Origin of the sequence: Lentzea roselyniae, assembly GCF_039537795.1 — a bacterium.
Taxonomy (GTDB): Bacteria; Actinomycetota; Actinomycetes; order Mycobacteriales; family Pseudonocardiaceae; genus Lentzea; species Lentzea atacamensis.
Map to the genome: position 1 here is coordinate 1 of NZ_BAABBE010000031.1, position 57,671 is coordinate 57,671.

Sequence of the window (57,671 nt, forward strand, 5' to 3'; positions counted from 1 at the left end):
AGTCCTATCAGGAGCTCCCCGTCCTTCTACTCCCAGGCCCCGCGGCACGTCAGAGCGCCTGCACGAGCGTTCCCCCGAACATCCTCAGGCCTTCAGTGCTGGAATCTCCGCTGTTGAGATCACCTCAAGATCCGCGATGGCCTCGAGAAGCTGTTCCAGCTGATCAGGACCGCAGTGGAACACCACTTTCCCGTCGTATCGCTCATCGTGCAGTCTTTCAAGTGGCTCGATGACGTCCAGGCTCCGGTGAACGGCCTCGGCCAGCAGGCGACGACGACGTTCTTGGCCGATCTGTGGGAGGGGCCCGCGGCCAGCGCGTACAAGGCGCGGGCCGCGGCGCAGAACGAGGCGATCGCCGCGGTCGCAACCAGGGCAGATGGCGTGAGCAAGTGGCTGATGGACATCGCAAAGCACAACATCGAGTACATGACCGAGCTGTCCAAGATGGCGACGGGGTTCCTCGGCGCACTCGTCACCGCAGCGATCGAGGGGGCGACGGTCATCGGAATCCCGTTTGCGGTCAAGGACCTCGCCGGCGCCATCGGCAATCTCGTCACCCAGGCGCTGGACAACCTGGTGGGCATCGCCAAGCGGTTCGCGGAGGCGCTCAGCAAGGTGCGGGACATCAAGAGCATGATGACCGACCTCAAGCTTCCCGGTCAGCAGTGGCAGCAGGCAGTCGCCGGCTGAAGTCCTACCCACCAAAAGAAGTGGTCATGAATACGAAACCCCACTGCACACTTGACCGGCCGGTTGTCGTGTTGGCCACGGCCGCGATGGTGCTGGTCGGCGGCTGCAGCGTCCCCACCGTTCAGCAGTACCCGACGTCCACCTCGAGCAGCGCACCTCGGCCGACGCTCAAGTACAGCTTGGACGCCTTCACGACTTGCGTCGAAATCCAGCAGAAGGTGCCTGACCTACCACTGCCGTTGGCGCCCCAGGTCTCCAAGTCCGCGACGAGATTCGTGAGCACCTGCGAGTTCACGACCTCGACAGGCACCGGACCGTACATCACTTTCCAGGCCCAGGCGTTCGGCAACGAGGAGGACTCCGTCGGATTCCACTCCGGAGCCGAACTTGCGAAGACCGCCTTCGGCGCGCCCTCGTCGTCAGGCACCGAGAAGGAAACCAAGATCAACCTCGGCTCAGAAGCCCGCTGGCCCGATCGTGGAGTGGGTGTCGGCTGCAAACTGGAAGTTCTCGACGAGAACGCGGTGATGATGTTCACCTACAGCTCGGGAAAGAAGGACAACGACGCGCGGAGCGAGCAGTGCCGCGAAAGTGCACGCGAGGTCACGAGAAAGATCTTCGCTGCTGTACAACCAGGGTGACCAGCGGCTGAGCCACGTTTCGCGTGTGTGCGGTCCTGGTTCCAACCGAGCACCATGGCTGATTCCGCGTTGCTGGAGCTGACCACGGTGGCGTTGCATCCGAGCGACGAGGCGGGGCGGCGGTCGTCGACCCTGCGTCGCTTCGGCTGTAGGTCGACCAGTAGGTGGCCCTGCTCGACAGCAAGGACGAATCCTCACTGCGAGCGCATCCTGGGCAATGATGCTCAGCCACAGGACACGACGGAGCGGATAACCGACTACGGCGGGCATGGGTGGCGTGTCTCTGGTGTCACGTGAACACCTTTCACCGAAAGGGCCACCAAGACGATGTTCACCGTGACCGTCAAGGTGGTCGGCGTCCGTGGTCCCACAAGTTGATCCACCAACGTGGCCATCTATCAAATCGGCCTGCATACTGCCCTCGGTGACGCGGGCACCGCCCTCGACCACCCCCGCCGGATCGACCTGCGAGGCATTCCCACCCCGGAATGTCAGGCCCGGTTCTGCGTGGACAGCGCACGCGCCTGGCAGCGGTTCGGCAACCCACCAAGTGCTTCCAGGCACTTCAGGTCGGTCCGCCGCGGCACTGTCACGTAACAGCTCTGTTTGCCGAGTTGGTCAGCAGTCGCGCACTGGATCTCACAGATATGCCCGTGATCGTGAGATCCAGCGGCCAGTTCGTTGATCGGACGATGAACCCGGCACTGATCACCGCACTCTGAGCGAGTGAACATGGGTCAGGCGGAACCGATGACGATGAGGTCGTCGTGCAACCCCCTCACGGTCCGCCGAGCGCTGTCCAGGAGATTGTCCAGCAGCACCATGCTGCGGGAGTTCCGGTCAAGTTCTCCCCGCTGAGCTGCGGTACGGGCGTTGTTGTGCACGTCCCGCCGCACGTGCGGTTGCACGATCATGACCTGCGTCCTGTCCCTTGCCGTCCGCATGCCGAGCCGGGCGATGAATTCTGAGCGGTCACCGATGCGCTTACCCGCGTGCCAACAAGCCGCGCGGCTGATGCGGGGCCTGCTCAACCGTGCGATCAACGAGTCCGTGTCCAACGACCGGATGTTCTTCACAGCTTGAGCGACCACTTCCGAGTACGCCACCACAGCGATGTTCCTGTTCACGGAACTGGACTGCGCCGCCTTGACGTGGATCGCGGTGAGAGTCCCGTCGTCGGCGAGGTGCAGGAAGTCCGCGACCTCGCCGGCGCCGTCGTCGCAGATCAGCCAGTCATGCCCGAAGTTCCGGACGACCCAGCAGAACAACGAATCGTCGCCGACCTGCGCGATTGCGTCATGGATGGCCTGGTCACCACGCACATTCGGCTTCTCCCTGGTGATGTCGAACCCGGTGAAGTCGGCGAAGTCCAGGTTCGGGAACGGTGTGCTCACCGGGTTCTGCCGGCAGATCTGTTGCCCGTTGAACGCGTGACCGGATTCGTAGTACACGTTGAGAAGATCACCGTTACCGATGGCACGGCGGATCCTTCGGGTGACCACCTCGTCGATCGGCGAACCCTCGATACCGATGTCGAGCATGTAGCCGTCGCGCACGCTCACGGGGGTCACCTTCAGCTGCCCCGCGACTGCGCCGTCGAGGCCAACACCCAGAAGGAAGCTCGGCGAGCCCAGGTCCCCGTGCACGTCGAGGATCGCGCTGCGCACCAGCTCGGCGCGGTCGGCCTGAGTTTCATCGAAGTCCGGCTCACCACGCATCTCATCAGGATCGGTCACCCTGATGTCGAACGCGCCGAAGACGGTGCTGAGATCGTTTTCCGGTACCGCCAGTCCAGGGAAGGGGTTGCGCAGAGGAGCCTCGCTGGCCAGTGTTTTGCCCAGCAGGACAAGGGCTTCCGAAGTGGCAGCAAGGAACATGCCGAACGATGACATCGCCTTGAACGAGAGGTGCGAGCGTTCCGGTGCAACGCACAGGTCGCCGCGCAGCATCGCCGACGCCTCCTCCGGATCAAGGTTGATCTTCATCGCGCTCATCGCGAACGTGGAGTCGTCGTGTGGGTCGATGGCGTGCTGGAGTTGCAGGCCGTTGAGCGTCTTGCTGTCTGCCTTGGTCACCCGCCGGCGGTGTACCCCTCGGAGCCACAGCGTCTTGCCGTCTCCGTCGAACGTGGCGGACATGACGCTCGCGGGCACGAGCCGGTAAGGGCTGGAGCCGCCCCTCACCCACTTCAGCAAGGCGCGAGTGTTCTCCGTGGACACCGCGATGAGACGGCCCCGGCGCAGGGCGATCGTCAGGTCGTTCGTGACGTCGACCACCGGCGTGTCCTTGGTCGCCCAAGGTGCACGGTGCCGACGTTCACGCGTCACCCCGTAGAAGCCATCGAAGCCGAAGGCTCGTAGCAGGTCGACCTCTTCGGTTTCCTCTGTCCGGAAGTCCTCGATCGCGAGTTCGCCCGTCGTGTGCACCGCGATGGCGTGGCCCGGCTTGTCCGAAAGCTCCCGCAGGAAGGCCTGCAAGATCGAAAACGCCCTGTCCGCGTCTTTGTCAGAGCACTCCAGGACGGTGATCGAGAGGTACGGCTTCAGGTCGGCCAGGCGCAGGGCCTTGACGACGGCATCACGTTCTGCACTTGCTGTCGACATCAAGCATCCCCTCGGCGCAGCTCGGCGTTCATGTCCTGTTTGGCCGCTGCCACGGCCGTCATGAACTCCTTGCGGTTGCGCGTGCCCGCCTCGGTGATCGCGATCTTGGCATCGTGAGCCGCCTTCGGCACTGCGCCGGTTGCTTCCGGAACGGCCCGTTCGGTGAGTTCGGCTGCCCTGGCCGTTGAGTCGGCCGTCTTCTCGCCGACGTACTTGAGCATCCGCTCCAATGCCTGGTCCTCCTGAGGCTGGCCGGTCACGCTCAGCGCGTGGGCACCGACGCGCACGGCCTCGGTGACGTAGTTCGTGAGGTCGGCCCTGGTGAGTTCGTCGAGGTTGTCGACCATTGATCCACGTTCGCGTGAAGTCCACCGCCCGGCCTCCCACGCGACCTCACGGTCGCGGATAACCAGCCGCTCAACCACATCGGCCGACGCGTCACGGTCGAAGGCGAAGTCGCGCACGTCGCCGCCGCTCGGGATCGTCGTCTGGGTGATCCGGCCCCGCAGGTCGAGGTTCCCCCTTCCGTCGTCGGCGTCGATGAGGCGGACCTCGAACGACGACGGAGAGTGCGGACGACTGACGTAGTCGGTCATCAGATGCCCTGGGACGAGTTGGAAGACGGTCGTCGGCAGGCTTGGCGAGTCGGGCACGGTCGGACCTCCTGGCTGAGTGCACGGGTGCGTGAACGCAATCAAGGGAAGCATACTGCTGAAAACAGTGTCAACGACCCTGTATGGTGATAGTGTATGTTCACGGTCTCGGAGGAGGTGACATGGCAGAAGACATCGAGGTCACGGCGGCGGAGATCGCACGCCTGGCCGGCGTGGGGCGTGCCGCGGTCAGCAACTGGCGGCGGCGGCACGAGGACTTCCCGAGTCCGGTCGGGGGAACGGACACAAGTCCATCGTTCCGGCTGGTGGACGTGGAACGCTGGCTTCGGGACCAGGGCAAGCTGCAAGAGATTCCGCTACGTGAACGCATCTGGCGTCAACTGGACGCATGGCGCGGAGACCACCGGATGTCCGAGTTGGTGGCGGCGGTCGGTGTATTCCTGCACTACCTCAGGAGAAACGGCGACGCCGTGCTCGCAGAGCCATCCGACCGTCGCCTTGCTTCGACCTTGCTGACGGCCGTCGCCGAGAGCAGCCCGGACTTCGCCCGGTTCCTGCCCACGCGGCTGGAAGAACGGCACATCCCCCTGCTGCGCACACTCGGCGCGCTGGTGGCCGAGGGGGGTGCGGAATCTGCCTTCGCTCAGTTGAGTGATCGTTTCGCGGAGACCCACGGGCGGCAGGTCGCTGCGACACCGAAGGAACTTGCTAGGTTGATGGTCGACCTGCTGCCGATTCGGGTTTCGTCCGTCCTCGACCCCGCGTGTGGGACGGGCACGCTGCTCAGTGAAGCCGCGGCCCGAGCTGACCGCGTGTTCGGCCAAGAGATCGACTCCTCGCTCGTCGCACTCGCCGCCGTCCGCGCTTCCTTCGTCGGCGACGAGGTCGAAGTCAGGCCGGGTGATTCGCTACGTCAGGACGCGTTCGCCGATTTCCTCGCTGACGCCGTCGTGTGCAACCCGCCCTTCGGGGTTCGCGACTGGGGGCATGACGAACTCGCCTACGACTCACGGTGGGAGTACGGGCTTCCACCACGATCGGAGCCGGAACTTGCCTGGATTCAGCACTGCCTCGCGCATGTGCGTCCGGGCGGCTCGGTGGTCGCGCTCATGCCGCCTGCCGTCACCTCGCGGCGAGCGGGGCGGAAGGTGCGGGCCGAACTGGTGCGGCGCGGGGCCATCCGCGCCGTGGTGGGGCTGCCCGCCGGGATCGCGCCTCCGCACGGGATCTCGTTGTCCATCTGGGTGTTGCGGCGGCCGGTCGATCCAGACCGCAGCGTCCTCTTCGTCGATGTCGCGGACATGCCCGCCGAACTGGCTGTGGTCCGTGAACGGGTACTTCCGGTCGTGCTCGGTTTCCTGCGTGACGGGAACGAGGAGCCGACGGAGATCAGCCGGGTGGTCGCGACAGCAGACTTGCTGGACGACGAGGTCGATCTGACACCGGTGAGACGCGTCAGATCGGTCGTTCACCTGGCCGACGCGACGGATCTCGCACGCACGAGAGACTCTCTCGCCACCTTGCTGTCGGGCCTCACCGACCTGATTCCCGAAGTAGTGGAAGGGCCCGGTGCTCATGGGGCGACGACCTCGATCGGTGAGTTCGTGAGATCGGGTGCGGTCACGGTTCGGCAGGCGTCGGTTCGCACACCCACACGCCAGGGTCGTGAGGTGCTGATGTTGCTTGCCAAGGACGTGCTAGGAGGAACCGGCCCTTCGGGGACGACTGTCGCTGACGGCCTGGGGCAGGACGTTCAACTGCAAGTCGGCGACGTCGTCGTGGCGGTGGCGCCACGTCGAGTCGCCGTGCGGGTGATCACTGAGGCCGGTGCTGTGCTCGGTCCGCACCTCCAACTGCTCAGGGCGGACCTGGAGCGCGTCGATCCGTGGTTTCTGGCAGGGTTCCTGCGCGGCTCGGCGAGCCACTGGGTGTCCGGTACTGCGGTTCCCCGCTTGGACGTGCGGAAGGTCGAGGTTCCGCGCCTCTCGCTCGCGGAGCAACGACGCTATGGTGCCGCGTTCCGCAGACTCGACCAGTTCGAGGACGCGATGAGGCGGACCGCGATGCTCAGTGGTGATCTTGTGCAGGCCATGATGGATGGCCTGGTTGTGGGCTCCATTGATCCGATCGGGTGAGCATGCAACGCCTGCCGGACGAAGAGCGACACGACAAGAAGACTCGGTGCAAGACGAATCGAAGGGACATCGGTGAGCAGCAAGCACCAGGAACTCGCGGGCTTCATCTGGTCGGTGGCCGACCTGTTGCGCGGGGACTACAAGCAGTCCGAGTACGGCAAGGTCATCCTGCCGTTCACCGTGCTGCGGCGCCTGGACTGCGTGCTGTCGCCGACGCGCGACGCCGTGCTGGAGCGCGCGGCTGAGCTAGAGCAGCAGGGAATCCAGAACCCGGACACGCTACTTCGGCGTGCGTCCGGGTCCAAGCTCAGCTTCTACAACACCAGCAAGTTGGACTTCCAGGCGTGCGTGCGCGACCAGGACAACGTCGCCAAGAACCTCAGCTTCTATCTGAGCAAGTTCTCCGCAAACGCGCAGGAGATCTTCAACTGCTACGAGTTCGGCACGCAGCTCACCCGACTCGACAACGCCGGCCTCATCTACAAGGTCGCGGCCAAGTTCGCCGAGATCGACCTGAGCCCGTCGGTTGTCGACAACCATCAGATGGGCTACATCTTCGAGGAGCTGATCCGGAAGTTCTCGGAAATCTCCAACGAGACGGCCGGTGAGCACTTCACTCCGCGCGAGGTCATCAAGCTGATGGTGAACCTGCTGCTGGCGCCGGACACCGCGGACCTGACGACCCCCGGCGTGGTGAAGACGGTGCTGGACCCGGCGTGCGGCACGGGCGGCATGCTCACCGCGGCCGAGGAGTTCATCCTGGACCACAACCCGGACGCCACGGTGAAGGTGTTCGGCCAGGAGCTCAACGCCGAGTCCTACGCCATCTGCAAGTCCGACATGCTGATCAAGGGCGAGGACGCCGACAACATCAGGCTCGGCAACTCGTTCAGCCACGACCGGCACTTCGGCACGCGCTTCCACTACCTGCTCGCCAACCCGCCGTTCGGCGTGGAGTGGAAGAAGGTCAAGGAGGACGTCGAGAAGGAGCACGAGCTCGGCTACGCCGGTCGTTTCGGCGCGGGCTTGCCGCGCATCAACGACGGCTCGCTGCTGTTCCTTCAGCACATGATCCATCACATGAAGCGGCCCGACGAGGGCGGTGGCCGGCTCGCGATCGTCTTCAACGGCTCGCCGCTCTTCACCGGCGCGGCCGACTCAGGGGAGTCGAAGATCCGCAGGTGGATCCTGGAGAACGACTGGCTGGAGGCCGTCGTCGCGCTGCCCGACCAGCTCTTCTACAACACGGGCATCTCGACGTACTTCTGGATCCTGACCAACCGCAAGGCCCCCGCGCACGAGGGCAAGGTCATCCTGCTGGACGCGCGCGAGCACTGGGCGAAGATGCGCAAGTCGTTGGGGGACAAGCGGAAGTACATCCCGGACGACAAGATCGCCGAGCTGTCCCAGCTGTACGGTGAGGCTCTCGTCGCGGCTGCTGACCCGTCGCACTCGTTGCACGCCAAGGTGAAGGTCTTCGAGAACTCGGACTTCGGGTATCAGCGGATCACGGTTGAGCGGCCGTTGCGGCTGCGGTTCGAGGTCACCGCAGACACCCTCGCCGAACTGGAACATGCCAAAGCGCTGGCGAAGTACGAGGCGCGGGACAAGCTGCTGGCCGGGTTGCAGGCGTTGGTGGGTGTGGAGCCCTCCTTCCGGAAGGCCGAGTTCACCGGGCAGTTGTCGGACGCATTGGCCGGGCTCGGCAAGCTGCCTGCCGGAGTGAGCAAGGCGGTCTGGGCCGTGGTGTCGGTGAGTGACCCCGAGGGCGAGCTTCAGGTGGACGCCAAGGGCAATCCGTTGCCCGACCCTGATCTGCGGGACAACGAGAACGTGCCGCTGCGGGAGGACATCGACTCGTACATGAAGCGGGAGGTGCTGCCGCACGTGCCTGACGCCTGGGTGGACTACTCCAAGACCAAGATCGGATATGAGATCCCGTTCACGCGGCACTTCTACGTCTACACGCCGCCGCGTCCGCTGGCGGAGATCGATGCCGAGCTGAAGCAGTTGGAGTCGGAGATCCAGCGCCTCTTGTCTGAGGTGACCAAGTGACGAGCGCTTCGATTGCGCCCTGGCTCAGCACGTCGAGGTGGCCAACGGTTCCGATTCGCTATGTGGCCAAGCTGGGCACCGGGCACACACCGAGCCGGAATGTGCCTGAATATTGGGAGAACTGCACGGTTCCATGGGTCACATTGGCCGATGTGTGGCAATTGCGAGACGGAACAGTCGATGTCATCAAGGACACAAAGGAGAAGATCAGCCAGCTCGGGCTGGCTAACTCCTCCGCAGTAAAATACCCGGCGGGAACAGTGATTCTGTCCCGTACCGCCTCTGTAGGCTTCTCTGCGATCTTGGGTGCGGACATGGCGACCACTCAGGACTTCGCGACCTGGACGTGTGGACCGCGACTTGATCGTCGCTACTTGCTGCACGCCTTGCGGGCGATGGCTTCTGACCTAAAGAGGGTTGCGGCGGGGTCCACTCATAAGACGATATATATGCCTGATATTGAGCAGCTGAGGATACCTCTTCCGTCACTTGACGAGCAGCGCCGTATCGCTGACTTTGTTGATGGTGCTACGAAGGCTGTCGATTCACTTGTTGCTGCCACTGGTCGTCAGTTCGCATTGCTTGACGCGAAGCTCCTCGAGTTCTTGCGGGTGATGACAACCTCTGGCGGTACGACTGAACTGTCTTCCACGGGTGTGCCGTGGATGCCGAAGATGGCCTCCGGGTGGACACTGCATAAGTTGAGTAGGATTTTTGCAACTGGGAGCGGAACTACGCCAAGGTCGGACAATCCTGCCTACTTTGACGGCCCCTATGGCTGGGTCAATACTGCGGACCTTCGCGACTCGGTCATTTTTCGTACCGGCCGTACTGTTACGACGGAGGCGCTTAGGGTTCACTCGGCTCTCAAGGTTTACAGGCCGGAAGCGCTAATTGTGGCCATGTATGGTGCCACTGTTGGAAGAGTGGGAGTGCTTGATTCGGATGCGTGTGTAAACCAGGCTTGTTGTGTTCTTTATCGACCTACAGGCATGCGCGTGAAATACCTATTTCATTGGTTTGTGGCACATCGCTCGGAAATTATGAGCTTGGCCTCGGGAGGTGGGCAGCCGAATATTAGTCAAGAACTGGTTCGAAGCTTCCGTGTTCCAGCTCCGGATCTGGCCGGGCAAGACTGCCTGCTTGCGGATATCGACCGTTACACTGAGCGCATCGGGGTGGAGAGGGCGCACCTGGCGGCGCGCATGAAGCTTCTCGGTGAGCGCCGCCAAGCGTTGATTACAGCGGCGGTCACGGGGCAGATCGACGTGTCGACGGCGCGGGGGATTGAGGTTTAGATGGCTGTCCCTGAGTTCCAGACGTTCATGGTTCCGGTATTGCGCGTGATGTCCGACGGCCAGATGCGGCACTGGCGGGATGTGGAAGCTCCTGCCGCGGCCGAACTCGGGCTGACCGACGAAGACCGCGCGGACATCTTCCCGAGCGGGAAGACGCGGATCAACGACCGCGTGCAGTGGGCGATCACGCATCTGGTCCAAGCCGGCGTGCTGACCCGCCCTCAACGTGGGCACGTACAGATCAACGACCGCGGCCGCGCACTGCTCGCCGAGAACCCGAAGCGGGTCGACGGCAAGGTGCTCAGCCAGTTCGAGGAGTACCGGGACTTCCTCGGTCGGTCCAGGGAGAAGGCGACCAGCTCGAACGGTTCCGGGCCGACCGAGTCCGCCGAGACGCCGTTGGAAGCCATCGCGGACGCGGTACGGGCGAGCAACGAGGCGCTCGGTGCCGAAGTGTTGCAGCGCGTGCTCGATCAACCGCCTGCCTTCCTGGAACGGCTCGTGCTGAAGCTCCTCACGGCGATGGGGTACGGCGGTCGCGCGGGCGCGGCCGAGCACTGGGGTGGATCGGGCGACGGCGGTATCGACGGTGTCGTCCGGCAGGACGTGCTGGGGCTCGATCGCGTGTACGTGCAAGCGAAGCGGTACGCGGCCGACCATCCGGTGGGGCGGCCGGACATTCAGGCTTTCGTCGGTGCGTTGCACGGCCAGCAGGCGGATCGCGGTGTCTTCATCACGACAAGCCGGTTCAGCGCTGACGCCAGGTCCTATGTCGAGCGCATCCCGAACCGCATCGTGCTGATCGACGGGCGCAGGCTTGCAGAGTTGATGATCCTGCACAACGTAGGTGCACAGGACGAGAGCACGTTCGTTCTCAAACGTGTTGACGAAGACTTCTTCGAGCAGCCATGACGAGCGGCATAGTAACTGGCATAGTAACTGGGCAGCCCAGCTACTATGCCAGTTACTATGCTGGAGGTGGGGCAGTGCTGGACAGCGAGCTGGCCGAGATCGTCGACAACCTGCGAGTCCTGGGCACGGACGTCGCTGACGTCGAGGCGAAGAAGGCTGAGCAGAAACTGCCGGCTTCCATCCGCGAGTCGTTGTCCGCCTTCGCGAACACCAGGGGCGGAGTGTTGATCCTCGGCCTCGACGAGGCCACCGGCTTCACCGCTACCGGTGTGCGCGACGCCCCGAAGATGGCGGCCGATCTTGCCTCCTGGTGCTCGACCGACATGGAGCCGCCGCTTCGTCCGCTGATCAGCGTGCATCAGTTCGAAGGCGTGAGTCTCGTGGTCGCGGAGATCGCCGAGCTGGACCCAGCGGTCAAGCCCTGTTTCTACCGGGGAGCTGGGATCACGCAGGGCAGTTACGTTCGAGTTGGCGACGGGGATCGCAGGCTGAGCACCTATGAAGTGCAGATGCTGCTGACGAAACGAGGTCAGCCGCGTGAGGACCTGGAACCGGTTCCTGGAACCAGCATCCGTGATCTCGAGCCGACGCTTGTCGCGGAGTTTCTCGCGCGACTGCGGGTCAGCAGGCCCTACGCCTTCGGAGACCTGGACGAGACGGCGGCGTTGCGGCGCGCGAGGATTCTGGTCGAAGGGCCATCCGGCGAGTTCGTAACCTCACTGGGTGGCCTGCTCGCGCTGGGAACCTACCCGCAGGAACACTTCCCCCAGCTGAATCTCACGTTCGTGCACTACCCGACCATCGATGGCGCCGAACTGGTTTCTGGAGAGCGTTTCATCGACAACGTGGCGCTTGACGGTCCCATCCCGATCATCGTGCGTGACGCCATGGTTGTGTTGCGTCGCAATATGAGTCGTCGTGCCGTCGTCGTCGGTGTCGGACGGCAGGACATCTGGGAGTACCCGGAACCAGCACTGCGCGAAGCGATCGTGAACGCGCTGGTGCATCGCGACCTGTCCGGTGCTTCCCGCGGAGCTCAGGTGCAGGTCGAGATGTATCCCGACCGTCTGTTGGTGCGCAACCCCGGTGGCTTGCACGGGCCGGTGACCGTTGATCAGTTGGGCGATGAGGCGGTGTCGGCGGCGCGTAACGCCGTCCTGCTGCAGATACTTGAGGACGTCCCGGTTCCCGGTAGTACCAGGACAGTGTGCGAGAACCGTGGTTCCGGTATCCGAACGATGGTCAAGGCGCTGCGTGACGCGCGCATGAGCGCTCCGGAGTTCACCGACCGGATCAGCTACTTCAGGGTGATGTTCCCGAACCACACCTTGCTGAGTGACGACGTGGTGGCGTGGATCAACTCGCTGGGTGAGCATGGCCTGTCGGACAACCAATGCCTCGCGCTCGCGAAACTGCGGGATGGGGGACTATTGGACAACCAGACCTACCGCGCCGCCACCGGCCTCGACTCCCAGGTGGCTCGGGCCGAACTCCGGGATTTGGTGGCCAGAGAACTCGTGGTGCAGACGGGCAGCCACAGGTGGACGCGCTACCAATTGGCACCTGGGCTGCATCGCACGCCGGAAGCGGTTGCGCCGCCGCCGGCCGGAGTCCGATCTGATCGCCGTATTCAGCTGCTCAACGCGCTGAACGAGGGCGAGCTGTCGCGTGGGGAACTCGTCGAGCGAACCGGGCTTACCGGGCCGACGGTGACTCGGTGGTTGCGCATCCTGCGCAAGGAAGGCCTGATCGAGGCAACCGAAGAAGCCGCGAAGAGTCCATTCGTTCGATACCGACGAACCAACAAGATCGCGTTGGACGATGAGGGGCGTGGATGAGCGTGCACAAGGAGATCGCGTTCGAGGATGCGATCGGGGAGGCCCTCAAGCCTGGCTGGGTCGAGAAGAGCCGGTACGACTACAACCGTGAGCTGGCCCTGGACACTTCCGCTCTGCTCGCCTTCATCGGCCGTACCCAGCCGGAGCAGTGGGACAAGCTGATCGCGTTCGAGGGTGGTGACCAGGACGCGACCCAGGTGAAATTCTACCGCTACCTCGCGAAAGAGATCGAGACGCGAGGCGCGTTGGATGTCCTCCGGCACGGCGTGCGGGATCGAGGCGTCCTCATCCGCCTCGCCTACTTCCGTCCCGCCCACACCCTCGCGGACGACGCGCTCGTCCAGTACGACCGCAATCTTCTTTCCTTCATCCGCCAGTTGCACTACTCGACCACGGCGCCGAACAAGTCGCTCGACCTGGTGCTGTTCGTCAACGGCATTCCGGTGGCGACGGCCGAGCTGAAGAACCCGCTCACCGGTCAGAACGTCGAGCACGCCAAGGCGCAGTACCGGCAGGACCGCGATCCGAAAGAACTGCTGTTCGCGAGGAGAACGCTGGTCCACTTCGCGGTCGATCCGGACCTGGTGTTCATCACCACAAGGCTCGCGGGGGAGAAGACGCGGTTCCTGCCGTTCAACACCGGCTCCAACGGTCCGGGCGTCGACGGCGGCGCGGGTAACCCGGAGGCGAAGAAGGGTTATCGCACCTCGTATCTGTGGGAGCAGGTGTGGCAGCGGGACTCCTGGCTCGATCTCATCCGGCGGTTCCTGCATATTGAGAACACGGGCAGCAGGAAGAGTCCGCACGAGCTGCCGATGATCTTCCCGCGGTTTCACCAGTGGCATGTCGTGCGCAAGCTCACCGAGCACGCCGCGAAGTACGGTTCGGGTCACAACTACCTCGTGCAGCACTCCGCGGGGTCCGGCAAGTCGAACACCATCGCCTGGCTGGCGCACAGGTTGTCCAGCCTGCACAGCGACGCCAACGAGCCGGTGTTCGACAAGGTCATCGTCATCACCGACCGGTCGGTGCTCGATCGGCAGCTGCAGGACACGATCTACCAGTTCGAGCACCGGGCCGGAGTGGTCCGCAAGATCGGCTCCAAGGGGGAGGGCTCCAAGTCGGACCAGGTGTCCGAGGCGCTCTCCGGTGAGACGACCAAGATCCTCATTGTCACCTTGCAGACGTTCCCGTTCGTGCTGGACAAGGTGAGCGGGCTACGTGGCAAGAAGTTCGCGGTCGTCGTCGACGAGGCGCACTCTTCCCAGTCCGGCGAGTCGTCGGCCGCGCTCAAGAAGGTGTTGCTGCGGCTCGGCAGCGACGACGTCGACGAGGACGGCGACCTGCTCACTGCTTCGGCGTTGGCCCGCGGTCGCCACGAGACGCTGTCCTACTTCGCCTTCACTGCCACACCCAAGGCCAAGACGCTCGAGTTGTTCGGCACGCCAGGCGACAAGCTCCGACCGTTCCACGTCTACTCGATGCACCAGGCGATCGAGGAAGGCTTCATCCTCGACGTGTTGCGCAACTACGTCACCTACAAGACCTACTGGCGGCTCGCCAACGCCAACCCCGAAGACCGCGAGGTCGACGAACGCAAGGCGAGCGCGCAGCTCGCCCGGTTCGCCGTGCTCGGCCCCACGAGCCTCGAACAGCGTGCTGAGATCATCATCGAGCACTTCCGCCAGCGCGTGGCGGACCGGCTCGGTGGACGGGCCAAGGCGATGGTCGTCACCCGGAGCCGCGAGCACGCCGTGAAGCTGTATCGGAAGCTCGTGTCCTATGTGAACACGATGGAGTACGACAACTGCGGGCTGCTGGTGGCGTTCTCCGGAGAGCTGCTCGTCGACAACAACCCTGAGGACAAGGTCACCGAGCCGGTCATCAACAAGATCTCCGAGGCGGCGTTGCCCGAGGCGTTCGCGTACACGCAGGCCGATGATCCGCACGCGCGGGTGAACCCGAAACCCGAGTACCGCATCCTCGTCGTCGCGGACAAGTACCAGACCGGCTTCGACCAGCCGCTGCTCACCACCATGTACGTGGACAAGAAGCTGCACAGCGTCGCCGCCGTCCAGACGTTGTCGCGGCTCAACCGCACCCACCCGCTGAAGAGCCAGGAGGACCTGTTCGTCCTCGACCTGGCCAACGAGGCCGAGGACATCCAGAAGGCGTTCAAGCCGTTCTACGACAGCACGGCGGCCGAGTCCACCGACCCGAACCTGCTGTATCGGTTGCAAGGCGAGGTCATGAGCTTCGTGTTGCTCGTCGAGTCCGAGATGGACTCGTTCGCGAACGCCTATCTGGAAGCCGAGCAGCGCAGCAGGAACGATGCACAGTGGCAACGGGCGCACAGCGAGCTTTACCGCTTCACCGACCCAGCCAGGGACCGGTTCACACAGTTGATGACCGATGACCCCAAGCGGGCTGAGGAGTTCCGCGCCGCGCTCCTGGGCTTCGTGCGCAAGTACGGCTTCCTCTCTCAAGTAGTTCCGTACCACGATCCGGAGCTTGAACGGCTCTATCTGTACGGGCGGCACCTGCTGAACCGGCTGCCGCGGCGGGAGAACCCCGGCGTCGACCTCGGTCTGGTGGACCTCACCCACCTCCGCATCGCCAAGACCGGCGAACAGGATGTCAGCCTGGTCTCCGAAGGTGAACAAGTCCTGCCGGGCTTCACCGGTGACGGCGCCGGCGTACGCAACGACCCGGAGCAGATCTCGCTCACCGAGCTGATCGCCGGCCTCAACGAGAAGTTCGGCATCAACCTGGGCGCGGACGACCTAATCGGCAGCTCGGTGCGAGCTGCGATGGAGGAGCCGAGGGTCAAGGCCGCCGCGTTCGCGAACAACAACGAGGACGACTTCGGGCACGCCTTCGACGAGGTGTTCGAGGACAAGCTCATCGAGAGGATCGAGAACAACACCAAGGTCCTGCAACGGTTCTCGGACGACGACGTGTTCAAGTCCGAGCTCACCAGGATCGCTCGTAAGCACGCGTTCGCCGCGCTGCGGCGCGACGTCGCCTGACCAGACGCCTTCGTTCTCCCCTGCCGCCAAGGAGGACTGATGCTCGGATACCGGTTGTTCACGGAGTTAGGTGGAGACCGCAGATACGTACAAAAGCTTGCCCACGAGCAGTGGCATGCCTGGTTGAAGTCGAAAAACTACAACGCGGACGCGTTGGAACTCGGTTCGCTCGTCGACCTCGGAGGTGGAGGCCAGGGGCAACTGCTTGAGCTGGCGCCACCTGATGGATCCAAGTCGTTCCGTGCCCGGTTGGTCGAAAACAAGCCTGGCGGAGCGTGGGTAACCCAGCTGACCGTGCACGTGCCCCAGCTGGAGAAGCGGAGCCCGTGGCTGTGGCTCGACATCGAGTCGCCGCAGGACCAGTACGCCTCTCCACCCCGCGTCGCGCGCAGCCTGTTGGAGGTGCTGGAGGGACGTGATCGGGAGAGCCGGCTCGGCTTCGGCCCGACCAAGATCGGCCCCGATGACGTCCGAGGTGTCGTGGAGTCGGTGTGGGACCCAGACCGCCGGGGCCTGCTGTTTGTCGCCGGATCAGATGAGCGGCTCGATGTACGGAACTGGCACGGCTACGTCCAGAAGCTGCTGAAGGACACGGTCGGCATGGCGGCCGCTTATGTGCTCGATCCAGAAGCGACCCGCAAGTTCAACAACGCGGTCGGTGACTTGCACTCGGTCGCTCCGTGGACGTTGCGGACCTTCCGGCCGGGAGTGGAAGCGGATGATCCGGTGGATGCCGAGCGCCATCGCGTACTCGGTACCGACCGGATTGTCCACGACTCGGCCAAGTACCTCGCGAGGATGCTCGGTCGCCGGGCACGCGAAGCCGTGCTGGAGACTCCACTGCCGAAATCCGTGCTGAAGGTCGATCACGCTTTTGAGCGACTCATCGACGAGAACCTGGTCGCGCCCCTGACGGAGCCCGTGCTTCCCGTTCCCCGGCAGCCGGTGGTAGCCGAGCTTCCCACGGTCACAGACGATCTCCGTGCCGCGATCACAGTGCTGCAGGATGCGCTGGGCTGGACGGAAATCACCGCGGAGAACGTGCGTGAGCTGACCAAGTTCGCACTGGCGGAACAGCAGCAGCGCGCCGACAACCAGGCCGCGATCACGGCACGTCTCCGCGACCGCGAAGAGCGGCTCGGCAAGGCATTGGAGGAACGGGACCAGCTGCGTACTCAACTTGAGTACGCAGCTGGACCAGCTCGTCGCGGACGAGGAACGGGCTCGTGCAGAGGCGAGGATGGATTATCTCCGCAGGCTGCTCGAACAGAGCGGTCGCGCGGCCGAGGCTTGGTCCGAGCCCGAGATCGACATCGCTCTCACCCGCCCAGTCGACTACGAGAGCTTGCTCGACGGTATCGGCCAGTTCGCCGGAGTGGTGTTCACCGGCGATCCGGCGCATGTGCGGGAGCTCGACGCGCAGGACCGCAATGGTGTGTGGGCGGGAAGATCTGGGATGTGTTCGCCGTGCTCGACGACTACGTCCAGGCGAAGGCTGCGGGGAAGTGTGATCGCGACGTCGACGGTTACCTCGGGAACACCCCCGCAGGATACCGGAGCTATTCGAGACAACGGCATGCTCGGGATGAGAGTGAAGATGTTCGGAACAATCCGAAGTTCCGTGCCGCGCGGGAGCTACCCACCGGCGACGGGAGCAAGGTGTTCATGGGGGCGCACTTCAAGATCGCGACCAGCGGGATGATCAGCCCCAGGTTGCATTACCACGACGACACGGCGAAGTCCAGCAAGGTTTACGTCGGCTACATCGGTCGGCACCTTCCGACGAAGAAGACCAACTAGGGGGCCGCGTGGCGCTGCGAACGATCGCCGGCCGGTACGAGGTGAGCGGATCACTCGGCACCGGTGGCATGGGCAAGGTGTGGCTCGCCTACGACACATTGCTCGACCGGCGGGTCGCACTGAAGACCATTCGTTCGGACATCTCGCTCGACGACGAGGCCGGGCGGGCCGTCGTGGCGCGGTTCAAGCGCGAGGCCCGTCTTACCGCGAAGCTCGAGCATCCAGGCGTGCCGGCCGTCTTCGACGTCGGAGCGCACGAAGACGAGCTGTATCTGGTGATGCAGCTCGTCGACGGCATGGACATCGAGGAGGTGCTGGCGCGCAAGGGAAAGCTGCCGATCGAATGGGTGGCGGCGATTGGTGCCCAGATCGCTGCGGTTCTCGCCGACGCGCACGCGGCGTCGCTCGTGCACCGCGACCTGAAGCCTCGCAACGTCATGCTTGCCACCGGTGGCCGGGTCGTCGTGCTCGACTTCGGCATCTCGACCTTGCTCGGTCAGGACATCACCAGGGTCACGCGGCAGGGCGAGACCCTGGGCAGTCCCGCCTACATGGCGCCCGAGCAGCTCACTTCGAACCAGGTCAGTCCACTGACCGACCTGTACGCGTTGGGCTGTCTGCTGCACGAACTGCTCGCGGGAACTCCGGTGTTCGGCGAGCGGGAGACCATGGCGATGATGTACGCCCAGGTCCACGAGCCACCCCGCCCTGTTCGCGAGATGCGGCCGGACGTTCCGGAGCCGATCGAGCTACTTGTGCTCGACCTGCTGGCGAAAGGACCCAAGGCTCGCCCTGCCGACGCCGGCGAGGTCTACACGAGGTTGACACCGTATCTACCGGTACCGAGCGGCGAGTCCGATGCGGCGTTCGAGGCGATCGACCCGACACGCCCTTATCGGTTTCCGCTGGCTCCGAAGCCGCGACCTCGTTCGGCGCAGACCGCCGCTGTCGAGTCGCCGTCCCCGGCTGCTGTCGAGGAGCTCAGGGACCGTGCTGCCGACCTCGCAGAAAGCGGGCGGTTCACCCAGGCAGCCGCCCTGCTCGCGGACTTCATCGGCAAGTCTCCCGCGGACGACTCGGCGCTGCGCGGTGTCAGACTGCAGTACGCGAACACGCTGTTGCTCGGCAACGAGTACCGGCTAGCACTGCCGGAGTATCGACGTCTGGTCAGCGAACTCGGCGCGACACGAGGTGACTACGACGAACTGGTGCTGGAATGCCGGTCGCAGGTCGCGACCTGTCTGGCCGAACTCGGGGAGATCACCGATGCGCTGCACGAGTTCCAGGTGCTGCTCGACATGCAGAAGAACATCCGCAACGCCGACGACGAGGTCGTGCTGGGTCTGCGCCGTCAGATCGGTCTGCTCTTCGCCTCGACTGGCGACTTGCACAGCGCGCACCGGGTGCTGACCCAGTTGCTGGCCGACTCCGAACGTGTGCTCGGCGTCAGGCACAGCGACGTAGTCGAGCTTCGTGAGTTGGTCGAGCGGCTGCGGAAGATGAGCCTCAGCAGTTGAACCGGCTCGCCTTGGCCTGACCGAGGAAGACCAACCACGACCGCTGAGTGAAGCGCAGGACGGCGCCGGTGGGGTTCTTCGAGTCGCGGGTGGCGACGTCGTCACCCGCGAACGCCACCTCGACGCAGCTCGTACCGTTGCTACTACGGCTCGACTTCCGCCATGCGGTGGTCATGGGAACTCCTCATGATCATGTGAGTTTCGCCAGGCGCGACTCGATCGCCTTGATCGTGTCGGCTGGCGACAATGCCGCTGCGCACAGGCGCTCTGCCGCCAGAGTGTACGCCGCGACCTGATCATGATTCTGCACGTAGACGGCGCCGTCCGGGAACTCCACGTAGCCGATGCTTCGTGCCTCGTGGAAGTCGAGCAGGATGAACTCGCCGTCGAGTCCGTCGTGCACCGCGACCGAGGTCGGCATCAGGTGCAGGGTGACGTTGTCACGCTCTGCCAACGTGAGCAGGTGCGCGTACTGATCGCGCATGATCTCCGCGCCACCCACAAGGCGATCCAGCGCTGCCTCCTCGATCACCGCCGTGAAGATCAGCGGTTCGTCGTTGTCGGTGAGGCGCTTCTGTCGCTCCATGCGAAGCTTCACGACTCGCTCAATGTCGACTGTGGCCACGCGAAGGTTGTTAACCAGCAAGGCGGCGGCGTATGCGGGCGTCTGAAGAAGGCCGTAGATCAGCAGTGGTTCGTATGAGAACGCGCTTTTGGCGAGACCTTCCAGACCGACAAAGGTCTTGAGCCAGTCCGGCACGACGTCGGTGAACGGCGCCCACCAGGTGGCGTGGTCTGCGCGCCCGGCGAGCGATGCCATGCGGTCGACGTGAGCGACATCGGCGCCGTAGAGGCGCAGCAGAGTCGTTACTTCTTCAGGCTGCTGTTGATTTCGGCCCGTCTCCAGATAGTTGATCCTCGGCTGGCTGCAACCAAGTGCCTGCCCTGCCTCGGCCTGGGTCTTCCTGGCCCGCAGACGCGCCTGACGGAGTTCGTGGCCGATAAGCCATCGCAGCGCCGACGGATCACTCCGCTCCGGCATCGCCGCACCCCTGACTGTCGATCGAGTGGTCATCCGAAGTCTCCCAACCCTTGGCCCTGCTCCGTTCGGCGGGTTCACTCGATCGCTCCATGGAGCTAGTTATACATAACTACTAGCATGGGTTCATGTTGTTCGTTCCCGAATCGGCGTGTGAGCACCCGGTCGAGGCGGTGTTCGGGACGTTCGAGCCGCCGGACCGGCTCGACGCGGTTTGCCGTCAGTGCTGGGCGGCGTTCGACCTCGACTCGATGCCGTGGGACCTGCTGGTGCGGCTGGTCGGGCACATCCGGGACGGGCGCTTCGTGCCGATGCGATCGGGGGAGCGGTGTGTGGTCTGAACTCGCCAAGGACGCGGGCGGTGTCCTGCTGTTCGTCGTGTGGCTCGCGGTGCCGCCGCTGTACGTGATCGTGCTCGGGCGTGCGTACCTCGCGCGTTGTCGGCTTCTCTATCAGCAGCTACGTGATCACGGCTGCGAGTGTGACTGCTGCTGCGCTGACGTGGGACGGCATGCGCTGCGTCGGGCTGGAGGGAACTGATGCGTCACGTGCTGGACAACCTGTCGCCGGAGGGGCTGGAGCTGAAGATTCACATGCTCCGCAGGCTGCTCGACAGCGCTCCGGAGCCGTTGAGCGTGAGCGAAGCCATGGAAGGAGGCCCGAACCGCACTGACGCGTCCGGCTGGTACGCCATGAAGGCGCTTGAGCGTATCGGCGTGGTCACCTCTGTCCCGAAGACCGCGGAATGCCGCGTGGCCCGCTACTGCTTGGCGGACGGGGAGGAGATGTCGTTCGCGAGTTTGTGGCCGATCGGCCGGCGCAGGAGCTGCCGCCGCCGTTGTCGCCGCTGCCTGCCAGTCCGCAGTACCAACAGGTGCTCGCCGTGCTCTGCAAGCACCCTGACGCGTGGTTCACGGTGAACGAGTTGACCTCAAAACTCATTCGGGTGCGCAAGTGCGCTCGTCGGCCGACCGTCGAGCTGTACGCCGCAGGCTACCTGCTTCGCTGGATTTCGGACGCGAGAAAGCCTGGACGCGCCGAGTACCAGTACCGGCTGAACCCTGATGCCGCTCAGCACGCACATGCGCTCCTCGACGCGTGAGTCGCTGGCGGGTCGGCGGTACGCTGTGCCGCGGGAAGAAGGACCACTTTCTGTCGATCCTCGAGGTCTGACTCAAATTGGCACGTATGAGGCCGTCGTGGCCTTCTTCCCGCCTGACTTTCTCCCAAGCTACGTCGGTTTGAGGGCAGTGGTCGTTGAGCGAGTACCAGTACTACGAGTTCGTGGCTGTCGATCGGCCGTTGACCCGTGGAGAGATCGCCGAGCTGAGGGAGCTCTCGACCCGCGCCGACATCAGTTCGACGAGGTTCGTCAACCACTACAACTTCGGTGACTTCGGTGGCAGCCCTGACCGGCTCATGGAGCGGTACTTCGACGCGCACCTCTATCTGGCGAACTGGGGCACGCACATCCTGATGTTCCGTGTTCCCGCGGAAGCGTTGGACATTGACGTGGCACGGCAGTACTGCGGCGCCGGGTATCAGACCGAAGTGCGGGTACATGGTGACCACGTCATCCTGTCGTTGCGAAGTGAGGACGAGTCCGGGGACTCCTACGACGGGCCCGGCGCGTTGAGCTCGTTCGTCTCGGCCAGGGCCGAGCTGATCTCGGGTGATCGCCGGTTGTTGTATCTCGCGTGGCTCTTCGACGTGGAGAGCTTGTGGGACGAGGAGCTCGACATGGACGAGGTCGAACCGCCGGTTCCTCCCGGCCTCGATTCGCTCAGCGCGTCGTTGGAAGCGATCGTGGAGTTTCTCCGCATGGATCAGGTTCTGCTGGATGTCGCAGCACGAGGTGACGAGACGTCACGGCGGACGGTTGGGCAGTTGCTCGCCGCCGCGGCCGAAGTGCGTTCGGCCGACGAGCGTGCCGAGGCTGAACAGGCTCGGCAGGAGCACGTGGCGCGGATGGAGTCGCTGGCTGGCCGGGAGAACGCGTTGTGGGAGCGAGTCTCCGTCCTGATCGCGGCCAAGGCGCAGCGTGAGTACGACGAGGCGGTCGACGTGCTGGCCGACCTGCACGAGCTGGCGCGTTGGCGGGGTGACGTCGAGGGCTTCGCGCAGCGGGTCGGTGGGTTGCGGGCCGTGCACCGGCGGTTGCCTTCGCTCATCCGGCGGTTCGATGCCGCAGGGCTGCCGTGACGCCACGCGGTGGTGCGGTTGGATGTGCCGGTGGCCGTCAAACTTGATGCGGAGTCCTTGCTGAACGCGGTTGGGCAGGATCTCGGCGCACGTGGCCGTGAGCTGGCTGTGCGCGATGTGGTGGCCGACGGTGGTGGCGCCTCGGGTGTGGCTGATGGGCGCCACGTGTGGGTCGGCGTGGTGAACGGTGAGCTGATCGGCGAATGTGACTGCCTCGCTGGCGAGCTGTGTGCGCACGGGGTTGCGGTGGTGCTTGCCGCGGTGGAGGCGGGCGTGGTGTTCGAGTCGCTTCCGCCGGCTGAGAAAGCGAGTCCGGAGAAGCAGCGGTTCACCACGGCGGCGGCTCGGCTCGGCAGGCGGGAACTCGTGGAGTTGGTCGCGGAGCATGCGGTGGGTGATCGGCGGTTGGCCACACGGCTGATGGTTGCGGCGGGGGAACTTGGTGCGCCGTCGGACGACGAAATCGCCGTGGTGCATCGGATTCTCGTCGACGCTCGGCGGCTCCCGGACGGTCACGCGAGGTGGGAGCTGCGGGATCTGCTGGATGCGGGTCGTGACATGGTCACCGAGCTGGAGGTGCTCGCGTTGCGGCCGGTCAACGACGGTGTGCTCGACCTTGCAGATGAGGCCGCCAGTGTGTGGTCCTCCTTCCTCACGGCCCTGCGGGAGGCCTGGGACGTCGATCCGCAGCCGATCAGTGACGGGCTGGCGGCGGTTCACGTTCAGCTCTACGAAGCGAGCAGGGTTGCGCCGGCGGATCTCGCAGGCCGTCTTGCCGTGCTGTACGCCGACCTCGCCGACGATCCGTTCCTCGATGTGCCGGAGGCCTATCGGTACGTGCTCGGGGACGAAGGGATCGACGAGTTCTGGGATCAGGCCGAGGAGTAGTGCCGGCGCGGGACTGTCGGACCGGATCGCTACTGTGCGAAGACGGCGAGGACACGACTACCGCAGGAGGGCCGGGGTGGGCAAGCGCAACCGCGAGAAGCGGGCGGCGAAGAAGAAAGCCAGGGCGAATCGTGGCCCGACTGCACCCCGGCTGGACTTCGACGACCACGAGGAGCTGCGGACACTGCCTCCGACCGTGTCGCCGGAGATGGTGGCCGAGGCGTTGAAAGAGGCGGCCTTCGCCCGTGCGTTCGACACGGATTTCGTGGACAAATGCATGGCGGATCTCGCTGGTCGCAGGCCGGTCGCCAGTCCTCGTACGGTGGCCATCGGTGCCGGGATCTTGCTGGCCGCCGTGATCGACGCCGTCTGGCGGAAGGGCTGGATGCCGGTCGATGTCCGGGAGCACATCCGCCGGACCGCCGACGCCGTGGCGAGCAATCTGTTGATCGATGCGATCGCTGCGGACACCGCGAAACACTCTTCGTCCACTGTGGATGAGCGGTGGGCGGCTCAGGTGCGTGGACTCGACGCCAAGGTCTGGTGGGAGTCCGGTGTGCCACAGCTGTTGCAGTGGGTGGACCGGCACGGGACGGATCTCGAGCGTGCGCTGCGGACCACGATCTTGTTGGTCGACGAGTTGATGAAGCTGCCTGAGCTGCCGCTCATCGTTCCGAGGCCGGGGTCGGCGGCCGCGCGCTCGTCCTCGGCGGTGAGCGGTGTGGATCAGAAGGTGCTGGCGCGGGTGCGTGCCTTGCTGGCGAAGGCGGAGTCCACGCAGTTCCCCGACGAGGCGGAGAGCCTTTCGGCCAAGGCACAGGAACTGATGAACCGGCACGCCTTCGAACGTGCCGTCCTCGACGGTGAGGAACAGCGGAAGCAGACGGCGGCCTCGACCCGGTTGTGGCTTGACGCGCCGTATGTGGATGCCAAGTCCCACCTGGTCAGCGCGATCGCTGAGACGAACCGGTGCCGGGCGGTGTTCTACCCCCGCTTCGGGTTCGTCGCACTGGTCGGGGAGTCGATGGACCTGGAGATCACCGAGCTCCTGGCCACCTCGCTGCTGGTGCAGGCCACCCGCGCGATGGTCGCGGAAGGCAGTCACAGCACGCGGACCGGGGCGTCGCGGACTCGGTCGTTCCGGCAGTCGTTTCTGGTCGCGTATGCCAGGCGCATCGGCGAACGGCTCGAGGAGGCCGGTGCTCGGGCACACGATCCGGTCGAAGACGAGCTGCTGCTGCCGGTGCTGGCCGCGCGGTCCCAGGTGGTCGAGGAGACGTTCGAAAAGATGTTCAGCAATCTCACCCAGAGAGCGGTGACGGTCAGCAACGGCGCGGGGTGGGAGGCCGGCCGGGCGGCCGCCGATCGTGCGGACATCACCGTCGGACGGCAGGCCGTCGACGCCTGATCGCACGTCAGGCGAGGTCGGCCAGCAGCGTGTCGAGGACGTGTTCCTCCTCGATTCGGCGGCCGGACGCCGCCATCGCCGCGGCCAGGGCTGGGTCCCAGGCCGCCTCGACCTGGACGCCGGTGAGCGGGTGGCCCACGTCGCCTGCGGCTAGGTAGGCGTGGGTGTCGAAGTGCCACGGGGTGAAGGGGAAGCGGGCGTGCAGGACGTTCGCTATGCGGATACCTCCCCAGTCGAAGTCGCCGTGGTAGTGCAGGCGGGCGCCGGCTTTGGTCAGCAGGCGGAGCAGGTGTGTCACAGCGGCGCTGGGCTGGCCGCTGGTGCAGATGAGAGGTGGGCAGCGCGGGCCCGCATGGTCCGCGGCGGTGGCCAGTACGACTGGGTTTTCGCAGACGAACACGTCGATCGGGCTCAGGTTCGGGGGATCACGGACCAGTTGGCGGAGGGTCAGGTGGAGAGGCTGGCCTTGCCAGGCTTCCAGACCTGGGTGGCCTTTCAGGCCCAGCGTCAGGACTGTTGTGGACAGTTCGTCGCGCATCAGGCCCACGGAGGCCCACACTTCGCGGCGCCACTCGGCTCCGGTGCCGTCGGGGAGGCCGGTGAGGGCGCGGGCGGCGCGCAGGACCAGTGTCGCTAGTGGACGGTCGTCGTCCAGGGCGTGGGCGTCGCCGGTGATGCGGGCGGCGAAGCGGCCCAGAGGTTCGCCGGGGGACGGGAGGTTCGTCACGACCTCGTTCAGGGTGGCGAGCAGGTCGGTGGCCGCCTGTGGGGTCGTGGCGAGGCGTTTGAGGAGGCCTGTGTTCTTCCACGTGGTGGCGAGATCGGTCAGGCGGGGGTCGGTCAGCTCCGCGAACGCCTTGTCCCACAGCGGTTCCGGGTCCTCGCGGGGCGACAGAGGGCCCGTGAGTTCCAGGACGGCGGAAGCGAGACCCGCGGGGTGGGCACCGGAGGTGCGGAGAACGTGGTCCACGGCCGGCAGGGAGACAGACAGGGTGCGGCCTGGGCGCGGGGCGCGGCCCAGGAGGCGGTGGACGGCCTGGCGTTGTGCTTCGGTGGCCGCGGCGAGAATGACGGTGGTGTCGAGAGGTTCGTCGCGTTCCAGGCGTTTGCGGACGCGGGTCACGAGCCAGGCGAGGTCCTCGCCGCCGAGGAGACGGTGAAGTCTGGTCATTCGGCAGTCACCCGGACTCGGCGGTGGCCGTTCCACTCCCACGGGGTCACGAGCACGGCGGCGATGTCGTCCGTGCGGGACAATTGGGCAATCGCGAGGCCAGGAACTCCGGGGTAGCAGCCCCACTCCCGTTCGCTGGTCATGACGACATCGAGGTCGAAGGCGGCCAGCAGGCCCATGCACTTCGCGCGAGAGTCGTCGTCCACGCCGGCGAAGGCTTCGTCGAGGGTTACCAGCCGTGGTGCGTGAGGGTTTCCCGCTGAGGCGTAGTGGGCTGAGGCGGCGGCGAACAAGGGGACGCTGGCGGTCAGGACGCGTTCGCCGCCGGAGGCCGGGCCGATCGCCGTGCGCCATTGGCCGTTCTGATGGCGCTGAATCACGAACCTGTGCCACTTGCGGTAGTCGAGGGCCTCGGTCAGGTGCTCCAGCCACGTGCCCGCCGTGTTGCGGGAACGGACATTCGCGATCTCGGCCTGGAGGAACTCGCCGACGGCGGAGCGGTCGTCCTCGGACCATGCGTCGGAGGTTTGGCGCAGCAGGCGGTCGCGAGCGGCGGCGAGGCCGGTGGGAGCGTCTTGCGCCGGTTGCCATTGCAGGCGCAGACGCATGCCGGTGCTCGTGGGGCGGTCGGACAGTTCGGCGTTCATCCGCGCGACCTGGGTCTCGGCAGCGGAGATGAGTTCCTGCAGGGTGCTGGCCACCTCGTTGACGAGGTGGTTCTCCAGGATTTCGCGCTCCCTCTCGTCGAGGATGCGGCCGCGGTCGGCGACTTCCGCGCGCAACGCCTCGGCGAGTTCGGGGGTACCGGTGGTGCGGCCCTGGAACACCACGTCGACCACGATCCCGTCGTCGAGCAGACGGGCCGAGGCCGTGTTGCCGTGGCGGGACAACGTGTCCGTCAACGACTTCAGCTCGTCGTTGACGCGGCGCTGGACGCGTTCCCAGGTCTGGTCGTCGTCCGGCTGGTCGGTGAGGTCGCGGTCGATCTGCCGGGCGAGGCGGACGGTCGGGTCGGGAGCCCACGCTGCCGAGGGGTCGGGCACCGGGAGGTCGGGGAGCGCCACGCGGAGCAGCCCGGTCGTGGCGAAGCGGCGTAGCGCTTCTGTCGCTTCGGCGCGGTGCGCTGTCGCTTCTTCCAGCTGGGTGGCCAGTTCCTCGCGGCGGCCCTGTGCCTTGCCCTGGTTCGTCAGGGCGGTGGTCCGGCGGACGTCTGCGGTTTTCCTGGTGGCGGCGCACTGTTGTGCCTCGTCGGCTACCTCGACCAGCCTGCGCTGCAACTCCGCCACGGCGGCGCCGACGGTCGCCTGCAGTGTCTCGTGGCGTTCGGTGGCGGCTTCCGCCGTCATGGCGGCTTCGGCTGCCTGCTCCACACGGCCGGCGTGATCTTCCGCGGCTGTGGCGAGCTCCTCACGGGTGCGGTCGGCGTACCTGATCGCGTCGCGGTGGCGGCGGATCGCGGGCCACAGCGCGGCGATGGCGATCCGGTACCTGGCCAGGGCTTCCGATACCTCGCGGAGCTCGGGGCTCGATTGCGGCAGGCCCACCTCGGCGGCTTCCTCGGCGAGTCGCTGCCGCGCGGCTTCCCAGGTTTGTTCCGCTTCGGTGCGCCTGCCCCCGGCGTCGTGCAGCCGGACGGCCAACCTGCGTTGTTCCGCGGCGATCGCGTGCGATGTCGTGTGCGCGGCTCGCAACGCGGTGTCGTCCGGGCAGTTCGCGATCTCGGCGGCCAGTACGACGCGACGGTTGCGCAGTACTTCGAACTCTGCGGCGATGCCGGCGAGTTCTTCCTGTACCGCGGCGAGTTCCGCGCGTTTCGTGGTGAGGAGGGCCAGGCGGGCCGCTTCGCGGGCGCTGCGGCCGATGAAGGTTGCCGACTGCTTGCGCCAGGCGCCTTCCAGCACACCGATGCGAAATCGGCCAGTGGCGTCGATCCAGTTCGGACCGTTGCCCACACCAAGACCGATGGTGGCGAGGACGGCGTCGACCGGGGCTTCGGCGTGCAGGACGGACGTGAGGTTGACCGGCTGTGGCTTCGCTGCCCTCAGGAAGACGTCCTCGGTGTCCCGGGACAGCAGATCGCCGTCCTCGGTGACCCAGGCGTCCAGCAGCCCGGACGCCTCCAGCGCGGCTTCCAGGCCGGCCTGCTGGTCGGCGGTGAGGCGGTCAGCGAAGTCGATCAGTTGCCACAGCGGGGCGCCGGGGCGGCCCGTCCGGTCGGCGCCGCGGGTGTAGGGGACGGGCGGCACGCTGTCCTCGCCCGCCTCCAGCTTGGTGATCTCCGCGGTCAGGTCCGCGGCGCGGCGCGTGGCGGCGCTCTCCCGAGCGCGAAGCTCGGCTTCTTCCTGGGCCAGTGCCGTATTCGCCTGGTGCCCGGCGGCGTCCACGGCCGTTTTGGCCGGGTTCGGTCCGTCCAAGGTCTCCACCCACACCTGGAGCTCGGGAGGCACCTCGGCGTGAAGTTCGACCGCTGTCGCGAAGTGGCGTTGTGTCGCTGCGACGAGGCCACTGCCCTGCTGCTCGACCTCGGTGGCGGCATCGGCGTGACGTTCGGCGGTCTCCGCGGCTTCGGCGTTGAGCTCGTCCGCCCGGCCACGTGCTTCGCGCACCTTGGTGTGAGCCTGATCGGCGGCCGAGATCAAGGTCTCGACGTGGCGGACTGCTCGCTCCTGTCGTTCGGCGGCCTGTTCGGCTTCGGCTTGGCCGGACAGGACGGATTCGTCCAGGAGCGCCGCTCGGGCCGCGTCCGCAGCCGTTGTGCGAGAGCTTTCGAGGGCGTTGGCCGCGTCGGTCAGTGCTGATTCGGCCTCGGTCGCCAGCCTGGAGCGGTAGTCGACGGCGCGGGCACTCGCGGCGCTCTCGGTGGCCAGGCGCTCAGCCTCGCCGCTCAGCCGTCGCGCTTCCTGCGCCACTCGGGCCAGTTCGTTCGCGTCGCGCATCTCCGGGCTGGTGCGAAGAGCGTCCTCCCTCGCCCGCAGCCTGGCCGCGTGCTGGTCCAGTTCGGACAGTTCCCGATCGGCGGCCTCGAGATTCTCTGTCGCCTGGCGGTGCGACTCCTCCGCCGCGTTCAGCTCGCGGTTGACGTGCTCGTACCTCGACTGCGCGTTGCGGGGCTCCGCGGCGCGACGACGTGAGGCGACGCGGGCGTAGCGTTGGTAATGGCCGAGGAACGACTCCGCCGCGTCGCGGGCCTCGGTCATCGCGGCGAGGGCGTCGCGGTCCTCCTCCAGGCTGCGGAACGCCTCGGCGACATCTGCCACGATCGCCTGGTCGAGCGGCGGCAGCGCTTCGGTCAACGCGTTCGAGAGCGCCTTCTCATTGGGGCGCTTGGACAACTGCGGCGCACGGAGGTTGATCAGGAGATCAACGAGTGCGGCGTAGCGTTGCTCGCCCAGTCCGAACAGCGCCTCGTCGACCGCGCGCCGGTAGTCGCGGGTCTTGTCGTAGACCGTGCCGTGCTCGCCCAGCGCGTCGGCGAGGCGGTCGCGGGTGAGAGCTGTGCTGGTGGCGTCGACCAACGACAGCTCCATGCCGATCCGCTGAGACGTCACGAAGAACCAGTGGCGGGCGATGCCGCGGCCGGCGACCGCTTTCAGGCCGCAACCGATGGTGCGGTATTCCGTGCCGCCGTCGTCACAGTGCCTGCCGAACTCGAGCCACGTGTAACCCAGCCGCTCGGGATGTGGATGCGCTCCACCGAGCAGGAGGTTCCACTCCATCCGCTTCTTCGGGTCCGCGTCCGGCTCGACCCGGTGCGGTGCCAGCTCGCCGTCCATCAGGAAGGGCAGCATCAGCGCCAGCACCTTGGACTTGCCGGTGCCGTTGTTGCCGCGCAGCAACAGGCGGCCGTCGCGGAACCGGAACTCCTCCTGGTCGTAGTAGAAGAGGTCGACCAGTCCGGCGCGCAGGGGTTGCCAGCGGTCGCGGGAGGGAACGGGGAGCACTTGCGTCACCTCGTGGTGGTGATGGTCGGCTCGGCGAGGGCGTAGCGGGCGAGCGCCGGGCGTGCGCGGACCTCGTCGGGGGTGCGGTGGATCAGATGTAGTGCGGACAGCCGGTCGAGTGCCTGTTCGACGAGCTCGATCTCGGCGCCGGGCTCGGTGGCGTTGCGGCGCCAGTACGACCTGTGCTCGTTCGCCAGCATGCGCACACGGTCGTGCAGTACGCCCACCGCGACCGGCTCGTCGCATTGCGCGGCAAGGTATTCGGCGACCAGCAGCGTGACGTGGCCCTCGGTGCCGCTCTCCGGCATGCGCACGTCCGTGAGGTCGTCGACGGGGTCGATCATCGCGATGCCCTCCGCCCGCACCTCGGGGATCAGACCGGTGAGGTCCGCGACCTGCCTGGTGAGCGCGGCGCGCTGCCGGGTCAGGTAGGCGAGCTCCTCCTCGGTCAGCTCGTCGTAGTAGAGCACCGGCTCGTCCAGCAGCTGCCGCGTCAGCCGGTGGCGGATCGCCCGGTTGCGCAGGTCGTCGCTGTCCGGAACGACGTCCTCGGTCAGCGCGGCCAGATCCATTTCCTCCATTGTGGACGGGCCGCGTCTGGTGGCGAGCATCGTCGCCAGCACGCGGCGTTCCACGTCGTAGAGAACGTCGCCGGTGGCGCGTACGAACGCGTCCTCCTCGCCCGCGACCTTGCTCAGCACACCGAGCTCCAGCAACAGCCGGACCACCGCCACCAGATCGGCGCGTTCCTCCCTGCCGGTCAGCGTGAACTCGGTCGCGAGCCCGGGGTCGGCCGCGCCCATGACCACCTGCTCCGCGAGCCGGCCCAGCGTGATCTGGGCGTCGGCGCGTTCGAGCGATGCCAGTGCAAGGCACGTCAGCACGTACCGGCGGCGGGTGAACGGCAGCTTCGACCGGGTGTCCCTGGCCGGATGGCTGGGATCCCGAACGGCCGCGGCCACCTTCACCAGGCGGGCCACCTCGCTGTCGACGACGAGCCGCCAGCCGGTGTTCAGGTCGAACCACGCTCTCAGTTCGGTCTCGTGCTTGCGGACCAGCCGGTACTCGTCGGAATTCCTGCTCGCGCGCAACAACGGGCGGCGCAGCAGGGCACGGGCGGCCTTGCGCCGGTCGTCGACGTGCGAGGCGTTGAGCGCGTCCGAGAGCGAACTGGTCATGCGGATCGCTCCTCGGGCTCGGTGGCGGTCAGGTCCAGGATCTCGAGCACGTGGTCAGGGCCCTGGAAGTGGCCTTCCGGGGTGCGAATCTCCGCGGAGCCGGAGTCGAGCGCGGTCAGCCTGATCTCCAGCGTGCCGTCTGAGGTGGTCGTGGTGACTGTGCGCTGACCAGGGCGTCGGGCTGCGAGCGCGTCACCTAGCAAACCGAGGAACAAGGCGAACTCGGCGGGCTCGAGCAGACCGATCTCACTCAGCTTCATCGGGCGCCGGGTCAGCAGACGCCGGCGAGCCTGTTCGGTCTCCTCGGCTTGACGTGCAGCACGCTCGGCGAGCGCACGCCGTTGTTCGGAGCGGTCGACGATGCGGTTCGGCTTTCCCCGCCGTTCGTAGCTGCCCGTCTTGCGCAGTTGCGGGCTGATCAGCAACGGAGGCGCTTCGTGCCACGGCGTCTGCGCGGTGACGGGGTGCTCGTCGCGATCGGCGAGCGTGTCGGCGTCGACCGTGAGATGACGTGAAGACGACAGCCCGAACGCCGCTCGCCACAACCGGTGCATCGTCTGTTCGTCCGGAGCGTCGGCGAACCAGCGTGCCAGTGTGCGGAAGTCGGCCGAACGGTCGGATCTGCCCGCACGGCGCTCGTTCAACGCGGAGACCACCTGGAGCAACGCGGGAATCGCCGCTCGTGCTCGTGCTCTGAGCAGCTTGGCCTGGCTCGGGTGCTGGTGCTCGCTCACGAACCACTGGCGCAGCCCGGTCCAGCGATCACGCCACAGCGCGATGTTCCGCGTGAACTCGGCCTCTCGCGGATCGTCCGCACCAGGAGCGGCGTCCTCGGCTTCACGTGCGGCGGCCATCGCGAGCAGCCGATCCACGTCCGTTCCGTCCAGTCGTCCCACCAGCGTCGCGATTTCCGCACCCGTGGTCACCAGGTCCTTGATGAACCGTTCGAGGTAGTCGATCAGCTGGTCCTTGTAGGCGCGAAACGCGTCCACATCCACGTCGTGCAGGTCGATCGAGCGCTGCAGCGACCCCATGAACGCCTGTGCGTTGTCCGCGAGGTCGGAGAACCGGCTGACCAGCCCGCGCAGCAGGAGGTGGACCTTGGCCGGGTCTGGTGTGGGCTGTGCTGCCAGCTCCAGCAGCGCGCGCAGCTGGGTCACGATGTCCGCGAGCGCGACGGCCTGCAGTGCGCCTCGTCTGCCCAGCGCCTCGTCGAAGGCGGCGAGCGCGTGTTCGGCGGCCTCTCCTTCGGAAGTGAGCTGGTACAGGAACCGGGCGCGGTGGAAGTCCTCGACGGTGGTGACGCGGCTGGTGTCCGGGTCTGCCCGGAGGTTGCCCCAGTCCTTCAGCCTGCCCAGCGCGTCCGCGACCGCACCGAGGTCGGCGTTCAGCTCTTCCTGCACGTCTTCAGGCCGCAGGTGCACCACGAACCGCCGTTTGGCGCGCACGAAGGCACCCATCACGGCGCGGTACAGGTCAGCGTTCGGCGTCGTCAGGTGCGCGAACGGCTGGTAGTCGGGCATGTTGGCCAGTCTGCCATCGGGGTCTGACAGTTTCGGTGCCGAACGGTCAGAGATCCCTGATGGGAAGGAAGCGCCGGAGCAGGGGTGTGACCTCGATGGGGTGATCCGCGCGGTGGCGTGGATCAAGGACGGGGTTGTGTTGCGCCGATCGGACTAGCCTGCCGCGCGTGCGGACGAGGCTGACCCCCATGCAGCAGGCGGTGGTGGACGCCGGGCGTCCGTTGCCGCAGCTCACCGATCCGCTCGAGGTCGAGTTGCAGGTCAGTGCGTTTGTGGGGCCTTTTGCCGACAACGAGGAGTTGTGGGAGGTCGTCGTCCGGCACCTGCAAAAGGTGCCGAGCCGTCGTAGTGCGGCGCTCTTGACGGCGCTGGGGCATCTGTTGCCCGGCAGGCCAGGAGAGTGGGCGAAGGAAGCCGCGCGGGAGCAGCAGACGCCGCCTTGGGACATGAAGGCGCTCGCCTTTGGCGAGTGCTGGATCGGTGATCGGTCTATCGACGCCGGATATCTGGCACTGCTGTGCAGTTATGCGTACGGGGATGAGCCGCACGCGATGGTTTTCATGATCGACGAAATCAGCGGGGGGCTCACGCGGCACGCGTTTCTGACTCGTCACGTCGACGAAGCGCTTGAGCAGCTCAAGCAGCAGGTGCGGTTGGAGTCGATCACCGCCGAGGCGGCGCACTGGCTGCTCAGCCGCAGCTACGACCGGTTTGAGCGGCGGCCTGGGCTGGGGCTTGGCCTCGACGTGCACCAAACGAGGCTGGTGGCTAGGAGGCGGATCAAACTGGCCATGAATTGAGCGGCCTGTGCGAATCGCAAGGTGTTGATTCGCCCGACTGTGCACATTGTCTGTAGCCCGATCGTGACTCGGTCATTACTGTCCGAGTTGTCGATCACAGGGCGGAGGGACGATCGTGGCCGCTCTTCTCGGGCGTGATGATCAGGCCCTCAGCCGTGTCCCTGACCAGGCGCGGCACCCTTGGTTGTCAGTCGCGACCCAGCGCTTCGGGCAGACGACCGCGCTGAGCCAGTTGCTGCTGGGCGCGACGCTCGGCTTCGGCATGACGTTCTGGGACGCGTTTCTGGCGCTCACGATCGGGGCGGTGCTGCTCAACGTCATCGCGGTGGCGGTGGGCGTGATCGGGCAGCGGGAAGGGTTGTCGACGGCGATCCTCACGCGCTGGACCGGGTTCGGGCACGCGGGAAGTGCGATGCTCGGGCTCATCATCGCGTTGTCCTGCACCGGGTGGTTCGGGGTGCAGACCGGGCTCGCGGGGGTGGCGCTCGCCGACGTCAGCGGGGTGTTGCCGGCGCCGGTGTGGTCGCTCGTCTTCGGCATCGTCGTCACGGTCATCGCTGCCTATGGGGTGCGGTGGATGGCGTGGACCGCGTACGTGGCGGTGCCGGCGTTTCTGCTGCTGCTCCTGTGGCTTGTGCTGACGAACGTCAACGACATCGGGGCCACCCTCAGCAGCCCGGCGCCAGGGCCGTCCATCGGCATGATGACCGCGGTGACTCTGGTGACCGGCAGCTTCATCGTCGGTGCGGCCATCGCGCCGGACATGACTCGCTTCAACCGCAACGAGTGGGACGTCGTCAAGCAGACGGTTGTGGGCATCACGGCCGGTGAGTGGGTCATCAGCTTGGCCGGGGTGGTCATCGCGCACGGGCTCGGCACCACCGACATCATGGGCGTCGTCAGCTCGTCCAGCGGGTGGATCGGGGCGCTGGTGGTCGTCACCGCCGTGCTGAAGATCAACGACTGGAACCTGTACTCGGCCTCGCTCGGGCTCGTGAACTTCTTCGACGCCGTGTTCGCGGTGCGGGTCAGCAGGGCTCAGGTGACCGTCATGGTCGGGTGCGCCGGGAGTTTCCTCGCCGCGGCGGGCATCGTGCACCAGTTCAGCCACTTCCTGGTGTTGCTCGGGGTGGTGTTCCCGCCCGTCACCGGGATCATGCTCGCCGAGTACTACGTCGTGCGGCGGTGGCGGAACGAGATCATCTCCACGCGGCCGCTCGTGCCCAGGTCAGCGCCCTCGTGGGTGCCGGCCACCGTGGTCATCTGGCCGGCCGCCGCCGTGCTCGGCGAGCTGTCGCCGTTCGGGCAGTCCAGTGTGAACTCGCTCGTGCTCGCGTTCGCCCTCTACGTCTCAGCAGGCAGGCTCGACCTGTTGCGGATGAGGACGCGGCGGGCCACCAACCGTAAGGTGGTCGGGGAAGCGTCGGCCGCCTGAGGGGTGGTTTCGTTCATGCACATCGGTATCGACGTCGGCGGCACGAACACCGATGCCGTCCTCGTCGAGGGACGGCGTGTGCTCGCCGAGTGCAAGACCACGACGACGGCCGACGTGACGACCGGGATCATCAAGGCCGTCAGCGGGCTTCAGGCCGGGCACTCCTTCGATCCGGCCGCCATCAGCGCGGTCATGATCGGCACGACGCACTTCGTCAACGCCGTCGTCGAGGGCAGGGGACTGGCTCAGACGGCGGCCGTGCGGCTCGGACTTCCCGCCACCAAAGCACTTCCGCCGTTCGTCGACTGGCCGCAGCGGCTGCGTCAGGTCATCGGCGGGCACTCCTACCTCTGCCACGGCGGCCACGAGTACGACGGACGAGTCATCTCGCCGCTCGACGAGGACGAGCTGCGCGGCGTGGCCAGGGACATCGCGGCGAAGGGCGTGCGGTCGGTCGCCATCTCCTCGGTGTTCTCGTTGGTCAACGGCGACTTCGAGCGCCAGGCGGCGGAGATCCTGACGGCAGAGGTGCCGGACCTGTTCGTCAGCTTCTCGCACGAGATCGGGCGGCTCGGCCTGCTGGAGCGGGAGAACGCCACGATCATCAACGCCGCGCTGCGCGAGCTCGCCGAGCAGATCGCCGACGGGCTCACGGAATCGCTGACGGCACAGGGCATCGCGGCTCCGCTGTACCTGAGCCAGAACGACGGCACGCTGATGGACCTGGAGTACGCGCGCTGCTACCCGGTCGCCACGTTCTCCTCCGGACCGACGAACTCCATGCGCGGCGGGGCTTTCCTGTCCGGACTGGACGACTGCGCGGTGATCGACGTCGGCGGCACGACGACCGACGTCGGCATGCTCACCAACGGTTTCCCGCGCGAGGCGTCGTCCGAGGTCCTGATCAGCGGGGTGCGCACGAACTTCCGCATGCCCGACGTGCTGTCGGTCGGCCTCGGCGGTGGCAGCGTCGTGCGCGAGACGCCCAACGGTCTCGAGGTCGGGCCGGACAGCGTCGGGTTCCGGTTGGGCGAGCAGGCTTTGGTGTTCGGCGGCGACACGCTCACCGCCACGGACATCGCGGTCGCGGCGGGCCTCGCCGACATCGGAGACGCGGCGCTCGTCAAGAACCTCGACCGCACGCTGGTCAGCTCGGTGCTCGACCACGTCTGCGACCAGATCGCCACCCACGTCGACCGCATGCGGACGTGCCCGGCGCCGTTGCCCGTCGTGCTGGTCGGTGGTGGCAGCGTGCTGGTGCCGGACGAGATCGAGGGCGTCAAGGACATGATCCGGCCGGAGCACCACGCGTTCGCCAACGCCATCGGCGCCGCGATCGCGCAGGTCGGCGGTGAGGTCGACCGGGTCTTCACGATCGAACAGAACCGGCGTGACGAGGTGCTCGACGCCGCCCGTCAGGAGGCGGTGGACAAGGCTGTCGCGGCGGGCGCGAAGGCCGGCAGCGTGCGGATCGTCGAGGTCGAGGAGATCCCGCTGGCGTACCTGCCGGGCAACGCGAGCCGGGTGCGGGCGAGAGCCGTGGGCGACCTGGTGCTGGAGGAGGCCCCGAGGAGGGGCCGTGCGTGAGATCGGCGCCGAGGAGCTGAGGCACATCGCCCGCGGCGCCGCGATTCTCGGCACGGGCGGTGGTGACCCGTACATCGGCAGGCTCGTCGCGGAGCAGGCCGTGCTGGAGTGCGGGCCGGTGCTCGTCGCCGAGTTGCGCGAGGTACCGGACGACGCGCTGGTCGCGGGCATCGGCATGATCGGCGCACCGACGGTGATGATCGAGAAGCTGCCCGCCGGTGAAGAAGCGGTCACGGCTTTCCTCATGCTGCAACGGGAACTCGGCCGCCCGATCACGCACGTGCTGCCGATCGAGGTCGGCGGGATGAACTCGCTCGCGCCGTTCTCCGTGGCCGCGTCGCTCGGCCTGCCGGTGCTCGACGCGGACTGCATGGGGCGCGCGTTTCCGATGGTGCAGATGGTCGTGTGCACTCTGGACGGTGTGCTGGCCAAGCCGCTGGTGGTCGCCGACGAGAAGGGCAACGCGATCGTCGTCGACGTCAGCGACAACCACTGGGCGGAACGGCTCGCGCGCTCGGCCACGATCCGCATGGGCTGCACCGCGTTGCTGAGCAGCTTTCCCATGTCCGGCAGGCAGGCCCGCGACATCACGATCCCCGGCACGCTCACGCTGGCGTCGCGGCTCGGGCGGCTGGTGGAGGAGGCCCGCCGGGAGCGCGTGGAACCGTGCCAGGCCATCGCGTCGTTCCTCGGCGGCCGGGTGTTGTTCGCGGGCAAGGTCGTCGACGTCATGCGCGCGAGGGATCCCAGGTTCGCCAAGGGGGAGGCGCGGCTGGAGGGAGACGGGACGAGCTGCCTGCTCGCGTTCCAGAACGAGCACCTCGTCGCGTCGCGGGACGGTGAGATCGTCGCCTCCGTGCCGGACCTGATCTGCGTGCTGGACGCCGAAGGTGAACCCGTGCCGGCCGAACGGTTGCGGTACGGGCAGCGGGTCACGGTCGTCGGCGCGCCGTGCCACCCGCGCTGGCGCACACCGGAGGGCCTCGCCCTGGTCGGGCCGTCGGCGTTCGGCTATTCGCACGAGTACGTGCCGATCGGTGTGTAGCAGGCCGATCCTTCTCGCCCGGCCGGTCCCGGCACTACTGTCTCGCGCATGCACCTGCTCCAGCCCGACGAGGTCGACCAGCTCGCCCTGGGTGTGGTCGTGCTCGGCAGCGGCGGTGGAGGTGGCGAGCACGAGACCCACGCCTTCGCGGCCATGCTCCGGCACGAAATGCGACAAAGTGGTCCAGTTACGGTGCTTTCGCCAGAAGAGGCCGACCCGGACGGACACGGCGCGCGGGTCGGGCTGATCGGCGCGCCGACCGTGATGATCGAGAAGCTGCCGTCCGGCCAGGAGGCGGAGGAAGCGCTGAAGGCGTTGCAGGCGCACGACTCCACGCCTGTGACCGCTGTCATCGGGTGGGAGGTCGGCGGGTGCAACGGGCTGCTGCCGCTGATCCTCGCGGCACGGCTCGGGCTGCCGTACGTCGACGTGGACGGGATGGGGAGAGCGTTCCCACGCGTCGACCAGACGACCTACGACGCGGCCGGGCTGCCCACCACCCCGCTGGCCATCACCGAACCAGGCGGAAACCGTGCGGTCCTCGACGCGACGGCCATCGAGAAGCTCGCCCGCACGGTGATGGTCGACTTCGGCGGCTGGGCGATGATGGTCGCGAAGCCGTTGAAACTCGCGGACGCCCTCAAAGCAGGCATTCCGGGCTCGCTCTCGCGGGCGCTGGAGCTGGGTGAGATCTGGTCCCGGCGCACGGTCTCGGTCGACGAACGGGCGAAGGCCTCCGGCGGCTTCCGCGTGACGCGGGGGAAAGTCGCTGAAGTCTGGCGGGAGTCCGTTGGGGACTTTCCTCGCGGTACGGTGGCGCTGCGGCGGCTGGACACCGACGATGCGTACGTGCGGCTGGAGATGCAGGGGGAGTACCTCGTCGCGCTCGCGGACGGCGAGCCGCTCGTGACGACGCCCGATCTGCTGTGCTGCTTCGACGCCGAGTCCGGCAAGCCCGTGTCGACGGAGCGGCTGACGTACGGCGCCGTCGTGGATGTGGTAGCGCTCCCATCGCCCGCTCAGTGGGTGCGCCAGGAGATGCTCGGCCGCGTCGACCCGCGCGCGTTCGGCTACGACCTCGACTACGTGCCGTTCCGGGACGTTCCGTGATCGACGACGCCGACTCGCTGACCGTGCGCGATCTGCTGGAGATCGGCGTGCTCGGCGACGCGTGCCTGCTGGCGGGCGAGCGCGGCGTCGACACCGAGATCGCCGACGTGCGGCTGGCGGCGGACATGACGGCCGTCGAGGCGTGCTCGGCGGGCGACCTGGTGATCCTGACCGGGTACCAGCCGTACCTCGTCGAGGTGGCGCTGCGCCGGGCCTACAGCGCCGACGTGCGGGCCGTCGTGCTCGTGCGCTCGTCGACCGGTTCCTACCAGTCTCCCTCCACCGCGACGATCTCCTTCGCCAACCGGCTGGGCGTGCCGCTGCTGCAGACCAAGGCCGACGACCCACTGCTGGTCGCCGACTCGGCGCGCACCGCCGTACGCCGTCCAGAGGTGGCCGCGGCACGTCTGCTCAACGCCGTCACCGCGCGCCTGGGCCGCAGCAATCCGGATCCGCGCTCGGTGATCACGATCCTGTCCGGCGAGCTGCACGTGACGTGCGCGGTGATGAGCGCCGACGGCACGGCGATCAAGGGCGTCTCCCCGCCGGGCCTGCCGCAGGACCTGCTGGCCGGCTCCGTCGCCACGACCGTCGAGATGCCGGAGGGCGTCGCGGTGGCCGTGCCGGTGGAGACGGACCGGACCGGCCACGTCCACCTGTGGCTGGTCGCGCACACCCGCGGCCGCAACAAGCGCTGGGCCGAGACCGTCCAGCAGATCAGCCAGGTCGCCTCCTGGGCGCTGGGCAACTGGGTGGCCGCCGAACGCCTCGAGACCGAACGCCGTGCCCGTTCCCGCGGCTCGCTGCTGGCCGAGCTGCTCGCCGCGGGCGACGACGTGCCGCCGCAACTGGTGCAGCAGGCCGTTCTCGCGGGATGGCGCCTCGACGGCTGGCACACGGGCGTCTACGCGATGCCGAACCCGCCGTCACCGAACTGCTTCGACGCCGCCCACACCGAACGCCTGCGCGTCGAGCTGTCCCGGCGCGGCCTGCACGGGCAGCTCGTCGAAGGCGCGGAGGGCTGGTCGTTCTGGCTCACCAACGACGCGGAGCCGCCGCAGTCGCAGCACCGTGAGCTGACGGCGAGGCTCGCCCAGGCGCTGGGTCCCGGCAACCTCGTCGCCGGCGTCGGCCGTCCGCATCCCGGCTCTTCCGGTGTCGGCAGGACGCTGGCAGAGGCGCGCGAGGCGGCGGCGATGACCGGGTCCGCGAAGGTCGTGCACATCGACGAGCTCGGCGTACGGCGGCTGCTGTCGATGGCCGCGGAGACGCCGGCGCTGGTGGAGCAGGCGACCCGGCTGCTGGAGCCGCTCGCCGGGGTGGAGGACGGGCAGCTGCTGCGGACGCTCGCCGTGTACCTGGACGAGGAGTCGGTGACGTCCTCGGCGGCCGTGCGGCTCAAGGTGCACCGGAACACGGTGGCGCAGCGGATCAACCGGGCGGAACAGCTCCTCGGCGTCAGTCTGCTGAACCCGGACGAGCGACTGGCCGTTCATCTCGCCTGCCGAGCCGTGCGCGCGTCCGACGAGTGATCACGTCGGCACGAACGCCGGCAGGACCGCGTCCACCTGGAAGCCGCCGTCGTCCGTCGGCCCCGCGGTGAGGGTGCCGCCGACCATCTCCACGCGACCGCGCAGACCCAGCAGACCGGAACCGGAGCGCGACAGCGCTGTGTCCGGTGTGGACGACGGGGCGGTGTTGCGGATGACGGCACGGACGGTGCTCGGTCCACAGTGGATGGTGATCTCGGTGTGCGCGCCGGGCGCGTGCTTGTGCACGTTGGTCAGCGACTCCTGGACCACCCGGTACATCGTGCGGCGCACGGCGGGGGAGACGATGTCGGCGTCACCGTGCTCGGTCAGGGTGACCTCGAGGCCGGTGGCGGCGGAGTCGGCCACCAGGTTGGCCAGGCGGTCGGGCAGCACGTCGGGGATGCGGGCGGTGCGGCCGGAGCGGAGCACACCGACCATGTCGCGCATTTCCGCCAACGCCTGACGGCCCGCGGTGCGGAGCTCTTCCGCGGCCGCGCGCGCGTTCTCGTCCTTGGCCGCCACTCGCAACGCACCGGCGTGCAGCACCATCAGGTTCAGGCGGTGCGTTACGACGTCGTGCAGCTCGGCGGCGAGCCTCGTGCGCTCGTCGGCGCGGGCCTGTTCGGCCGCGAGCTCGCGTTCGCGTTCGGCGAGGGCTCGCGTCAGCCTGCGCCGGGTCGCCAGGTGGAGGCCGGCCAGTCCGGCGACCGCGAGCAGGCACAGGCCGAGGAAAGCGATTACCACCTCGGGCGGGGTGAAGCCGCGCGAGACCTCTGGTGCTGCCGCGAGCACCAGTGCGAGGTCTTCTGCCCGCTTCACGTGGGTGACGATACTGCCGGGTAGGTGCCGCAGAGCACCTACTGGAGCAGGGCGTGGTCCCTACTTTCGCAGGTGGCGTTCCACCGCTTTTCCGCCTGCCGGACACGTGCGTCCGCTGGGAGCGTCAGTCCTTTCTGAACAACGCCGTCCAGAGGAACGACTTTCCGAACACGGGCGACGAGGCGGGCTCCTCGCGCATCCGGCGCAGCTCGACCTCCGTGAGGTCCTGGAAGATCCACCGCAGGTCGTCGGGGTGGTACCCGACGCCGCCGTTCAGACCGGACTGCCGGTACAGCTCGGCGTCCGGCGTGGCCGTGCCCTCGTCGGCGGTGAAGCAGGTCAACGCGAAGTGCCCGCCGGGCTTGAGGGCCCGTTCCAGCAACGCGAGATAGCTGATCCGGCGGTGCGGTGGCAGGTGGTGGAAGCAGCCGGAGTCGTAGATCAGGTCGTACGAGCCCTCGGTGGCGAACGCGTCGCCCTGACGGAACCGGATGCCCAGGCCCTCGCCGCGCTCCGACGCCCACGCGATGGCGGTGGCGGACAGGTCCACAGCGTCGACCTGGAACCCGTTGCGCGCCAGGAAGACCGCGTTGCGGCCAGGTCCGCAGCCCACGTCGAGCGCCCCGCCCGGCCTGATCAGCCCGCGGTCCAGGTAGCCGGCCAGGTTCTCGTCCGGTTTGGCCACGAAGAACGGGACCTCGCGGTCACGGTTCTCGTAGAAGGCGTCCCACCAGTCGCCCGCCCGCTCGGTCCAGCGGTCGGCCTCAGGGGCGAAGAGACCGTCTAGCAGAGCGAGGACGTCGTCGACCGATCTGATGTGCCGTTGCACGTGAACCCCCAGGTAGATCGGCCTCCAGTCTACTTCAGAGGCCACCTTCGCTCAGGCGTTTGCGGTAGCCGCGAGCGCCCTCGGAACCGACGTTCTCGTGGAAGTCGATGCCCGCCGGGTTGGTCTGCACGTGGTAGTAGCAGGCGCCCCACAGGCTGGTGGCCACCGAGTCGTCGAAGTGGATCAGGTTCCCGTACTTGTAGCCCTTCTGGTACGGGGTGAGGCGGGTGGTCCTGATCGAGTACTCGGTCGCGATCACCGGCTTGCCCGGCCACTTCGAGGCGCACCGCGACAGCGTCTCGGCGTAGGTGAGCTCGTTCCAGTCGCCCTGGCGCGTGAAGCTGCCGTCGTCGGGGTTGCTGTAGAAGTGCACCCCCACGAAGTCGCACTTCTTGACGGCGTCGACGAAGTTCGGGTTGCCGTACCACGTGTCGGGGTTCGTGCCCTTGTTCGGTGAGAGCGCCGTACCGCAGATCTTGGCTCCCGGGAACGTCTCCCGGATGCGGTCGATCGTGACGCTGAGGTTGTAGCCGTAGACCCACGGGTCGGTCACCCGGATGTTCGGCTCGTTGCCCAGCTCGATGATGCACTTGTCCGCGCCGGAGCGGATCCTCTTGTACTCGAAGAAGCGCGAGTCGCGGATCTCGGCGACCGCCCGGTTCGGGTCGATCACGTTGTCGGTGTCACCGGTGACCGTGCGGACGATGAGGAAGTTCGTCGCACCGGCGGCGGTCCAGACGTGGTCGGGGTAGTTCGCCCACGGGCCGGGCCCCGGCACGCCCCAGCCGGTGACGACCTTGGCGAGGTTGGCCGCCTGGTTGTTGATCGCGTCGATCCACGTCTGGTAGCCGTCGGTGAGCAACGGGCCGTGCGCCCGGTAGTGCGGTGCCGCCGAGGCCTGGCCCGGCAACGACGCCATGCCCGCCGCCGCGATGGCGCCCGCCGCCAGCTTGCCCATCGCACGGCGGCTGTACTGCTTCTCGCCGGTCATCGGCGGTCTCCCTTCGTCGAGGAACGACGACAGGCAACAGCGCCGGGGTATGAGGGCCGGTATGCGAGCGGTATGTGGCTCAGAACGGCTCGTAGCAGTCGAACGTCTCGATGGAGCTGATCAGTCCGTCACGCGTCTCGACGAACTGCGCGATGTGGGCGACGAGCTGGTTACCCGTCCGCAGCACGCCGGTCCAGGTCAGCCGGACGATCGTGGTGTCGCCGGAGCTCAGGGTCGAATGCACGTCGTACTTCTGGCTGGACAACAGCTCCACGCCCGCCGCGGAGGCCGTGAGCATCTTGTCCAGGGGTGTTCGCGCGCCGGTCGGCCTGATCAGGTTGGGATGCTCGACCGTCACGGCGTCGGCGGTGAAGAACCGGCGCAGCTCCTCACCGGACTGTCCGGCCTCGAGCGCTCGGTGCAGTGCGTGGATGGTGTCCATGTCCACAACCATAGTTGTACAACCTTGGTTGTCAATGTCAGGATGTGACCGTGGACCTGATGCGGCTCGACCTCGCGACCCTCGCCCATCTGGCGGGCAGCTCCGCGAACGACGCGGTCCTGGCGCGGCTGCACGAGATCGGGCACACCGGTGTCCGCGTCTCGCACGGGTACGTGATCCAGCACCTGATCGAGGGTGCGCCGACGGTCTCCGAACTGGGGGAGCTGCTCGGCGTCACCCAGCAGGCCGCCTCGAAGCAGCTGCTCGAACTGGAACGCCTCGGCTACGTCGAACGCGTGCCGGACCCAGCGGACAGCAGGGTGCGCCGCGCCCGGCTCACCGGCCGGGGCCGGCGGCTGGTCGAGGACAGCCGCCGGCTTCGGCGTGAGCTGGACGTGCCCGGTGACGAGGTGGCGAAGCGAGCCCTGATCCGGCTGCTCGACGCGACCGGGGGTACCGAGAAGGTGTTGAAGCGCCGGGTGGTTCCCGGCGACTAGGGCTGGAAGATCGGCATCAGCCAGTAGTTGCTGGAGTTCCACGTGTCCGTGGGGAATCCGCCGCCGTAGCGGTACACGCCGGCGTTCACGGGCGTGCGGAACGGCGTCTGCACGAGGTTGCCCGTGAAGTAGTTTTCCGTTGAGACGTAACCACCTGACGGCGTGTAATAGGAGACGACGTACTCGTTGCCCGGCGCGACAGGAACCGGCGTGTTGAACGTGACCCGTTGTCCGTACACGGCGCCCGGGACCGCTTGTTCGGCCAGCAGCGTGCCGTTGGAAGACCACACCCGTGCGGTCACTGGGCCGGTGTAGTTGCCGTGCCGCAGATGCACGCCGACCAGTGATCCGGGGCGGTCCACGGTGATGCGGAGGCCGAGTTCGACGGCCTGGTCGTCGATGTCCTTCACGACCGGCTGCTGGGTGCGCGGGAGCATGAGGAAGGTCTCGCCGGGCAGCGGTGGCAGCGTCGTGCCACTGACGTGGATCGTGCGCAAGGACTGGACCGGGCCGACGGTCGACGCGGTGTGGGCGCGGGCCTTGATCGTCAGCGGGCCCGGAGTGGTCGGCGTGATCACGAGCGACCAGTAGGACTGCGTGTCGATGGACGTCCAGGTGGCGCCGTCGTCCGTGGTGACGTCGACCTGGATGACGCCTCCCGCTTCGCCGTTGTAGGCGTCGCCGATGACGAGCAGCGGTTCGTTCAGCGGAACGGAAACCCCCTCGCTCGGGGAGGAGAGGGTGGCTCGAGGGTTGTCGGCTGCGAACGCCGGGGTGGGAGAGAGCAGGACAAGTGCCAGCAGCAGTACTGCCAATCGCCTCATGTTCGGCAAGTCGTTGCCGATGCAACCTCAGTTACGGTGATCCACCGAACGGGCTTAACGTTGGGCCGTGCTGGCGCTTTCGATCTTGCTCCTGGTGGCCGTGCTGGTCTGTGCGGTAGTGCGACCGTGGGGCTGGCCCGAGGCGGCCGTGGCGGTGCCGGCGGCTGTCCTCGTCGCGGTGGTCGGCGCGTTGCCCGTCGACCACGTGGTGGACGAGGCGGTGCGGCTCGGGCCGGTGATCGGGTTCCTGGCCGCGATCCTGGTGCTGGCGCAGCTGTGCGACGACGAAGGGCTCTTCCACGCGTGCGGCACCTGGATGGCGCGCGCCTCCCGCGGGCGGCCGCGCACGTTGCTGGGCGGCGTGTTCGTCACGGCGTCGGTGATCACGGCGGTGCTCAGCCTGGACGCGACCGTCGTGCTGCTGACGCCGGTGGTGTTCGCGACTGCGGCGCAGCTCGGTGTGCGGCCGAAGCCGCACGTGTACGCGTGCACGCACCTGTCGAACAGCGCGTCGCTGCTGCTGCCGGTGTCGAACCTGACGAACCTGCTGGCGTTCGCGTCGAGCGGGCTGAGCTTCACGCGGTTCGCGGCGCTGATGGCGTTGCCGTGGGTGGTCGCCATCGCCATCGAATACGTGGTGTTCCGGCGGTTCTTCCGCACCGATCTCGACGCGCCGGTGCATCCGTCGGACACCGCTCCCGCACGTGAGCTGCCGGTCTTCGCGCTCGTCACGGTCGGGCTGACGCTGGCCGGATTCGTGGTGGCCTCGGCCACCGGGATCGACCCGGCGTGGGCTGCCTGCGCGGGTGCGGTGGCGATGGCGGTGCGTGCGCTGGCCCGGCGCCGCACGTCGCTGACCAAGGTGGTGCAAGCCGTTTCGCTGCCGTTCCTCGCCTTCGTGCTCGGGCTGGGCATCGTGGTGCGGGCGGTGGTCGACAACGGTCTCGACGACGTTCTGCGGCTCGTCATCCCGAGCGGCGACGGGCTGGTGGCGTTGCTCGGGGTGGCCGCGGTCGCCGCCGTGCTGGCCAACGTGATCAACAACCTGCCCGCGGTGCTCGTGCTGCTGCCGCTGGTCGTGCCGTTCGGTTCCGGCGCGGTGCTGGCGGTGCTGCTCGGCGTGAACCTCGGACCGAACCTGACCTACGCCGGCTCGCTGGCCACGTTGCTGTGGCGGCGGATCGTGCACGACCACGACACCGAGGTGAACCTGCCGGAATTCACCAGGTTGGGCCTGCTCGCCGTGCCTGCCACCCTGGCCGGTTCGGTCGTGGCACTGTGGGCGTCCCTGCACGTGATCGGAGGATGACCATGACGGTGGTCGTGTGGATCGCCGACGACACCTGGCAGTCCTGCGTCGACGCGGCGCGTGAGCACGGCTCCGACTTCCTGCTGCTGCACGTCAGCGACCACGACGTGCCAGGTGCCGCCCACGGCGCGTTCGCCGGGCTCTTCGGCCGCACCCCGTCGCGCGACCCCGGCAGCCGGCTGGACCACCTGGCCGCCGACCACGCCGCCAAGTTGCTGGAGGCGGCCGCCGCCCGTCTCGGCTCGCCGTGTGCGACGTCCGCGCGCGTGGGGCGGGTGGAACACGAAGTCGTTGCCGCGGCTGAGGGTGCCTCGCTGCTCGTGCTGTGCCGGGATGGCGACATCAGCCACGCCGGACCGCGCAGCCTCGGCCCGGCGACCCGGTTCGTCGTCGATCACGCGACCTGTCCGGTGTTGCTGGTCTGGCCCACCTGAAACTTGCGCATAAGCAAACTTGCGTGCGCGCACTTTTGCCTTCTAGTCTCGAAACACCGAGAGTGGAAGGGGACTGTCCATGCGTGCCAAGGGCATTGCGTACGACACCGGTTTCGTCCGGCACGGTGAGATCTCCGTGGAGAAGTTCGATCCCGGCGTGATCAGGAGTGATCTGACGGTCATCAGGGACGACCTGCACTGCAACGCGGTTCAGCTCGTCGGCGGCTCACCGGAACGGCTGGAGGAGGCGGCGCGGATCGCGGCCTCGCTGGGGCTGGAGGTCTGGTTCTCGCCGTACCCGCTGGAGCTGTCGCCGCCCAAGATCCTGGAGTTGTTCATCGACTGTGCGCGCAGGGCCGAGCGGATCCGGGGCGAGGGCGCCGAGGTCGTGTTCGTCGCAGGCGTCGAGCTGAGCATCATGAACGACGGGTTCCTGCCCGGCGGCGACGTGATGGACCGGGTGAACCGGCTGTTCGGCCAGGCTGACGGGCGGGCGGAACGGCTGCAGGAGGCGAGCTCCCGGCTCGGCGAGTTCCTGGCAGGGGCGGTGAGTGCGATTCGCGCGGAGTTCGGCGGGAAGATCACCTACGCCTGCATCCCGTTCGAGCGGATCGACTGGGGTCTGTTCGACATCAGCTCGTTCGAGCTGATCCGGTCGGCCGAGGTCGCCGACCGGTACGCCGCGAGCATCCGAAGCCTCGTGGCGCAGGGAAAACCGGTGGCGATCACCGGGTTCGGCACAGCTGCCTGGCGTGGCTCCGGTGCCGTCGCGCCGCGCAGCATGGAGATCGTCGAGCACGACGAGGCGGGGCTGCCGGTGCGGGTGAAGGACGGGTACGTCCGGGACGAGGGCGAGCAGGCCGCGTATCTGCGTGAGCTGCTGGAGATCTTCGAGGCCGAGGGGGTGGACGGCGCGTTCGTGTACATGTTCGCACTCGGCAACTACCCGCACCGGCCGGACGAGCCGAGCTGTGACCTCGACCTGGCGAGCCCCGGGATCGTGAAGGTCTACGACGATCTGCGCTGGGAGCCCAAGGCGGCGTTCGGTGCCGTCGCCGAGGTGTACGCAACTCTCTGACCTGTTGTGAGCCAAAGTGATGCCAAGCTGAGCCAGAATTGCTTGTCCGTGGTGCCACGGTGTGCCATAGTGATGCCATGGATCTGACCCCCTACGTGGCTTCGCTCGGTCGCGAGCTGCTGACCGCCGTCGAGACCGGCGGTGAGGAAGCGAGCGCACTGGTCGAGAGGCTGACCGTGTCGATGGAGTCGGCGATCCGGCTGGCGCTGCTCGAGGCGCTGTCCGCCGCCGCCGACGAGATCACCGCGGACCTGGCGCCGGACTCGGTGCAGGTGCTGCTGCGGGGCAGGGACCCCAGGTTCGTCGTGACTCGGCGGCCGGTGGAGCAGCCGGCCGCCGTCACGCCGGAGCCCGTCGCGGCACCTGCCGAGGACGTGGCGGCCGGCTTCGAGGACGGCGCCACCGTGCGCATCAACGTCCGTCTGCCCGAACAGCTCAAGACCGCGATCGACGAGGCCGCCGCCAAGGAGGGCCGCTCGGTCAACGCGTGGCTGGTCCGTGCCGCGTCGGCCCAGCTGGCGCCGAAGCGCGACGCCGCTGCCGAAACGCCGGGGGTGCCTGCCTCGCAGCGTTTCGTCGGCTGGGTCCGCTAGTTCCAGCCCGTTCACTTCGCCCCGCCTGACCTGCGGGGATGTTCTTCCGGCACCTTCTGAGGGGACAGCCATGCCCAAATACGAGACGCCAGAACCGATTTCCGTCCTGCTCGACTTCTACGCGGGTTACGTCCAGATCAATGCGAGCGACCGCGCCGACACCACGGTCGACGTACGGCCCTCCGACCCGTCGGACAGCTCTGACGTCGAGGCCGCGCAGAAGACCCGCGTCGACTGCACCGACGGCACGTTGATGGTGCGCGGGCCGAAGCGCACCTTCGACTTCTCCAAGAAGACCAGGTCCATCGACGTGGTGATCGAGCTCCCCATCGGGTCCAAAGTGGACATCGACGTCACGGCGGGTGGCGTCACCACCACCGGTGTGCTGGGCCAGCTCGAGGTCGACATGTCGGTGGGGAACGTCCACGTGGACCGGACCGGCCCGCTGAAGGTGGACACGGGTGTCGGCCAGGTCAGCGTCGGCGCGGTCACGGGCAACGCCGAGGTCAAGACCGGCAGCGGAAGCATCCGCGTCGGCACGGTCGCCGGTTCGCTGACCGTCAAGAACTCCAACGGCAGCAGCGAGATCGGCACGGTCGAGGGTGAGCTGCGGGTGCGCGCGGCCAACGGCGACATCACCGCCGAACACGTCGGTGCGCTGGTGGACGCCAAGACCGCCCTGGGATCCATCACCGTCGGCGAGGTCGTGCGCGACACCGCCACGCTCAACTCCGGGATGGGCAGCCTCGAGATCGGGATCGCCCAGGGCACCGCCGCGTGGCTCGACGTCAAGACCGGGTTCGGCCGCGTGCACAGCTCGCTGGAAGGCAGCGACGGGCCTGGCAACTCCGCGGAGACCGTCAAGGTCACCGCCCACACGACCTTCGGCGACATCACCGTCCGCCGTGCCTGAGGGGAACTCCATGACCGCCATCAAGGCCACCGGCCTGCGCCGCTCGTACGGCGACCACGTCGTGCTCAAGGGCGTCGACCTGAACGTCCAGCGCGGCACCGTCTTCTCGTTGCTCGGCGCGAACGGCGCCGGCAAGACCACCACCGTCAAGATCCTGTCCACGCTGATCGGGGCCGACGGCGGCAGCGCGTCGGTCGCGGGTCACGACGTCGCGAGTGACCCCGTGGCCGTCCGCGCCGCGATCGGCGTCACCGGCCAGTTCTCCGCCGTCGACAACCTGCTGACCGGCAGGGAGAACCTGAAGCTGATGGCCGACCTGAACCACCTCGGCCGCACCGACGGCAAGCGCAAGGTCGAGCAGCTGCTGGAACAGTTCGACATCGCCGACGCGGCCGACAAGCCCGCGGCCTCCTACTCCGGTGGCATGCGGCGCCGGCTCGACCTCGCGATGACGCTGGTCGGGTCACCGCAGGTGATCTTCCTCGACGAGCCGACCACAGGGCTCGACCCGCGCAGCCGCCGCGCCATGTGGGACATCGTGCGGCGGCTCGTGGCCAGTGGCGTCACGATCTTCCTCACCACCCAGTACCTGGACGAGGCCGACGAGCTCGCCGACCGGATCGCGGTGCTGGACCACGGGAAGATCGTCGCGGAGGGCACCGCGGACGAGCTCAAGCGCCGCATTCCCGGTGGACACGTTCTCCTGCAGTTCAGCGATCCCCGCCACCTCGAGGCCGCCACGCGGGTCGTGCGCAACGCTTCCCGTGACGGTGAGGCGCTCGCGTTGCGCGTGCCGAACGACGGCAGCGTCGGCGCGCTGAAGGCACTGCTCGACCGACTCGACGAGCACTCGGTCCTGGTCGACTCGCTCAGCATGCACACCCCTGACCTCGACGACGTCTTCCTCGCCCTCACCGGCAAGCCCGAAACGGTGGCCCACTCATGACCCACGCACTGAGCGACTCGGCGACGATGGTGCGCCGCAACCTCAAGCGGATGATCCGCTACCCGTCGATGACGTTCCAGCTCCTGCTCATGCCGGTGATCTTCCTGCTGCTGTTCGTCTACGTCCTCGGCGGCACGCTCGGCGCCGGCATCGGCGGACCTGCCGGCGGGCGCGCGGAGTACCTGAACTACGTCACGCCGACGATCATCCTGATCGCGATCACCGCGGCGGTGCAGGGGACGACCATCTCGATCGCGTTGGACAGGACCGAGGGAATCGTCGATCGCTTCCGCACCATGGCGATCGCTCGGGTGTCCGTCCTCACCGGACACGTGGTGGGCAGCCTGATCCAGACGGTCCTCGCCATGGCGTTCGTCTTCGGTGTCGCGGTGCTGATCGGGTTCCGGTCACACGCGGGCGTGGTCGAGTGGCTCGCGGTGGCGGGTCTGCTGGTGGCCATGGCCTCCGCGCTCATCTGGCTCTCCGCCGCGTTCGGGCTGGTGAGCAAGACCGTCGAGGGGTCGAGCAACATCGGCCTGCCGCTGATGCTGCTTCCCTTCTTCGGCAACGGTTTCGTGCCGACCGACTCGATGCCGACGGTGCTGCGCTGGTTCGCCGAGTACCAGCCGTTCACGCCGTTCATCGACGCGCTGCGCGGCCTGCTGATGGGCACGCCGATCGGCAACAGCGGCTACATCGCGCTGGGCTGGTGCGCCGTCATCGGCTTCGGCGGCTACCTGTGGTCCAAGAAGCTCTTCAACCGTGAATCCACCCGCTGAAGCCCTGGGGAGACTTTCGATGACTGCCGTGCAAGGCCTTCCGATGGACCGCGACGTCAACCCGTTCGACCCGCCCAGCAGGATCACCGAGCTGCGCCGGACCAGCCCGGTCAGCCCGATGCTCTTCCCCGACGGCCACGAGGGCTGGCTCGTCACCGGCTACGACGAGGTCCGGCAGGTGCTGGCGGACACCAGGTTCAGCAACCGCCAGGACCTCGGCATCCTGCACGTGCCGTACCCGACGCCCGGCATGCCGGAGCAGACCGAACCCTCACCGCAGGTGCCGGGACTGTTCATCAGCATGGACCCGCCGGACCACACCCGGTTGCGGCGCAAGCTGACCGGCGCGTTCACCGTCAAGCGGATGAAGTCGCTGGAAGAGGGGATCATCGAGATCACCGAACGGCAGCTGGACGAGCTGGCGAAGCTCACGCCGCCGGTCGACCTGGTGCGGGAGTTCGCGCTGCCGGTGCCGTCGCTGGTGATCTGCGAGCTGCTCGGAGTTCCTTACGAGGACCGGGAAACGTTCCAGAGCAACTCCTCCAAGTTCATGGAGAGGGACGTGAACCTGGAAGACAAGATGGCCGCATACATGGCGTTGAACACGTACTTGGCCGAGCTCGTCGCCGGCAAGCGCGCCGAACCCGCCGACGACCTGCTGTCCGACCTGGCCCGAGACGAGGACCTCAGCATCGAGGAACTCACCGGCATCGCGTTCCTGCTGCTGCTCGCCGGCCACGAGACGACGGCGAACATGCTGGCACTGGGTACTTTCGCGCTGCTGGAGCACCCCGAGCAGATGGCCGAACTGCGGGCGAACGCCGAACTGGTCCCGGACGCCGTCGAGGAACTGCTGCGCTACCTGGCCGTCGCCGACGTCTTCTTCCGTTACGCGGCAGAGGACATCGAGCTCGGCGGGCACACGATCCGCGAGGGATCGACCGTCATCGTCTCGTTGCTGGCGGGCAACCACGACTCCGGGAAGTTCGAGAACGCCGACATGCTGGACATCCACCGCAACGCGCGTGGGCACCTGTCCTTCGGGCACGGCGTCCACCAGTGCCTCGGTCAGCAGCTGGCCCGCATCGAGATGCGCGCCGGGTTCGAGGGTCTGCTGCGCCGGTTCCCGGGCCTTCGGCTCGCGGTTCCTGCCGGTGAGGTGAAGCTCAGGACCGACATGAACATCTACGGCGTGCACGCCCTGCCGGTCACCTGGGCGTAGTACGAGGCCGGGTGCACCGCGGGCACCCGGCCTCTGCGAACCTCGGCTCTACACGGTGAATCCACCGTCAGCGTTGATGCTGGCGCCGGTGACGTACGCACCGGCATCGCCCGCCAGCGCCGCCACCACTTCGGCGATCTCCGCCGGTTTCCCGTAGCGTCCCAGCGCGGTCAGCCCGCTGATCGTCTCCGCCATCGGCCCGTCCGCCGGGTTCATGTCCGTGTCGGTAGGACCGGGGTTGACGATGTTCGCCGTGATGCCTCGCGGCCCCAGCTCCCGCGCAAGACCCTTCGTCATGCCGATGAGCGCGGTCTTGCTGGCCGAGTAGAGCGCGAAGCCGGGAAACGGTGCGTACACAGCGACATTGCTGCCGATGCTGATGATGCGCCCGCCCTCGTGCATGTGCCGCGCCGCCGCTCGTGCCGCGAGATACGGCGCGCGCACGTTCACCGCCATCGTGTGGTCGAACTCTTCCTTCCCCAGCTCCTCCAGCGGTCCCACCTGGAACACCGCCGCGTTGTTGACGAGCACGTCGAGCCGCCCGAACTCCGCCGCGGCCGCATTTACCGCCGCGACAACGGCTTCGGGGTCGGCGCTGTCCGCCTGAAGCGCGAACACGTTGTCCGGCTTGGTGTTCTGGTACGTCACGGCGACCCGCGCGCCCAGAGCGGCGAGCTTCTCCGCCACAGCAGCCCCGATCCCGCGGCTGCCTCCGGTGATCAGAGCTGCTTTTCCGTCAAGTGATCCCATGTGGACCAGCTTGGCGGAATGCTCAGGTGGGTTCTGGCGGGAATCGGACCGTCAGTTGGCGCCTCTGGTGTACGCCCACGCGGTGCGGTTGACGGTGTCCTCGATCCGGTGAAACCCTCGCCGGGGTTGAGCACGTCCTCGGTGAAGTCGACATCGATGTCGTCAGCGGTGCCGCCGATGCCGTCCGGCCCGACCCCGAACATCCCCTTCGGGTTGCCGCCCTGGTCCATGATGCTGTCGAGTGCGTTGAACTGGTCCTGGTGCCAGCTGCCCGACATGTGCCCCGCCTCGTGGGCGGTGATGTTGCCGATCGCCCTGCCGATGAACGCCGTGCGGTTGCTGGCCGGGGTGATGTAGGTGTTCAGCGAGGTGCGTGACTGGCCGGCGGGTGAGCTGAGCACGTCCAGCAGCACCAGCGAGGTCTCCTCCTTGCCGAAGTTGCCCGCGTCGATCGACTGCGCGATGCCGACGGTGGGGATGCCGGACTCGGCGATCGAGCCACCGATGACCACCCTGCTGACGTTCGGCCGGCCCCACGGGTCGGCGTGGTCGCGGCTGTTGAGGATCCGCACGGCGAACCGCCTGTTGGTGCCCTTGTGGGCCAGGTCGTGCTCGATGTTCTCGCGCACGGACGCGATCACGGAGTCGATCACCGCGTTCTCGTCGGCGTCGGTGAGACCCCAGCCGGGCAGGAACTTCCTGAGCGGCGAGAGATCCCGGTTGCCGCCAGGCTCGGCCCCGTAGATGCGGGTGTTGACGCGCGCGCCGTCGAAGTCGAGGAAGATCGTCAGCACCTCGGGCCGCGGGTTGAGCTCCGAACCGGGGCGGTAGGCCTCGACCGTGACGTCGTAGCGGCCCTCGCCGTGCTCGACGCCGACGGCGTAGCGGCCGTCCCTCGGCGCCACGAAGTCGGCGACGGCGTTGCCGCCGGCGGGCATCGGCGAGTTGTCGGAGTACAGGAAGCTGAAGTCCTGCGACGAACCGAAGACCTCGCGGCCTGCCGGGTCGTGGATCACGACCCTGGTCGCCCTGCCCGCCGCCGACGCGCCGAGCACGTCGCCGGCCTTCAGGTCGACGGAGAAGTGGTCCCTGTCCACCTGACCGTCTCCGGTCGCGATGGTGAGGTCGTACGGGCCCTCGGTGGTGACCCTCTTGCCGGTGCCGGGCTTCATCGGGTCGGTCGGGAGTGAACCGGGCCCGGCCGCGGCGACCATGACGTGGACGTCTGTTCCCGGCGCCACGAAGACCTGCAGCCTGCTGTCGGTGGTGCCCGCGAGGTTGTCGTGCTGCAAGAGCAGCTGGCCGTCCGCGCTGTAGGCGGCGAGGAACGTGTCCAGGTCACCGGTCGGCGTGTGCGTCTCGACTGTCGCGACCAGTCCGGTCGCGCCGCCGGTCAGCCGGTAGAAGTCGTGGTCACCGGTGCCGTCACCGCCGCTGCCGTGCGGCCCGTCACCGATCGTCCCGCTGGTGCGCAGAGCCCGTCCGCGCGCGGGTACGCCGGTGTTGCTGCCGAGCGGGATCGCGTCGTTGGTCTCGGCGAACGGCGGCACCGCGGGCACCGTCGGGTCGGCCGCGAGGTCCCCGGTCAGCGCGAGCTTCGGGTTCTTGCCCCTGCCGGTGCCGAACCCAGCTACGTGCTCGGCCTTCGCGGGCGTGTCGTTGGTGCCCTGCGCGGTCTCCTTCTCGTGGTACGCGAGCGGCTGGCCGGCGCTCCGCACGGTCGCGCGCGCCTGCTTGCGGGCTTCCCGGTTGCGGTGCACGGCGGCCCAGTCGACCTGGGCCTCGGCCGGCAGGAACGCGAGCATCGGGTCGGGCTGGCTCAGCCGCGGCGTCTCGGCGGCGGACTGGCCCGCCGCGACGATCGACAACGCCACACCTGCGGCGAGGACGCCCAGGAGTCGTTTGCGCATGTTCAGTTCCCCCAGTTCGGTCTGCACCCGAGGAAACCAGCGCCGTACGCCGAGAACGAGCTATTTGGTCAGGCCTTGTCCAGTTTCGGACATTTCATCTCGTGCAGGTGTTGCAACACGTACCCGTACGAACGGAACAGCCCGCACTGCGCGTAGGAAATCCCGCGCTGCCGGCAGAACTCGCTCACGATCAGCTGCGCGTGCTTCAGGTGCGGCCGCGGCATGCTCGGGAACAGGTGGTGCTCGATCTGGTAGTTCAGCCCGCCGAGCAGGAAGTCGGTGAACCAGCCGCCGCGGATGTTGCGCGACGTCAGCACCTGCTTGCGCAGGAAGTCGAGCGTGTGCCCGGCCGACAGCACCGGCATGCCCTTGTGGTTGGGGGCGAAGGAGCAGCCCATGTAGAAGCCCCACAATCCCTGGTGCACCACCACGAACGCGATCGCGTACACGGGGGAGAGCACCCAGAACACCACGGCCAGGTACACGACGACGTGCGCGATCATCAGGGGACGCTCGCGTCCCGAATGCCTGATCGAGTGCAGGTGCAGCGCAAAGCCTTCGAGCAGCAGCAACGGGAAGAACAACACCGCCTGGTGCGAGGCGATCCACCGCAGAGGCCCGCGCTTGGACGCTGCCTGCCGTTGCGTGAACGCCAGCACCGAGATGTCGACGTCCGGGTCCTCGTCCTCGTGGTTCGGGTTGGCGTGGTGGCGGTTGTGCTTGGCGACCCACCAGTCGTAGCTGACCCCGGTAAGTCCACTGTGGACGTACCCGGCGATCTCGTTCCACCTCCTGGAGGTGAAGATCTGCTTGTGCCCCGCGTCGTGCCCGATGAACGCCATCTGCGTCGTCATGACCGCCAGCACGGCCGCCACCGCCAGTTGCCACCACGAGTCACCCAGCAGCGCGAACGCCACCCAGGCCCCCGCGTAGACAGCCAGGTTCGCGGTGATCCTGGCGTAGTAATAGCCGCGACGCCGAGCCAGCAGGCCCGCCTGCTTGATCTCGGTGGACAACTGGGCGAAGTCGCTCGCCTGCCGGAGTGCCATTTGCGCAGTATGCCCCGTCGTGGCGACAGGGCTGTGCACGCCCGATGAAGCGAGCGTGGCTACCAGGACACGAGGCAGAACGGGTGCCCGGCGGGGTCCGCGTGGACGTGGAACCGCTCGCCACCGCCTGCCGGCCTGCGCGCGCCCAGGTCGTCGACGGCACGTCGAGGTGCAGATGCGCCGACTCCTGCGGCCACGCCGGCGGCTGCCAGCTGCTGACCCGCGCGAACGCCACGCCGGGGCGGCCCGGGGGCGTCGTGTCAGCGTCCGATCATGCGCCGGATCCTGGCACCGCATGCGGACAGCCACCGTCCTGGTTCTGTTAACGCTTGATCAAATGCAACCCGCAGGCGCGCGTTCGGGGTTTCGAGGAAGTGAGCGGCTGACGTGGAATGGGCCGCGGCCAAGGCCGAGGTCGTCAACATGAGCCTGGGTACCAACAGCCCCCAGCAACGGCACCGATCTCGTGTCGCAGGCCGTCAACCGGCTCACCGCGGAGCACGGCGCGTTGTTCGTGGTCTCGGCGGGCAACTCCGGCCGCCCGGTCGCCTCACCCGCGGCCGCCGACGCCGCGCTGACCGTCGGCGCGGTCGAGCGCGACGACAGGCTGGCGGGTTTCTCCAGCCGTGGCCCGCGCATCGGTGACGGCGCCATCAAGCCGGACATCACCGCTCCCGGCGTGGACATCGTCGCGGCGAAGGCCAAGCACGGTGTCATCGGAACTCCGGTCGGCGAAGGCCACGTCGCCCTGTCCGGCACGTCGATGGCGGCACCGCACGTCGCGGGCGCCGCGGCGATCCTCGCGGCGAAGAACCCCGCGTGGTCCCCGCTGGAGATCAAGACCACGCTGATGAACAGCGCCAAGCCCCACGCCGACTCCGGTGTCTTCGACCAGGGCGCCGGACGCGTCGACGTGGCCCGCGCGGTCACCTCGAGCCCGGTCGCCACGCCGGCCAGCGTCAGCTTCGGCACGGCCCGCTGGCCGCACGACGACGACCAGCCGATCACCAAGAAGATCACCTATCGCAACACCGGCAGCGAACCGCTCACGCTCGACCTGAGCATCGCCGAGCAGAAACCCCCGGCGACCGGCATGTTCAGCGTGTCCCCTGCGAAGCTGACCGTCCCGGCGGGCGGCACCGCGGAGGCCACGGTCACCGCCGACACCCGCGTGGCCGGTCCGGACGGCTTCTACGGCGCCGCGGTCGTCGCCTCCAACGGCGCCCGCGTGCCAATCGGCGTGCACAAGGAGCCGGAGAGCTACGACGTCACGTTCAACTACGTCGGCCACGACGGCAAGCCGGGCAACGCGTTGCGTTACCTGCTGATCGGCGCCGGCGCCAGCACGGTCCTCGAGGGTGCGGCACCGACCGGCACGGCGAAGCTCCGGTTGCCCAAGGGCAAGTACTTCATGAGCACCTACTTCGAGACGACCAGGACGGATCCGGGCACGCGCGGCAAGCTCACCGTGGTGTACGAACCGTCCATTGAGGTCACCGGTGAGAAGACCGTCACCTTCGACGCCCGTACCGCGGCCCAGCCGTCGATCACCGTCGACCGCCAGGACGCCTCGCCGGCGTACGGGTCGCTGTCCGTGCGGATGAGCACCCCGGACTTCGGGTTCGGCGGCGGCTGGGGCATGCGTGACTGGACGGGCTTCTACGTCCACCCGTCCGCCACGTCGGCCTCGGGCTTCGAGTGGTCCGCGAGCAGTGTGTTCGCCAGGAAGAACGCCGAGGGCGGCTTCTACGGCAGCCCGTACCAGTTCCACTCGCAGGCCTCGGGCAAGGACCGGATGCCCGCCGCGATCAGGCACAGCGACCGCGAACGGGACATGGCGAGGGTCGACGCCACGATGAAGGCACGCATCCCCGGCTCGACCGGTGGCCGCAACAACGGCGTCCAGGGCCCGCTGCCGTTCAGGCTGACCGAGTTCTACACGCCGGGGGTGGCGTGGAGCCGGTGGCTGATCGAGGTGACCGACCCGAACTCGCAGCCGACCTTCGTCGACGACGCGGCCCCGAGGACGTTCCGGCGCGGTGCAAGGAGCACCGAGCAGTGGAACACCGCCGTGTTCGGCCCGGCTTTCCCCGCGCTCCCGAGCGAGATGGCCGGGTCGTGGGGCTCGCGCCTGGGTGACCAGCTGTACCTGAACGCGCAGCTGTTCGCGGACGGCACCGGCGAGCACTCGACGTTCGACTTCGGCAGCAGCAGCGGCACCACCAGGCTGACCGCGAACGGCAAGGTCGTCGCCGAGTCCACGACGCCGGGCCAGCTGTACACCCCGGTACCCGC

46 protein-coding genes and 1 pseudogene (1 of these 47 running past the window's edge) are annotated in these 57,671 nt (G+C 67.3%); 31 read left to right on the top strand and 16 right to left on the bottom strand.

Annotated features, from left to right (window positions below; translation table 11 throughout):
• Positions 1-207 precede the first annotated feature (207 nt).
• On the top strand, positions 208-690 hold the full coding sequence (locus tag ABFX45_RS37260; RefSeq protein WP_346135275.1) for a hypothetical protein: 483 nt from the start codon (positions 208-210) through the stop codon (positions 688-690).
• The gene (locus tag ABFX45_RS37265; RefSeq protein WP_346135277.1) at positions 666-1,331 is read left to right on the top strand and encodes a hypothetical protein; all 666 of its coding nucleotides are present in this window, start codon (positions 666-668) and stop codon (positions 1,329-1,331) included. Before ABFX45_RS37260 ends, ABFX45_RS37265 begins: the two co-directional genes overlap by 25 nt.
• Positions 1,332-2,068: 737 nt before the next feature.
• Here the strand turns inward: ABFX45_RS37265 and ABFX45_RS37270 are convergent.
• Positions 2,069-3,934, bottom strand: a complete 1,866-nt coding sequence (locus tag ABFX45_RS37270) for a hypothetical protein (protein ID WP_346135279.1) — start codon at positions 3,932-3,934, stop codon at positions 2,069-2,071.
• Positions 3,934-4,587, bottom strand: a complete 654-nt coding sequence (locus tag ABFX45_RS37275) for a hypothetical protein (RefSeq protein ID WP_346135281.1) — start codon at positions 4,585-4,587, stop codon at positions 3,934-3,936. The genes ABFX45_RS37270 and ABFX45_RS37275 overlap by 1 nt, the downstream gene beginning before the upstream one ends.
• A gap of 122 nt (positions 4,588-4,709) precedes the next feature.
• Here ABFX45_RS37275 and ABFX45_RS37280 point away from each other — a divergent pair, with 122 nt between their 5' ends.
• The 8 genes from ABFX45_RS37280 to ABFX45_RS37315 all read left to right on the top strand — a co-directional run bounded on the left by ABFX45_RS37280 (position 4,710) and on the right by ABFX45_RS37315 (position 19,132).
• On the top strand, positions 4,710-6,683 hold the full coding sequence (locus ABFX45_RS37280; protein ID WP_346135283.1) for an N-6 DNA methylase: 1,974 nt from the start codon (positions 4,710-4,712) through the stop codon (positions 6,681-6,683).
• A gap of 72 nt (positions 6,684-6,755) precedes the next feature.
• A complete protein-coding gene (locus ABFX45_RS37285) occupies positions 6,756-8,738 on the top strand; it encodes a type I restriction-modification system subunit M (protein WP_346135285.1) in 1,983 nt (660 codons plus the stop codon).
• Positions 8,735-10,036: a restriction endonuclease subunit S gene (locus ABFX45_RS37290; protein WP_346135287.1), complete on the top strand. Its 1,302-nt coding sequence runs from the start codon at positions 8,735-8,737 to the stop codon at positions 10,034-10,036. The genes ABFX45_RS37285 and ABFX45_RS37290 overlap by 4 nt, the downstream gene beginning before the upstream one ends.
• Complete coding sequence (locus tag ABFX45_RS37295) at positions 10,037-10,948, top strand: restriction endonuclease (RefSeq protein WP_346135289.1); 912 nt, start codon at positions 10,037-10,039, stop codon at positions 10,946-10,948.
• Between the two features lie 74 nt (positions 10,949-11,022).
• Positions 11,023-12,786, top strand: coding sequence for an ATP-binding protein (locus ABFX45_RS37300; protein ID WP_346135291.1), 1,764 nt, complete (start codon positions 11,023-11,025; stop codon positions 12,784-12,786).
• Entirely contained in the window at positions 12,783-15,815 is a 3,033-nt protein-coding gene (locus ABFX45_RS37305; protein ID WP_346135293.1) for a type I restriction endonuclease subunit R, read from the top strand. Before ABFX45_RS37300 ends, ABFX45_RS37305 begins: the two co-directional genes overlap by 4 nt.
• 39 nt (positions 15,816-15,854) lie before the next feature.
• Positions 15,855-17,615 carry a hypothetical protein gene (locus ABFX45_RS37310; protein WP_346135295.1) on the top strand — a complete coding sequence of 587 codons (1,761 nt, stop codon included), beginning with the start codon at positions 15,855-15,857 and terminating at the stop codon, positions 17,613-17,615.
• Positions 17,616-17,623: 8 nt separating this feature from the next.
• Complete coding sequence (locus tag ABFX45_RS37315; RefSeq protein ID WP_346135297.1) at positions 17,624-19,132, top strand: serine/threonine-protein kinase; 1,509 nt, start codon at positions 17,624-17,626, stop codon at positions 19,130-19,132.
• On the opposite strand, the gene ABFX45_RS37320 is transcribed toward ABFX45_RS37315, so the two are convergent.
• Both ABFX45_RS37320 and ABFX45_RS37325 read right to left on the bottom strand, forming a co-directional pair.
• Positions 19,122-19,307: a DUF397 domain-containing protein gene (locus ABFX45_RS37320; RefSeq protein WP_346135299.1), complete on the bottom strand. Its 186-nt coding sequence runs from the start codon at positions 19,305-19,307 to the stop codon at positions 19,122-19,124. The two genes, ABFX45_RS37315 and ABFX45_RS37320, sit on opposite strands and share 11 nt — an antisense overlap.
• 15 nt (positions 19,308-19,322) lie before the next feature.
• Positions 19,323-20,207 (bottom strand): helix-turn-helix domain-containing protein, encoded by an 885-nt coding sequence (locus ABFX45_RS37325; protein ID WP_346135301.1) that lies wholly within the window; start codon positions 20,205-20,207, stop codon positions 19,323-19,325.
• Between the two features lie 92 nt (positions 20,208-20,299).
• Between ABFX45_RS37325 and ABFX45_RS37330 the strand changes: the two genes are divergently transcribed.
• From ABFX45_RS37330 to ABFX45_RS37350, 5 genes are all read left to right on the top strand, one after another.
• On the top strand, positions 20,300-20,512 hold the full coding sequence (locus tag ABFX45_RS37330; RefSeq protein WP_346135303.1) for a hypothetical protein: 213 nt from the start codon (positions 20,300-20,302) through the stop codon (positions 20,510-20,512).
• 461 nt (positions 20,513-20,973) lie between these two features.
• Positions 20,974-21,273 (top strand): hypothetical protein, encoded by a 300-nt coding sequence (locus ABFX45_RS37335; RefSeq protein ID WP_346135305.1) that lies wholly within the window; start codon positions 20,974-20,976, stop codon positions 21,271-21,273.
• A 155-nt stretch (positions 21,274-21,428) separates the two neighbouring features.
• Positions 21,429-22,373, top strand: a complete 945-nt coding sequence (locus ABFX45_RS37340; protein WP_346135307.1) for a hypothetical protein — start codon at positions 21,429-21,431, stop codon at positions 22,371-22,373.
• 30 nt (positions 22,374-22,403) lie between these two features.
• Positions 22,404-23,261, top strand: coding sequence for a hypothetical protein (locus tag ABFX45_RS37345; protein WP_346135309.1), 858 nt, complete (start codon positions 22,404-22,406; stop codon positions 23,259-23,261).
• 76 nt (positions 23,262-23,337) lie between these two features.
• Positions 23,338-24,669, top strand: a complete 1,332-nt coding sequence (locus ABFX45_RS37350) for a DUF2786 domain-containing protein (RefSeq protein WP_346135311.1) — start codon at positions 23,338-23,340, stop codon at positions 24,667-24,669.
• A 7-nt stretch (positions 24,670-24,676) separates the two neighbouring features.
• Here the strand turns inward: ABFX45_RS37350 and ABFX45_RS37355 are convergent, their stop codons facing one another.
• Genes ABFX45_RS37355 through ABFX45_RS37370 form a run of 4 tightly spaced genes read right to left on the bottom strand, consistent with a single transcriptional unit; the run spans position 24,677 to position 32,482 of the window.
• Positions 24,677-25,840 (bottom strand): TIGR02679 family protein, encoded by a 1,164-nt coding sequence (locus tag ABFX45_RS37355; RefSeq protein ID WP_346135313.1) that lies wholly within the window; start codon positions 25,838-25,840, stop codon positions 24,677-24,679.
• Entirely contained in the window at positions 25,837-29,781 is a 3,945-nt protein-coding gene (locus ABFX45_RS37360; protein WP_346135315.1) for a TIGR02680 family protein, read from the bottom strand. Before ABFX45_RS37360 ends, ABFX45_RS37355 begins: the two co-directional genes overlap by 4 nt.
• Before the next feature lie 5 nt (positions 29,782-29,786).
• Positions 29,787-30,959 carry a TIGR02678 family protein gene (locus ABFX45_RS37365; RefSeq protein WP_346135317.1) on the bottom strand — a complete coding sequence of 391 codons (1,173 nt, stop codon included), beginning with the start codon at positions 30,957-30,959 and terminating at the stop codon, positions 29,787-29,789.
• Positions 30,956-32,482: a TIGR02677 family protein gene (locus tag ABFX45_RS37370; protein WP_346135319.1), complete on the bottom strand. Its 1,527-nt coding sequence runs from the start codon at positions 32,480-32,482 to the stop codon at positions 30,956-30,958. The genes ABFX45_RS37365 and ABFX45_RS37370 overlap by 4 nt, the downstream gene beginning before the upstream one ends.
• A 188-nt stretch (positions 32,483-32,670) precedes the next feature.
• On the opposite strand from ABFX45_RS37370, the gene ABFX45_RS37375 reads away from it, so the two are divergent.
• The 6 genes from ABFX45_RS37375 to ABFX45_RS37400 all read left to right on the top strand — a co-directional run bounded on the left by ABFX45_RS37375 (position 32,671) and on the right by ABFX45_RS37400 (position 39,991).
• Positions 32,671-33,282, top strand: coding sequence for a hypothetical protein (locus tag ABFX45_RS37375; RefSeq protein WP_346135321.1), 612 nt, complete (start codon positions 32,671-32,673; stop codon positions 33,280-33,282).
• Positions 33,283-33,466: 184 nt separating this feature from the next.
• Positions 33,467-34,717: a purine-cytosine permease family protein gene (locus tag ABFX45_RS37380; RefSeq protein ID WP_233440263.1), complete on the top strand. Its 1,251-nt coding sequence runs from the start codon at positions 33,467-33,469 to the stop codon at positions 34,715-34,717.
• Between the two features lie 15 nt (positions 34,718-34,732).
• Positions 34,733-36,304 (top strand): hydantoinase/oxoprolinase N-terminal domain-containing protein, encoded by a 1,572-nt coding sequence (locus tag ABFX45_RS37385; RefSeq protein WP_346135323.1) that lies wholly within the window; start codon positions 34,733-34,735, stop codon positions 36,302-36,304.
• Positions 36,297-37,349 (top strand): S-methyl thiohydantoin desulfurase family protein, encoded by a 1,053-nt coding sequence (locus tag ABFX45_RS37390; protein ID WP_346135325.1) that lies wholly within the window; start codon positions 36,297-36,299, stop codon positions 37,347-37,349. The genes ABFX45_RS37385 and ABFX45_RS37390 overlap by 8 nt, the downstream gene beginning before the upstream one ends.
• Before the next feature lie 48 nt (positions 37,350-37,397).
• Entirely contained in the window at positions 37,398-38,459 is a 1,062-nt protein-coding gene (locus ABFX45_RS37395; protein ID WP_346135327.1) for an S-methyl thiohydantoin desulfurase family protein, read from the top strand.
• The gene (locus ABFX45_RS37400; protein ID WP_346135329.1) at positions 38,456-39,991 is read left to right on the top strand and encodes a helix-turn-helix domain-containing protein; all 1,536 of its coding nucleotides are present in this window, start codon (positions 38,456-38,458) and stop codon (positions 39,989-39,991) included. The genes ABFX45_RS37395 and ABFX45_RS37400 overlap by 4 nt, the downstream gene beginning before the upstream one ends.
• Here ABFX45_RS37400 and ABFX45_RS37405 read toward each other — a convergent pair whose 3' ends face one another.
• From ABFX45_RS37405 to ABFX45_RS37420, 4 genes are all read right to left on the bottom strand, one after another.
• Entirely contained in the window at positions 39,992-40,810 is an 819-nt protein-coding gene (locus tag ABFX45_RS37405; protein WP_346135330.1) for a sensor histidine kinase, read from the bottom strand. It abuts the gene before it with no gap.
• A 124-nt stretch (positions 40,811-40,934) separates the two neighbouring features.
• The gene (locus ABFX45_RS37410) at positions 40,935-41,639 is read right to left on the bottom strand and encodes a class I SAM-dependent methyltransferase (protein ID WP_346135332.1); all 705 of its coding nucleotides are present in this window, start codon (positions 41,637-41,639) and stop codon (positions 40,935-40,937) included.
• A gap of 34 nt (positions 41,640-41,673) precedes the next feature.
• Positions 41,674-42,630 carry a hypothetical protein gene (locus ABFX45_RS37415; protein WP_170166567.1) on the bottom strand — a complete coding sequence of 319 codons (957 nt, stop codon included), beginning with the start codon at positions 42,628-42,630 and terminating at the stop codon, positions 41,674-41,676.
• 79 nt (positions 42,631-42,709) lie between these two features.
• Positions 42,710-43,072: a nuclear transport factor 2 family protein gene (locus tag ABFX45_RS37420; RefSeq protein WP_170155353.1), complete on the bottom strand. Its 363-nt coding sequence runs from the start codon at positions 43,070-43,072 to the stop codon at positions 42,710-42,712.
• A 44-nt stretch (positions 43,073-43,116) separates the two neighbouring features.
• Here ABFX45_RS37420 and ABFX45_RS37425 point away from each other — a divergent pair, with 44 nt between their 5' ends.
• Positions 43,117-43,569, top strand: a complete 453-nt coding sequence (locus ABFX45_RS37425) for a MarR family winged helix-turn-helix transcriptional regulator (RefSeq protein ID WP_346135334.1) — start codon at positions 43,117-43,119, stop codon at positions 43,567-43,569.
• Here ABFX45_RS37425 and ABFX45_RS37430 read toward each other — a convergent pair.
• Positions 43,566-44,384 (bottom strand): DUF4082 domain-containing protein, encoded by an 819-nt coding sequence (locus ABFX45_RS37430; RefSeq protein WP_346135336.1) that lies wholly within the window; start codon positions 44,382-44,384, stop codon positions 43,566-43,568. The genes ABFX45_RS37425 and ABFX45_RS37430 overlap by 4 nt on opposite strands.
• A gap of 76 nt (positions 44,385-44,460) precedes the next feature.
• On the opposite strand from ABFX45_RS37430, the gene ABFX45_RS37435 reads away from it, so the two are divergent.
• From ABFX45_RS37435 to ABFX45_RS37470, 8 genes are all read left to right on the top strand, one after another.
• Positions 44,461-45,702: an SLC13 family permease gene (locus tag ABFX45_RS37435; RefSeq protein ID WP_109642127.1), complete on the top strand. Its 1,242-nt coding sequence runs from the start codon at positions 44,461-44,463 to the stop codon at positions 45,700-45,702.
• Positions 45,703-45,704: 2 nt separating this feature from the next.
• A complete protein-coding gene (locus ABFX45_RS37440) occupies positions 45,705-46,136 on the top strand; it encodes a universal stress protein (RefSeq protein WP_346135339.1) in 432 nt (143 codons plus the stop codon).
• A gap of 79 nt (positions 46,137-46,215) precedes the next feature.
• Positions 46,216-47,214 (top strand): glycoside hydrolase family 113 protein, encoded by a 999-nt coding sequence (locus ABFX45_RS37445; protein ID WP_346135341.1) that lies wholly within the window; start codon positions 46,216-46,218, stop codon positions 47,212-47,214.
• Positions 47,215-47,291: 77 nt separating this feature from the next.
• Positions 47,292-47,807, top strand: coding sequence for a ribbon-helix-helix protein, CopG family (locus ABFX45_RS37450; protein ID WP_346135343.1), 516 nt, complete (start codon positions 47,292-47,294; stop codon positions 47,805-47,807).
• Positions 47,808-47,877: 70 nt separating this feature from the next.
• Complete coding sequence (locus ABFX45_RS37455) at positions 47,878-48,720, top strand: DUF4097 family beta strand repeat-containing protein (protein WP_112228477.1); 843 nt, start codon at positions 47,878-47,880, stop codon at positions 48,718-48,720.
• A gap of 10 nt (positions 48,721-48,730) precedes the next feature.
• Positions 48,731-49,666, top strand: coding sequence for an ATP-binding cassette domain-containing protein (locus ABFX45_RS37460; RefSeq protein ID WP_109642139.1), 936 nt, complete (start codon positions 48,731-48,733; stop codon positions 49,664-49,666).
• Positions 49,663-50,445, top strand: coding sequence for an ABC transporter permease (locus ABFX45_RS37465; RefSeq protein ID WP_346135346.1), 783 nt, complete (start codon positions 49,663-49,665; stop codon positions 50,443-50,445). Before ABFX45_RS37460 ends, ABFX45_RS37465 begins: the two co-directional genes overlap by 4 nt.
• A 19-nt stretch (positions 50,446-50,464) precedes the next feature.
• A complete protein-coding gene (locus ABFX45_RS37470; RefSeq protein WP_346135348.1) occupies positions 50,465-51,667 on the top strand; it encodes a cytochrome P450 in 1,203 nt (400 codons plus the stop codon).
• A 48-nt stretch (positions 51,668-51,715) separates the two neighbouring features.
• On the opposite strand, the gene ABFX45_RS37475 is transcribed toward ABFX45_RS37470, so the two are convergent.
• From ABFX45_RS37475 to ABFX45_RS37485, 3 genes are all read right to left on the bottom strand, one after another.
• Positions 51,716-52,417 carry an SDR family NAD(P)-dependent oxidoreductase gene (locus ABFX45_RS37475; RefSeq protein ID WP_346135350.1) on the bottom strand — a complete coding sequence of 234 codons (702 nt, stop codon included), beginning with the start codon at positions 52,415-52,417 and terminating at the stop codon, positions 51,716-51,718.
• Positions 52,387-54,327 (bottom strand): hypothetical protein, encoded by a 1,941-nt coding sequence (locus ABFX45_RS37480; RefSeq protein ID WP_346135352.1) that lies wholly within the window; start codon positions 54,325-54,327, stop codon positions 52,387-52,389. Before ABFX45_RS37480 ends, ABFX45_RS37475 begins: the two co-directional genes overlap by 31 nt.
• A gap of 68 nt (positions 54,328-54,395) precedes the next feature.
• Positions 54,396-55,376: a fatty acid desaturase family protein gene (locus tag ABFX45_RS37485; RefSeq protein ID WP_109642150.1), complete on the bottom strand. Its 981-nt coding sequence runs from the start codon at positions 55,374-55,376 to the stop codon at positions 54,396-54,398.
• A gap of 463 nt (positions 55,377-55,839) precedes the next feature.
• Here ABFX45_RS37485 and ABFX45_RS37490 point away from each other — a divergent pair.
• Positions 55,840-57,671 (top strand): annotated as a pseudogene (locus ABFX45_RS37490) (S8 family serine peptidase) (its annotated part continues 433 nt past the right edge of the window); the annotation flags it as partial.

Excerpts from the sequence above, each read along its gene's own strand:
- ABFX45_RS37450 (WP_346135343.1), top strand. The coding sequence starts at position 47,292 with ATGGATCTGACCCCCTACGTGGCTTCGCTCGGTCGCGAGCTGCTGACC.
- ABFX45_RS37475 (WP_346135350.1), bottom strand. The coding sequence starts at position 52,417 with ATGGGATCACTTGACGGAAAAGCAGCTCTGATCACCGGAGGCAGCCGC.
- ABFX45_RS37330 (WP_346135303.1), top strand. The coding sequence starts at position 20,300 with ATGTTGTTCGTTCCCGAATCGGCGTGTGAGCACCCGGTCGAGGCGGTG.
- ABFX45_RS37375 (WP_346135321.1), top strand. The coding sequence starts at position 32,671 with ATGCAGCAGGCGGTGGTGGACGCCGGGCGTCCGTTGCCGCAGCTCACC.
- ABFX45_RS37325 (WP_346135301.1), bottom strand. The coding sequence starts at position 20,207 with ATGACCACTCGATCGACAGTCAGGGGTGCGGCGATGCCGGAGCGGAGT.
- ABFX45_RS37355 (WP_346135313.1), bottom strand. The coding sequence starts at position 25,840 with ATGACCAGACTTCACCGTCTCCTCGGCGGCGAGGACCTCGCCTGGCTC.
- ABFX45_RS37305 (WP_346135293.1), top strand. The coding sequence starts at position 12,783 with ATGAGCGTGCACAAGGAGATCGCGTTCGAGGATGCGATCGGGGAGGCC.
- ABFX45_RS37310 (WP_346135295.1), top strand. The coding sequence starts at position 15,855 with ATGCTCGGATACCGGTTGTTCACGGAGTTAGGTGGAGACCGCAGATAC.
- ABFX45_RS37270 (WP_346135279.1), bottom strand. The coding sequence starts at position 3,934 with ATGTCGACAGCAAGTGCAGAACGTGATGCCGTCGTCAAGGCCCTGCGC.
- ABFX45_RS37465 (WP_346135346.1), top strand. The coding sequence starts at position 49,663 with ATGACCCACGCACTGAGCGACTCGGCGACGATGGTGCGCCGCAACCTC.
- ABFX45_RS37370 (WP_346135319.1), bottom strand. The coding sequence starts at position 32,482 with ATGCCCGACTACCAGCCGTTCGCGCACCTGACGACGCCGAACGCTGAC.
- ABFX45_RS37280 (WP_346135283.1), top strand. The coding sequence starts at position 4,710 with ATGGCAGAAGACATCGAGGTCACGGCGGCGGAGATCGCACGCCTGGCC.
- ABFX45_RS37440 (WP_346135339.1), top strand. The coding sequence starts at position 45,705 with ATGACGGTGGTCGTGTGGATCGCCGACGACACCTGGCAGTCCTGCGTC.
- ABFX45_RS37470 (WP_346135348.1), top strand. The coding sequence starts at position 50,465 with ATGACTGCCGTGCAAGGCCTTCCGATGGACCGCGACGTCAACCCGTTC.
- ABFX45_RS37295 (WP_346135289.1), top strand. The coding sequence starts at position 10,037 with ATGGCTGTCCCTGAGTTCCAGACGTTCATGGTTCCGGTATTGCGCGTG.
- ABFX45_RS37365 (WP_346135317.1), bottom strand. The coding sequence starts at position 30,959 with ATGACCAGTTCGCTCTCGGACGCGCTCAACGCCTCGCACGTCGACGAC.
- ABFX45_RS37455 (WP_112228477.1), top strand. The coding sequence starts at position 47,878 with ATGCCCAAATACGAGACGCCAGAACCGATTTCCGTCCTGCTCGACTTC.
- ABFX45_RS37395 (WP_346135327.1), top strand. The coding sequence starts at position 37,398 with ATGCACCTGCTCCAGCCCGACGAGGTCGACCAGCTCGCCCTGGGTGTG.
- ABFX45_RS37445 (WP_346135341.1), top strand. The coding sequence starts at position 46,216 with ATGCGTGCCAAGGGCATTGCGTACGACACCGGTTTCGTCCGGCACGGT.
- ABFX45_RS37460 (WP_109642139.1), top strand. The coding sequence starts at position 48,731 with ATGACCGCCATCAAGGCCACCGGCCTGCGCCGCTCGTACGGCGACCAC.
- ABFX45_RS37480 (WP_346135352.1), bottom strand. The coding sequence starts at position 54,327 with ATGCGCAAACGACTCCTGGGCGTCCTCGCCGCAGGTGTGGCGTTGTCG.
- ABFX45_RS37420 (WP_170155353.1), bottom strand. The coding sequence starts at position 43,072 with ATGGACACCATCCACGCACTGCACCGAGCGCTCGAGGCCGGACAGTCC.
- ABFX45_RS37385 (WP_346135323.1), top strand. The coding sequence starts at position 34,733 with ATGCACATCGGTATCGACGTCGGCGGCACGAACACCGATGCCGTCCTC.
- ABFX45_RS37320 (WP_346135299.1), bottom strand. The coding sequence starts at position 19,307 with ATGACCACCGCATGGCGGAAGTCGAGCCGTAGTAGCAACGGTACGAGC.
- ABFX45_RS37485 (WP_109642150.1), bottom strand. The coding sequence starts at position 55,376 with ATGGCACTCCGGCAGGCGAGCGACTTCGCCCAGTTGTCCACCGAGATC.
- ABFX45_RS37415 (WP_170166567.1), bottom strand. The coding sequence starts at position 42,630 with ATGACCGGCGAGAAGCAGTACAGCCGCCGTGCGATGGGCAAGCTGGCG.